A 57671-nucleotide genomic window follows, 5' to 3' on the forward strand; every position below is an offset into this window, starting at 1 on the left:
TTATATAAGTAATTAAAGGACTTAATGCTTACAAGATTTCTGAATAGGCCAATAATCTTATAGGAGAGTTGTAAGGTAGATAGATTTTAGATGGATAAAAGGATACATTCCCATTGCATCTAAATACACCTAATGCAATGATTTGTCCCTGAATTCTTGCTATATTAGTAACAGGAGGTGAGGTTATGGATTGGCAGAAGTGTATGAACCAAGCACTTGATTATATAGAAAATAATCTATCTGGAGATATTGACTATTATGCAACAGCAAAAATACTGAACTGTTCAGAGTGGGAATTTCGCCGAATATTTTCTTTCTTAGCACAGATTCCATTGTCCGAATACATCCGCCGCAGGCGATTATCAGTAGCGGCAGAAGATATCAAAAAAGGTGAAAAAATTATAGATGTAGCTATGCGCTATGGATATGATTCTCAAGCTGCTTTTTCAAGAGCCTTCAGTCGGTTTCACGGAGCAGCACCTTCTTTGGCTCGAGACGAAGGGGTAGCACTGAAAACATTTCCACGCCTGACCTTCAAGCTAATATTAATGGAGGGGATTGGTATGAAAAAGAATCCTAATCACAGAACAAATATTATAGGAGCTGGTGAAGTAGGATATGCCATTACGCTTGAAATGGACAAGGAGAATATTCATAAAACCAATGGTTCTTTTTGGGACACAAAAGGAAATGAGGTAATAGGTACAACGGCACTTCCTATGTATGGAGCATTTGTCTCGGAGGAGAAGTGTCATCTCTTTGGGGATGTTTCAGGAAAAAAGTTATTAGAAATAGGCTGTGGAACCGGGCATTCACTGCAATACCATGGGGACCATAATGCTTTAGAGTTATGGGGAATAGACATTTCTGAGAATCAGATAGATAAGGCGGAGCAGTATTTATTATCCTGTGGTTATTCAGCAAAATTAATCTGCTCTCCCATGGAAGAAGAATGTGGAATACCAGTTAATTATTTTGACTATGTATATTCGGTTTATGGTGTGGGCTGGGCTACTGATCTTGAAGGTACTTTAACCAGGATTGCATCTTACCTGAAAAAAGACGGCGTATTTATTTTTAGCTGGTCTCACCCTATACATAAATGCGTTGCCAGCGAAAATGATTCGCTTATCTTTAAAAAAAGCTATTTCGATGAATCCTGGTATTCTGTAGCTTTGGATGGAGGTGCGATTTCTTTATCGGATCTTAAACTATCAACTTATATCAATACATTAACAAAAGCAGGTTTTCTCATAGAACAAATGGTTGAGGAATCTGATGATGAGATTATCCAGTTATATAAGGATAGTGACTTTGCAAAAAAAGCAAAAATGCTGCCAGTAACATTTGTAATCAAAGCAAGGAAATTATAGTGAAATACAATCGTTAATTAATGCTTGTTATAGTTGATCAAGAGGCAGATTTTAATGCTTCGTATTTAAAAATTTCCAATTGGAATATTATGTGGTTAGAAATCGTTATGAGAAATAGTAAATAAAGAATAATTCCCTCCTAATCTAACAAGTTAGGAGGGAATTATTTTGTAAATGAATACCACTGTTTCACTATCTCTTGCCGTTAATTCTTATCTTTATCTTGTATATTAGAAGCTTAGCCTATTATACTCAATTTATAATATATTTATAGGAACGCTTTTAATATCCAAAGTAAGAGAAGAGAAATGAACAGAGTTAACAAAGCGCTTCCTAACATTAATAAAATTTGTTGATATGGACGTTTACCAATTTCTTGATTTTTTTCGATTTCATCTAATCGTTTACCTTCCGTAAATGCTACAATTTCCTTATAGGTCTGAACATTATTTTGTTTCTTGAATCTTTCTACTTTAAGTGCATAGATAAATGTTATGATAAATAAAATGATTGAAATAATAAAACCATAAATATCAAAAAATATTGTAAGTGGAACAATTGAAAATATGGTTACAATCAAAAGTATGGTGAAAATACTACCATTGTGATTGAACTTGTGAAGTTCGGATTCTTTAATTTCTTCTTTCATAATGTCGATATCTCCTTTAATTAGTTGATCAAGAGATATATTAAATAATGAACTAAGCAACAAAAGACTATGTATATCAGGATAGTTTTTGCTGTTTTCCCAATTAGAAATGGTTTGTCTGGTAACAAAGACTTTTTCAGCTAATTCTTCCTGGGATAAATTCATTTTTGCACGATATTTTTTTATCTGAGTGTTAAGTTCCATTGAACTATGCCTCCTTTCTATATTGTTGCTCTCTTGACCTGAACCAATAATAAGACATAAAATGAATTACTTCTATCAAATGGATTTTCCATTATCATAAATAGCAAGTAAAAAGTATTTGACATGTTGATTTTACTAGTTAAATTCAAGACCTTTGTTTGGCTTTCGATTTTGCTTTCTATTTTATAGCTCAAGCACTTTAATCATAGACTTGTAAAAATTTACTTCAATGCTACTAAAAAATGTTCAAACAGTTATAATTATAATGTGAAGTGAATTGGTTTTAACTAAATATATTATGATAATTTCGGTTTGTAAAGAGAGAATTATTATTTGACTGGCATTATAGGAAACAAAGAAAATCTATGATAAAATAATGGTAGCTAAAATGTAAAACTAAAAACAACTTATTATAGATGTTATATTGAATTTAGGAGAGTGTATGAATGAAGCTTAAAAATATTCTATTTGTCGTTCATGATATTGAAAAATCCAAAGAATTCTATCGGAGTTTATTTGGCTTAGAGGTAGTTTCTGACTTTGGCGAAAATGTAATCTTAACAGAAGGTCTTGTGTTACAGGAAAAGAAATTATGGGAAAGTTTCATCGAAAAGGGTGCAACAATGGGTGGTAATGACGCAGAACTGTATTTTGAGGAAAATAATATTGATGGTTTTCTAAATCTGTTAGAGAACAGTAAGTTTTCTGTAGAATATCTGAACAAATGCATAGAACACGATTGGGGACAGAGAGTAATACGCATTTATGATCCGGACAAGCATGTTATTGAGGTAGGAGAGACTATGGAGTATGTCGCGCGGAGGTTTCTAAAGTCTGGAATGACCGTTAAGGAGGTCACTGTAAAAACAAGAATGCCTTATTCTCAAGTAGAGTTGATAGCACAAAGTCAACTGTGAGCACAATTATTATTGAAGTGAATAAAAATAATTTTAGTATATGAAGACAGTTGCTCTCAGAAAGCTCATTAATGTAATAATTGTATATCTCCTGCTTATGGATAAGTAATATAACCTATGTAAGGATAGCTTTTATATAATATCCTGCAATAAAACAGGTACAACGGAAATATATACGCTCATTTAACATGTTTTGTATAATTAAGTGTAGTATTTGCGTTTTATTAGCAATAATTTATGTAGATAAATATTTCTATTTACAATAATAGCAGAGGCTGCTAGTTTGGTAGTTTATCCTTAGTTGGCAGTATGTGTGGTGAGTAACTTAGACAGCTGACTTAATAATCGAAATGAAAAGGATGTTGTTAGTTTAGATAAGTAAATTTTATTTTAATTAATATTCAAGATGTACTCGTTAGTGTATAATGAATGCTACAAACTTTAATGATTTAATAAGTGTACAAGAGGCTTTTTATAGACAAACAGTAGGGGTGGTGTCTGTAAGTAATAATTAATATTAACTCGAAAGAAAGTTAGAAAAACCGGAAAATACAGACCTAAAATAGAAAAATACAGACCCCAAAATAGAAAAATACAGGCCACAAAATAGAAAAACCAAACCCCAAAATAGAAAAATCAGACCTCAAAACAGAAAAAACATACCCCACAATAGAAAGGTCAGACCTGAAATAACAGGAAAGAAGCCAGAGCAAAAGTAAAGTAACTTTCCGGCCCTTTATTTATGCGCATATTTAAACACACAGATAGGAGCCTGACATGAGAATTTACGTATATGATGTAGCAGAATTTGAAAGAGATATTTTCAAGGCAATTCAGAAAGAAACCACGGACGAAATTGCACTTACGAACAAACACCTTACTTTGGAGACCTTGGAGGAGGCCAGAGGATTTGACGGAGTTTCTGTATTAGGATACAGTAATGTTTCCAGAAAAGTCCTTGTCAAAATGAAGGAGTATGGTATCAGGCATCTGTCGACCAGAACCATTGGTTATGATCATTTCGATATGACAGCAGTAAGGGAACTGGATATCCATGCTTACCACGCTTACTACAATCCCAATAATGTGGCAGATTTTACAGTTATGATGATGCTCATAATGCTTAGAAAAGCTAAGATTTCCATTTGCCGTGCTCTGGTTAATGATTTTTCTCTGGATGGTATGATGGGGAAGGAGATGAGAAGCCTTACAGTAGGTGTTATCGGTACCGGTAAGATAGGCTCAACGGTGATAAGGAATCTCAGTGGATTTGGCTGTAAGATTCTTGCAAATGACAGTTACCGGAATCCGTCTATAGAAGGGCTGGCAGAATATGTGGAATTGGATAGGTTATATAAAGAAAGTGATATTATTACACTGCATACCCCGCTTACAGATGAGAATTATCATATGATTAATGATGAAAGTATCTACAAGATGAAAAAGGGGGTAATCTTAATTAATACAGCCAGAGGGCAACTTATTGATACGGAGAGTCTGATTAAAGCGCTGGAGGAGGAGCAGGTAGGAGGAGCCGGAATTGATACATTGGAGGAGGAAACAGGCGTTATGCATGTGCATGTTGGTACAAGGATTGTAGATAACAGAGCCCTGTTGTATCTGAAACAATTTCCGAATGTTTTGTATACCCAGCATTATGCTTTTTATACACAGGAGGCTATTGAATCCATGGTGAGATGTGGTATAACCTCTATACAAAGCGGTATTAGAGGTGAAGTTACTCCTTGTGAGATAAATTAATATTTATCACGAAATACCTTCTTATTAAAAAAAGCTAGAATCGTAATAAACAACTTTGAGATTGTGTGTAGGAATTAAGAGTCGCTGTATAGAGGTATCTAATCAGGTATTTAATCAGGATATTACAGCTTTGCAGCCTGCCAGTTAATATCCGCTTTTTTTGCCTGTGAGCGAAGATCCTTTACCTGCAGGGTATAGTGCCTGGTATCTTTGATAAAATTTGTTCCGCATTGCCTGAACTCGAAGGATACATTCCTTCTCTGGCATTGCTCTCTGATGGAAAGCACCCAGGAATAATCCAGTGGTCTTGCATATTTATCTGATTCTCCTCCGACTACAACCAGTTCAATATTTTCCAAGTAACTCTCCAGGTTGATTTCCTCTAATAAAGGCTGACAGATTATGAGTTTATGTTTAATTGGTAAGTGTTGAAAGACAGCAAGGCGTTTATCAGCATTTGCTTGATTTTCAACGGTACATCCAACTATAACGTTGTCATAACCTGCAGACCAATCTGATGGAATACATTCCATAAACCGGTTAATACGCTTGGTAAGAAAGAGAAAGGTAAGGTCGTTACGTTCTTTTATCATTTGCCAGCACTCCGATCTCCATTGGTCTGCATCCTCTACAAGAAAATCTGTAGAGAAACCAAGGTTTACAAATTGACCGGACTTCATTTTGTATTCACCTTTTTTGGTTCTTGCTGTTGGGGCGTAAAAGGTTTCAGTTTGAATAATATTCTCTGTATTAACGTTTCTTTTTGCATCACCTTTATGGATATAGCAGTGCTTGCAGCCTTCACTATATCGATGGCAACCATGCCATGGATTCCATACAGCCATAATATCTCCTGTCCCTTTCTTGGGTTAAACATATTTTGAATACCTGGATTGTAAAATTCTGATTTGTGAGGATGATCCCTTATAAGTAGTTTTTGTTGAATAATAGTAAAAGCACTAAAAGTAATAAAAGCACTAAAAGTAATAAAAGCACTAAAAGCACTAAAAGCACTAAAAGCACTAAAAGCACTAAAAGCACTAAAAGCACTAAAAGCACTATAAGTATTAAAAGCATTAAAAGTAATAAAGGCATTTAATGAAGTAATAGTGTTAAATAATGTATTTGTATTAAATAGTAATAGTATTAAAGGTAAAAGTAGAAATTGTGTAATAACGAGATTTTAAGCCAAGAGAACTAATATATAAAGAAGTATTACCGGTAATTTTCCTTCATTAATTCAGTCAGTTTTCTATTTAGGTGCTCCTTTAATTTACCGCATTTCTCTACGGAGAATTGATACTTATCAAGACTCCAGTATTCTTTCGGGTAATCCCAGATAGGATGCTTCTTAGCTTCGCCTTCCCACTCATAACGGGGAGAGATGTGAGCGTGGAGATAATTATCGGTGTTCCCCAATATATCATAATTAATACGAATTACCGGGCTGCATACGTCAATTAAGGCATCACCGATTAAGCTCATATCAAGAAGAAAGGCCTCTCTCTGTGGGAGATTTAAGGCGTTCAGGCTGAATGCCTTAGGATATGAGAGCAAGATGCAGTAACCCGGCAGGAACTGGGGATCGGCCAGTACCACAAAGCCACTTTTCATCCTTGTTATCACGGTGGGGTTTTCACCCTTTAATGCAGATGCTATACGGTCTGTTTTCCATTCTTCCATAATATCCTCACCTTCTTTTATCGGGAATACATCTATACAGCTATGCTTTCCACGAATTCTGTGATGCAAAATAATAGATACCATCTTATCATCGCATTACAGGAAGAAAAAGTCAAAGGTTTGTTCGTGCAGTGCATAATAATTATTGGATTGTCTTTTGTACTTATCTTAAACATTGTGATATCTTTGAAGAAGTCATCAAACTGATTCACCATGGTACTCATCCCTTCGCCGGTTACTGTTCTAATTTCTAATGTTAGCAAAAGAGAGCAATTGGACTGCTGTAAAGATTATGTGAGTTTATCTGTGAGATAAAAGTAAATTATGTATATTGAGCTTAAGATTTTATTGGAAAATTAAACTTTTCTGAAAATTCACAATTTTTTCACAATTACAGGAAATACTAAGTTAGAAGATTAGTGTTTTGTTGTTCAGAAAAGTGAGGAAGCTGAATGAATAAAATGAAGTTATGCGGTCTTGCTCTGGCCGGTTTTATCGGCTTAACCGGATTAGGAACGATAACAGTAAACGCAGCGGATACAAATACTGAATCGGCAACACTGTCAGAGGTAAAACATGATAAGGACAGCAAAGAAGCTGCTTTTGATGAGAAAATACAAAAAGCAGAAAATGCCTGGAAATCCCTTACCAAGGAACAGAAAGAAGATATCTATGCACTATTAGAAGCGGAGATGGAAGACGAAGCCAAATTATTAGATAAAATGGTTGAGTATAAAGTTCTTGATAAATCGGATTCCGACAGATTTAAAGCTTTTAAAACTCAGAAGCTTAAGAAATTAAGAGAGAATGGAGAATTCCCTTTAATGAAGAGAAAGAAATAAGAGCAGTAATATTTGCTTGCAGCAGTTGACAACGATTGTGACAGCAGAGCACTAAACTTCAAAAGCTTCAGAGTTTATCAGATTGATAATTACTCTGAAGCTTTTATATAGGATTAGTGCAGAGGGGGAGATTTAACAGGTTGACGGTGAATTGTACAAAACAGAAAGAATTCATGCTTCCATTCCAAGGTATAAGAAGTCCTAATTCTCGGAAGGTTTTGTGCTAGCCATACTGTAAAACAGATAACTCGCTTCGCTCAAACAATCTGTTTTACAGTATAGCACAAAACCTTCAGAGAAAAAGGACTTCTATTACCTTTCCATAGGCGCATTCATTCTTTCTGTTTTGTACAATTCACCTGAAATCGTATCAGATAAAGAATTTTTATTTTTCACTTGATTTATACTATGAGAAAATATAGACTTATGTAACTGTAACTGTAACTGTAACTGTAACTGTAACTGTAACTGTAACTGTAACTGTAACTGTAACTGTAACTGTAACTGTAACTGTAACTGTAACTGTAACTGTAACTGTAACTGTAACTGTAACTGTAACTGTAACTGTAACTGTAACTGTAACTGTAACTGTAACTGTAACTGTAACTGTAACTGTAACTGTAACTGTAACTGTAACTGTAACTGTAACTGTAACTGTAACTGTAACTGTAACTGTAACTGTAACTGTAACTATAATTATAACTGCAACTATAACCGTAACTTTAGCTATAACTAAAGTTAAAAAAAGCTTAAAGAGATGGCACCCTAAATGGTGCAGATGAAATTCCGGCGTTAATATTTAGTGTTAAACAGGAACAGTATAAAGCTTAATCGGATAAGAATTTATTAATTCTCTCCACTCATCAGATATATCATTATCGGTAATAATAACATCAAAATCAGTTAGATCACCAAAATAAGCAGGCTTGACCTGATTAAATTTGCTGGAGTCAAATAGAAGAATTTTCTCAACGGAGGAATCCATGATAGCTTTTTTGGTAGCAACCTCATAATCAAAGACACAGGTTACACCAAGTCCTGCATGAATCCCGGCTGCAGATATAAAAGCTTTTGTAAACCTCATACTCTTTATCAGTTCAACTCCCTGAGGGCTTTCCACCATCTGTGTGGTAGGATGATATTTTCCGCCGGAAAATATCAGGGTCAGCTTCTCTTTTAACCTTAAGGAGTTAAGGATATTTGCATTATAACAAAGAATCGTAGCTTCTAAATCATCCGGTATGTTTTCTGCCAGCATTTCTGTGGTTGAGCCGGTGTCTATTACGATTATGTCCCCATCATTAATATAAGAAGCAGCAAAGGCACCTATACTTTTCTTTTCTGTGTCCTGTGTGTTTTTGGCATGATTTAATTCATAAAGAGGATTGGTCTCTTTTTGAAAAGCATTATCCCTCTCAAAATTATTATCTTTATGAAAAGCTTTATCATTTTGAAGAGTAATGTCTCTCGGAAGGGATACGTCCTTTAGAAGTGCGGCTTCTCTCCAAGAAGCGAAGCCTTTTCCGGTAGCAGGCTCCTTTTGAAGTGTGGTTCTCTTTTGGAATGTAATTTCTTTGGAAGCGATATCCTTTAGAGAAGTAATTTTATCTTCATCTTCTTTCTTATTTTCAGAACTGCTGTCATAAGAAGGATTGTAGATGGCTGCGCCATAGACATTGTTAACGATGGAATTCTGCTCCAATACAGCAAGATCTCTGCGTATTGTCATCTCTGATACGTCTAAAAGGGTTGCAAGCTCTTTAACGGTAGCTCCATTTTTGGTCTTGATTATATCAATAAGCCGGCTGAGCCGGTCCGTCTTCTTGCTCATAGTTACTCCCCTTTGACTTTTCATAATTTATGTTAGTATTATAACATTTTGTGGATATATATTCAATACTATTCTTAATACCTTAAGTTTTGCTCTAAGTATCACAATTTCTGCTATAAAATGTGAGAAGTATCACAAAATTTTGTTGACCAGTGCAGGGAAAAGTGATAGTATAGAGGTAAGGAAACAGATAGTATATACGGAGCAAAGCACCCTCACTTACAAAAGAAAATAGTGGTAATGCTGTATATGAGCAACTGTTTCATATTCTGCTGCTTATCTTTCTGGTACATACTCTTATTTTAACTGCATGACATTACTAATCTATGTTTTAAATTTGTAAAAAACCATATACTAACCGTAATTTCTTTCGGCGTCATGGTTTTATATTTATGCATAAAATGCAGTTATTTGCAGAAATACGAAGTAAGAACTCTTTAGGGTGTGTTAAAGAACTGCTGAATGAAGTTTGTTCTGCATATTACCGTTAAAAGAAGTAAATTCTAAAAGCAGCAGTTTAGCAGAGATATACTTTTCTTATCAATAAGAAATGCTGTAGCTATCAATGAGAAAGGCTAGGCGTGTAGTTTCCTGGTACTGCATCAGTGAAGTTTATGATTAGTAGTACCAATCACCAAAAATTCAAGGAAGGTTTGGGAAAGAGGCTGTTATGAATGAATTAGAAATGCTGCGTTATGTTGACCATACCCAATTAAAAGCGGTGGCAACCTGGGAAGATATAAAAGTATTATGCGATGAAGCGTTAGAGTATGGCACAGCATCTGTATGTGTTCCACCCAGCTATATCGGGCGTATCAAAGCAGAATACGGTGACAAGATCAATATTTGTACAGTTATTGGATTTCCGTTAGGGTACAGCACGGCAGAGACCAAAGCCTTTGAGTGCAGACAGGCACTGGAAGACGGAGCTGCTGAGATTGATATGGTTATCAATATTACAGATGTTAAAAACGGTGCATACAAAAAAGTGGAAGAAGAAATCGCTCTGCTTAAGCAGATAACCGGAGATAAAATCCTTAAGGTTATCATTGAAACCTGCTATTTGACCAAAGAGGAAAAGATTGCAATGTGCCATGCAGTTACCAATGCGGGAGCTGATTTTATCAAGACTTCCACAGGTTTTGGTACCGGTGGAGCTACAATGGAAGATGTAACTCTTTTCAAAGAGCATATCGGACCCGATGTGAAGATAAAAGCTGCCGGCGGAGTAAAAAATTTGGACGATTTGAAAGCTTTTATTGAGGCTGGATGTGCAAGAATCGGAACAAGCTCTGCAGTAAACTTTGTAAAAGGTTTAAAGACAGAAGGCTATTAATTTATTGAAATAATTGTTATATATTGGAATGCGCAATGATTGAATTGTATTAAACTTAATTTAATTAACTGTTTGGTGATTTTTTTAAAAGATAATTAAGTTGTAACAGCTATATTCATTCATAAACGCAGTATCGCTTGGTTCGAATGTTTCCAATAGACAGATTGTGTACAATGATTTAAAATATGCAAAGAGGAGGAACACTATGAGTACACCTACACCGCATATTGCGGCAGGGAAGGGCGATTTCGCGAAAACCGTATTGATGCCCGGAGATCCCTTAAGAGCTAAATTTGTAGCTGACAATTACCTTGAAAATGCTGTATTGGTAAATCCTGTTAGAGGAGTGAACGGATATACCGGAACCTATAAGGGCAAGAAGGTATCCGTTATGGCAAGCGGAATGGGAATGCCCTCCATTGGTATATATTCCTATGAACTGTATCATTTTTATGATGTGGACAACATTATCCGTATTGGAACTGCCGGTTCCATGCATAAGGATTTAAAGATCAGAGATATAGCCTTTGCTATGGGTGCCTGCACCAATTCAGATTTCGCCAGCCAGTTTGAACTGCCCGGCACTTTTGCACCAATCGCATCCTATGACCTATTATCCAAAGCGATCAAAGTGACAGAAGAGATGGGAATTCACTATATGGCGGGTAATTTCTTATCCTCAGATACTTTTTATGATGATTCCCAGGGTACCATGAAATGGGCCAAAATGGGAGTTCTCTGCGTGGAGATGGAAGCAGCAGCTCTTTATATGAACGCTGCAAGAGCCGGCAAGAATGCACTTGCTATCTGTACCATTTCCGATTCTATCGTTACAGGAGAAGCAACAACGGCAGAAGAACGCCAGGAAAGCTTCCACGACATGATGAAGATTGCGCTGGAAATTGCGTAAGCACATCATAAGAGCAGAATCGCAGTTGTATTAAAACTACGGTTTGGAGTCAATGTCTGTAAAGCGGCTGCCAAGTGTGGCTGATTTAAGAAAAGTTTTCAAAAACATATTTTTAGGGAGGAATGAAAAAATGAAATTATTTAAAAAAGCATTAAGTATTGCTTTAGCCATGACGTTAGTATTCTCATTAGCAGCATGTGGCTCAAAGAACAACAATGGCAATAACACTGGTTCTACCGGAGAAACAACACCTACTACTGAAGCTACAACAGAAGCAACACCTGAAGCAACTGACAATTCCGGTTCTGACACTTATGAAATCGCTCTGATTACCGATATCGGTACCATCGATGACAAGTCCTTTAACCAGGGATCCTGGGAAGGTGTTGAAGCTTATGCAAAAGAAAACAACAAGACTTACAAATACTACAAACCTACTGAGAAATCCGATGAAGCTTACCTGACAAGCATTGATCTTGCAGTAAAAGCTGGTGCAAAACTTATTGTTTGCCCCGGATACCTTTTCGAAGTACCTGTTCATACAGCACAGACAAAATATCCTGAAGTAAAATTCATCATCTTAGATGGTGTTCCTCACGCTGGTGACTATACTCCTGATATTGCTTCCAACTCCTACTCCATTTTCTATGCTGAGCAGGAAGCTGGTTTCCTTGCTGGTTATGCAATCGTAAAAGAAGGCAACACAAAGTTAGGTTTCATGGGTGGTATTGCTGTTCCTGCGGTTATCCGTTATGGTTACGGATTTGTACAGGGTGCTGAGTATGCAGCAAAAGAGTTAGGTCTTGCTGCTGGCAGCGTTGACGTTAAATACACTTATGTTGGTAATTTTGATGCTACACCTGACAATCAGGCAAAAGCAGCTTCCTGGTATAATGAAGGAACGGAAGTAATCTTTGCTTGCGGTGGTGCTGTTGGTAACTCTGTTATGAAGGCTGCTGAAGCTGCAGGAGCAAAAGTAATCGGTGTTGACGTTGATCAGTCTACCGAGTCTGATACAGTTATCACTTCTTCTATGAAGAACTTAAAGAAATCCGTATATGATGCATTAGCAACATATTATGCAAATGCATTCCCCGGCGGAACTTCTGTAACACTTGATGCTACAACAGAAGGTGTTGAGCTTCCTATGGATACTTCCAAATTTACAAAGTTCACAGCTGATGATTATGCAGCAATTTATGATAAGATTGTTAAGAAAGAAGTTACTATCTTAAATGACACAACAGCAGTTGGTTCTGACGGTGCAGCTATTGCAGATGCAAGCGGTCTTCCTGTTGAAAGTGTAAAGGTTGAAGTAGTTAAGTAATTAACGCATAAAGACTATTTATATATAAGCTGTTATAAGTTTTTAACCGAAGAAAACGAAAGTTCAACTTATATAACAATGAGGGTACCTATTAGTTTAAGTACCCTCATTTTTAAAGAAAGCTTAGGAGGACTGTATGGAATATGTCATTGAAATGAATCATATCACGAAAGAGTTCGGTAATTTTAAAGCTCTTGATGATGTAACGCTGCGAGTTAAAAAAGGAGAAGTTCATGCTCTTCTTGGCGAGAACGGAGCAGGAAAATCTACATTAATGAGCGTTTTATTTGGTTTATATCAAGCGGAGCAGGGAGAGATTAAAATAAACGGCAAAACCGTTAAGATTAACAATCCCAATGATGCCAATAATCTTAATATCGGCATGGTACATCAGCATTTTAAACTGGTGCATAATTTCACAGTCCTGGAAAGTATCGTTTTAGGCCGGGAGACCGTAAAGGGCGGCTTCCTTAAGATGGATGAGGCCAGAAAAAAGATTGTAGAGTTAAGCGAACATTATAAACTAAAAATAGACCCCGATTCCTATATCTCAGATATTACTGTAGGTATGCAGCAAAGAGTAGAGATCCTTAAGATGCTCTACCTGGATAACGAAATTCTGATTTTTGATGAGCCCACTGCTGTATTAACTCCTCAGGAAATCGATGAATTGATGAAGATAATGAAGAATTTAGTAGACGAAGGCAAATCTATTATATTCATTTCACATAAATTAAATGAAATCAAAGCGGTAGCCAATCGCTGTTCTGTATTGCGCAAAGGCAAATACATCGGAACCATTGATGTAGAAACTGCCACCAAAGAGACCATGTCAGAGATGATGGTTGGCCGTAAGCTTAGTTTCAACCTTGAAAAAGCGGAAGAGAAGTTAGGAAATGTAACCTTAAAAGTAGAAGGGCTCTCTGTTAGTTCAAAAACTTCTCATAAGAAAGTCGTCAATGACGTTTCTTTCGAAGTGAAGAAAGGTGAAATTGTTTGTATTGCGGGAATTGATGGAAATGGACAGTCTGAACTTGTATATGGTATTACCGGACTTATGCCAATACAATCCGGTAAGGTATCATTAAACGGTAAGGATATCACAAAGGACTCCATCAGAAAAAGATGTTTGGCAGGTATGGCACATATACCGGAAGACAGACACAAACATGGCTTAGTTCTTGATTATACCCTTCAGCAGAATGCTGTACTTCAGACTTACTTTGAACAAAGATTTCAAAAAGCGGGTTTTATCCGTTTTGATGCCATTAGAGAATATGCAAGAAAACTGATTAAGCAATATGATATCAGAAGCTCTCAGGACGAAGAATCCACAACCAGAGGCATGTCAGGCGGTAACCAGCAGAAAGTTATCATTGCCAGGGAACTTGACAGGGACCCGGATATCGTACTTGCCGTACAGCCTACCAGAGGACTTGATATCGGTGCTACGGAATATATACACAAACAGCTGATAAAACAAAGGGATAACGGAAAGGCTGTATTGTTGGTTTCTCTGGAATTAGATGAAGTTATGGATGTCAGTGACCGTATTCTTGTAATGTATGAAGGTGAGATTGTTGCTGATCTTAATCCGAAAGAGGTAACGGTACAGGAACTTGGACTCTATATGTCCGGCTCCAAAAGAAAAATCGCAAATGAAAAGCCGGGTGCTTAATTCTTGTTATGAAACAGTTATTAAGGGATAACGTTACAGAGGTTGTCTGTTTGCGAACCTGTAGCTGTCTAATAGACGGTATCCGTTAAACCGCTTAAGTTATTTTCGGATATTGAGATAAGAATTATGCCAAGAGCAGGAAAGAGGATATATATGAAGAAGCGGAAATTTATGTTAAGCAAGGGCGGCAAGGATTTTATTGCATCCATTATAGCAATTGCTGCCGGACTTCTTATCGGATTGATCATATTGCTTTTTAGTAATTCCAAGCAGGCTTTCCCGGCTTTCGGAATGATACTAAAGGGAGGATTTACCGATGGTCTGGTGGGCATTGCACAGGTATTTTATCTGTCCACACCCATTATACTGACTGGTTTATCCGTAGGCTTTGCCTTTAAAACAGGACTTTTCAACATAGGTTCCTCCGGTCAGTTTACCTGCGGAGCTTTTGCAGCAGTTTACATTGGTGTAAAATGGACCTTTTTACCCGGTGAGATTCACTGGGTGGTAGCACTTATCGGAGCTCTGATAGCCGGAGCTTTATGGGGAATGGTACCCGGAATCTTAAAAGCAGTTGCAAATGTTAATGAAGTAATTACTTCTATTATGATGAATTATATTGGTATGTATCTGGTAAATATCTTAATCGTTAAGTATGTATACGATCCTATTAAGAGTCAGTCTGTACCTGTTGCCAAAACAGCAATTATACCCAAAGCCGGACTGGATAAGTTATTCCAATCCAATAATATAAATATCAGTATATTTATTGCTATCTTAGCTGTTATTGTCATTTATATTGTATTAAACAAAACAACCTTTGGTTTTGAGCTGAAAGCCTGCGGTTTAAGTCCCGACGCCAGCCGTTATGCCGGAATCAATGCAAAACGAAATATTATCTTATCCATGACCATAGCCGGAGCGCTCTCCGGACTTGGCGGAGGTCTTCTCTACCTTGCTGGTTCCGGTAAGTATATGCAGGTTCTGGATGTACTTGCTCCTCAGGGTTTTAATGGTATATCCGTAGCGCTCCTTGGTATGTCCAATCCCATCGGTATACTGTTTGCAGGACTTTTTATCGGACATATTACGGTAGGTGGAAACAATATACAGCTCTATGATTTCGTGCCTGAGATCGTAGATATTATTATCGCTACTATTATATACTTTGGTGCTTTTGCTTTGCTAATAAAGAGTATCATCGGCAAAATAAGAAGAAAACCTTCTGAGACAGCCCCAGTAAAGGAGGAAAAATAATGGATATTTTATATTTTATCGTACAACAGACCATGTTTTTCGCAATTCCTCTCTTAATCGTGGCTTTAGGAGGAATGTTCTCCGAACGAAGCGGTGTGGTTAACATTGCATTGGAAGGTATTATGGTTATGGGCGGATTCTTTGGTATCGGCTTCATTCATATCTTTGAGTCCAGGATGAGCGGACAGCTCCTTCTGCTACTGGCATTATTGGTAGCAGCCATTTCAGGGGGTATATTCTCTCTGCTACATGCGTTCGCATCTATTAATCTGAAAGCTGATCAGACCATCAGTGGTACTGCCTTGAATTTATTTGCACCGGCTTTTGTAGTATTCGTAGCCAGAATGCTTCAGGGTGTACAGCAGATACAGTTTAAAGATACGTTTCATATGAATAAGGTTCCGTTTCTGGGAGATATTCCATTTATTGGTCCGTTATTATTTAGAAATGCCTATATTACAACATATATCGGATTAGGAATTGCTATTGTGGCAGGTATTGTTATCAACAAGACCAAATTCGGTTTAAGACTGAGAGCTTGTGGCGAGCATCCCCAGGCAGCAGATTCTGTAGGTATCAATGTTTACAAAATTCGTTATGCCGGTGTGGTGATTTCCGGTGCGTTAGCCGGTATAGGTGGATTGGTATTTATCGTACCGACCTCCACAAATTTTAATGCCAGTGTTGCTGGTTATGGTTTCCTTGCACTTGCAGTACTGATCTTTGGTCAGTGGAGAACGAACAAGATTATTGCAGCTGCTTTTTTCTTTGGTATCATGAAGACGTTTGCTTCCGCTTATTCTGTTGTTCCGGTATTAAAGACTCTTCCTATTTCCACGGAAGTGTATAAGATGATTCCTTATATTGCGACTCTTGTTATTCTTGCTTTCTCTTCCAGGAATTCACAGGCACCTAAGGCAGAAGGAATTCCTTATGATAAAGGTAGCAGGTAAGAGAGCGATTTCAGTACCGGAGTGTGTTTAGAAACTTATTTCACGTGCTGAATACTGTTAGACCAAAGGATAGTTGTATTTAAGATAGAGCTGAATAAAATAACCGCCAGGTTTTAAATATGGAGCTAATAACAATTGTCAGACATATTGTATGTGTCTGATGAAAGATGTTAACTTCGGGTTTAAAAATGGCGGTTTTTTTTGGTGTATTTTAGAATTGATTTTAGAGGCAGAAGAGGAGGTTTTCACAAGGGGACGGCGAGTTACGCAAAACAGAAAGAACTCATGCTTCCATTCCAAGGCATAAGAAGTCCTATTTCTCTGATGATTTTGTGCTTGGCATATTATAAAACTGATAACTCGCTTCGCTCAAACAATCAGTTTTATAATATAGCACGAAATCTTCAGAGAAAAGGTCTTCTAATGCCTTTCCATAGGCGCATTCGTTCTTTCTGTTTTGCGTAACTCTCCTGAAATCATATGGAAGCTTGGGTTTTTGACAGTCAGAAAGTAGAGATAAATATAAAGGTTCTATAATAAATGTTGGGTGCAATGAAACACATTCCTGGTATTTATTACAGAACCTGTTTTGGTAAATTTTAACGGGTATACAGCGTTTGTATACCCGTTGAGTTTTATTGTATGCATTGATATTTTGCTTTAACTTCGTAGGATACAATAACATTTATTTTTCTAGCTGCGCCTTCTGTCCTTTTTGTGCTCTCTTTCTTAGGCGGACTTTCTTGATACATAATTCTTTATCTTTGTATAGGAAATATTCTTCCGTTGATTTGGGGATGGCAGTTAAGACAACGGAATCACCTTTTTCAAGTTCGATGGATTTGACACCTCTGCCGGTTTTCTTCATTTCAGGTATTTCCTCTAACTGGAAGCCTAAGGAGGCACCTTTCTCTGTCAGAAGGATAACTTTTGAATCTTTTGCCAGCACTTCACTGGCTGATAACATGATGATACTTACAATTTCATCTCCTGTTTCCAGTTTCGTAGCGGAGATCGTTGAGCGAATAGTCTCAAACTCTATTCCGGATACCAGTTTTATAAAGCCGGCTTTGGTTGAAAATACTAATTGTGACTCAAAGAGCTGTTCGAAGGAGGTATATAAGAGGATGTTTTCTTTGTCTACCTTGCATAGTGTATGAATCAGAGCACCTTTATCCTTGATCTTGCACTTGGGTATCTGAGATACTTTGACCTGATGCATATTACCTTCGGCGGTAAAAAGGCAGAGCTTGTCCGTATTTTTGCAAAGGATTATGTTGGGATATTCTTTTATGGTATCCTCTGAAAGCCTCGTATAGGAGACGGAATCTATGGATTTGGTATAGCCGAACCGGTCTATTAGGATGTATAGGTCTTCAATTTTTACTTCTTCCACATAATCTACGTTTGCGATAGAGGATAGCTGTGTTCTTCTTGGTATGTTAAAGGTCTTTTTATATTCCTTTAGGGTGGTCTTAATTACCCTGTACAATTCTGCTTTGTCGTTTAGGATAAGCTTGTAATTTTCTATACTATTTCTTAAGGAATCATTTTCCTCATGCAGTTTAAGTATTTCCAGCCCGATTAATCGGCTTAATGGCATGGCAAGTATTGCCTCCGCCTGACGTTCTGTAAAGTCAAGGGTTTTAGCCTGTTTTTCGGAGGCCTTGGACTTGAACTTGATATCTGTAATGTCTCCGGAGATTAGACAGGCTTTGGCTTGTCCGATAGAAGAGCTGCCTCTCAGTATTTCTATTATCAGGTCTATTACATCCGTAGCACGAATTAAACCGTCTACAATCTCCAGCCTGTTTTCTGTCTTTGCCAGGAGATGTTCATACTCTTTAGTATAAAGCTCTTCCTGAAATACAATAAATTCCTTCAGCATGGCTTTTAAGGAGAAGACCATAGGCTGCTGCTCCTTTACAGCCAGCATATTGACGCCGTAAGTGTCTTCCATCAGAGTCTTCTTATATAATCCGTTAAGCAGATTTTCCGTATCCCGGTCTTTCTTAACTTCGATTACCACACGAATTCCTTCTTTGGAAGATTCATCTCTTACATCATAGATTTCATCAAAAACTTTGTCTTTCATAAGGATAACCAGATTTTCGACCAGTTTGGTCTTATTGCCGGCTACAGTATAGGGAATCTCTGTGATTATGATATTCTTACGGCCGTTTTCTCCGTTTTCAATTTCCGTGGCGGAACGAAGACGAATTTTTCCTTCTCCGGTTTCATAGATGTTACGGATATCTTCCTGGTTTATAATAATGCCGCCCGTAGGGAAATCAGGGCCGGGTATATATTTCATTAATTTATCAAGGGTGATTTCAGGGTTGTCCAGATATGCGATGGCACCGTCTATTACCTCTGCCGGGTTATGGGGTGGTATGTTCGTTGCCATACCTACAGCAATTCCGGTAGAGCCGTTGATTAAAAGATTCGGAATCATTGCCGGCAGTACCACTGGTTCCTTCTCGCTGTCATCAAAGTTGGGAATAAAGGGTACCAGCCCCTTTTCCAGATGGTCAAGCATTGTCATGGCGCCATCAGATAACCTGGCTTCTGTATAACGCATTGCCGCACTTCCGTCACCGTCAATGGAGCCAAAGTTTCCATGGCCGTCTACTAAAGGTATGGACATGGAATAATCCTCTGTCATTCTAACCAGTGCATCATAAATAGAACTGTCGCCGTGGGGGTGGTATTTACCCATGGTATCACCTACGATACGGGCGCTTTTACGATGGGGTTTCTGCGGGTCCAGGCCCAGCTCCTTCATAGCATATAATATTCTTCTTTGTACCGGCTTCAAGCCGTCCCTGACATCGGGAAGTGCTCTTGCGATAATTACGCTTATGGCATAATCTCTAAAGGAATTGCGCATTTCCTCCGAATAGTCAAGCTGTATGATATTTTCCGTTGTTTCTTTCATGTGTATACCCATTGTCTATCGCATATAGGCTGCGATACTGCCACAAATCAAATGAGTGAAAGAATCTTAGCGTGGCAGCCTTTCTAATAAATTTTCCTTCACTTCTGGCGACATGATGCCGCGTTTTCTGTTACCGATAGGACTCCTGAAAAAGTCAGAGGCTGAATTCTCTGAGCTTATTTGGGCTTTTTCTGCGTGAAGATGTCCTTTCTTCATACCAATACCCATTCGCGTCTAGGTGTAGTTCTATAAATATGGATTTTGTCTTCCAATTTCCATACCACGCCCCTTGCATGCTGTATCTGCTTGCAGATTCAGAATTATCTCTAACTAGTCTGAGAGTTTATAAACAACTCTCAGTATTCGCATTTTCTTCGTTTAGATATCTAGCATTTAGATATCTAGCTTTAGATATCTAGTTTTATATATCTAGCGTATATATATATCTAGCGTTTATATATCTAGCGTTTATATATCTAGTTTTATATATCTAGCGTTTATATATCTAGTTTTATATATCTAGCTTTAGATATCTAGCATTTAAATATCTAGCGTTTAAATATCTAGCGCTTATATATCTACCTTATATATCTAGTTTCTATATATCAAGCTTCGCATATTTTGCTTCTTCCATGATGAAATTTCTTCTGGGAGGAACGTTATTACTCATAAGGAGGGAGGTAATTTCATCTGCTTCCATGGTATCACTGATGGTAACCTGCGCAAGTACACGGGTATCCGGGTTTAGTGTGGTTTCCCAGAGCTGAGAAGCATCCATTTCACCAAGTCCTTTATAGCGCTGCAGAGCTATTATTTTATTTTCTTTTATTTTTCTGAATTTCTCCAGCTCGAAATCATTAAAGAGATATTCTGATTGTTTCTTTTTCTTATTTTTTAAGGTAGTTTCGTAGTCCACCTTGTATAAAGGCGGCAACCCTCTGTAAATCTTTCCTTCCAAAATCAATTCAGGCATAAACCGGTAAAAGAAAGTCATAAGGAGTGTACTGATATGTGCCCCGTCCACGTCTGCATCGGTTAAGATGATTATCTTGCCATAACGCAATTTGTTGATATCAAAATCATCTCCGATCCCGCAGCCAAAGGAGGCAATCATGGATTTGATCTCATTGTTTACTAAGATCTTCTCCAAAGAGGATTTCTCTACGTTTAAGATTTTACCTCTTAATGGAAGCACGGCCTGAGTACGTCTGTCTCTGGCAGTTTTTACAGTTCCGCCGGCGGAATCACCTTCTACGATATATACTTCGCATTCCTCTGCTTTTTTGGAGGAACAGGAGGCCAGCTTAGTCTTGGCATCTGAATCGGAAAGTTGTTTTAATACTGCAAGTCTTGCTTTGTCTCCGGCTTTTCGGGCATTGTAGGATTTCATGGAATTATCAATAATGCGTTTTAAAACTTCTATATTTTTATCAAAGTATCTCTGGACCTCAGTGGAAAAGACATCATCTACAGCACTTTTAGCGTCTGTATTGCCGAGCTTTGTTTTTGTCTGGCCCTCAAACTGAGGGTCTGGATGTTTGATGGATATAATTGCCACCAGGCCATTACGGATATCCTTTCCGTCCAGATTTTCGTCCTTATCCTTTAAGGTACCAAGTTCTCTGGCATACTGATTAATTACTCTGGTTAAGGCTGTCTTAAAACCGGTAACCAGGGTTCCGCCATCAACGACATTAATACGGTTGCAGTAGGCGTTAATCTGCTCATTATAAGACTGGGTATACTGAAAAGCTACTTCCACTTCGATGTCTCCGTTCTGACCTGAAAGATAGACAGGCTCTTCGTGGAGAATTTCCGTGTCACGATTTAAATAAGCCACAAAGCTTTTGATGCCGAACTCTTCCTGGTAAGTTACATCTTCTCCGGTATTCTCATCCTGAAAACGGATATAAAGATTTTTATTTAAATAAGCAACTTCTTTTAGTTTTTTCTTTATGGTATCGGCTTTGAATTCTACAGTTTCAAATATGGTATCATCAGGGTAGAAGGTCACCTGGGTTCCGGTATCGCTTTTATTGCATTTCCCGACAACCGGAAGATAACCATCTACCAGTTCCGTGACAGGATGTCCTCCGTTTTGGTATTCGTCCTGATAAATTTTTCCGTCCTGATGAATTTCAACGATCATACGCTTTGACAAGGCGTTAACAACGGAAGCACCTACACCATGCAGTCCTCCGGATACTTTATAGGCCGTACCGCCGAACTTGCCGCCGGCATGTAATATGGTATATACCACACGGGCGGTTGGAATATGTTTGGTGGGATGGATGTCAACTGGAACACCACGTCCGTTGTCCCGTAATGTAATTCCGCCATCCTTTTTCAGTGTTACATGTATCTGCGTGCAGTAACCTCCAAGGTGCTCATCTATGCCGTTATCAAGGATTTCCCATATAAGATGGTGAAGGCCTCTGGAGCCGGTACTGCCGATATACATACCAGGGCGCTTTCTTACAGCCTCCAAACCTTCAAGGACTACTATCTGACTGCCGGTATATTGTTCCATACATTTATTTCCTTTCGTAAATCAATCAATTATTTCTATTCTAACATATTTTAAGGGGAAAATCCATAATTTCTATACCTGTAAGGTATCAGACCCTGCTGAATTTAAGGTGAGAGGACTCTTTTAGAAGCGTATGTTAAGGAGTATAATGCATTTAATCAGAATTTAAACATTGGGATAAAAAAAGAAACAACCGGATATAAGTCATTTCTTCTTTGAATGAAAGCATACATATTAGTTCTTAAGGGATTGTTCTGCCATCTGAATCAGTGTTATCTCGTTCTGCAGCATCTCTTTGAATACGTCCACCAGATTCTGATTCTTTGAATACAGGCAGGTTGAGAACTCTTTATCATTTACTTCGCCCGTCAGGACTTTGTAGGAATCTACAATTAAACGGACCTGACAGTTAACCTGTTCTTTTCCGTATATAATGGCACCTTCCAGCTTTAGTGGCTTATCCGTTAGGATAACAACCTTGATATCTCGTGCCACGAGTTTTTTCAGGTCAGCTTCTATGAGCTCCAGAATATAGGAGGAGACGGACAGGTAAATACGCTTCTCACATTCCTCTAACATATTTCGGAGCTTGTTTAGAATATTTTCTTCCCCTTTAATTGTAATATAGCCATCGGTTTCTTTCTTTCTGGCGGGCATATTTTTGATAACCATTTCTCTTATACTGTCCAGATTGCGTATGATATTTCGGCTGAATTCTTCGAAAGGAACAGGGGTATATTTTGTTACATTGCCCTCCATAACATAAGCTGCCCCTTTTTCGACTATGCCGGCTAATGCATTATAGGTATTGGAGCGGGATATACCAGTCAGCTTGGCAACCTCATATCCGGTTAGTTCTCCGTTTACCTGCAGGGTCAGATAGATGGTAGATTCCTGCCTGGTAAGCCCGAAATGTATTAATTGTTCAACTAACTCCATCCTGGTATCCTTTCTATACTTCTTGTGAATTAATTCTTTTTGGTGTAATCTTTTGGTGTTATGGTATCTATAGTATACATTACTCAGGCAGTTAACGATGGAATTCTTTGCAGTGATTGACACCTAACAGAATTCCATAACATGTATTACCTGGTAAATATAACAGCAATACCTCAGTTGGTTATAAAAAGTATATACTTGATGCAATTAAAAGTAAATACAGATTTCCATAGAATTATTATTCCCTGGTGTTATGCATGAAAAGAACTGTTATTTTCATTACAATGGAGATATACTAATCAAAGGAAAGAAATCAACAATTTTTAAACAGCTTTCGTTTGAATGGAAGTTAGCAGCAGTGGAGCCTATTTACATAGGATGACAGAAGGAAAGGTATGAAAAACCATGAAATTATATAAATATGATACCCATGTTCACACGAGAGAAGGAAGTGCCTGTGCGGATTTTAGCGGCAGGGAACAGGCGAGGTTATATAAAAAACTTGGGTATGACGGAATAATTATTACAGATCATTTTTATAATGGGAATACGGCCGTATCTAGAAAACTATCCTGGGAACAGTGGGTGAATGGTTTTATGAAAGGCTATGAAGAGGCATTAAAGGAAGGAAATGAAATAGGACTTTCTGTTTTTTTTGGATGGGAAGAGAGTATAAAAGGCATGGATTTCTTAATTTATGGATTGGGTAAGCAGTGGCTTCTTGAAAACCGTGATATTCTGTACCTGGATCTGCAAACCCATTACCAGAAGATTAAGGAAAGCGGAGGATTTGTAGTTCATGCGCACCCTTACAGAAACCGCAGGCTTTTGACGGACTTAAAACCAGTGCCTGAACTGGCAGATGCTGTAGAGATCATGAACGGAGGAAATAAAGAAGCCCTGTTCAATCAATTAGGGGAGGAGTACGCGGCTAAGTGGGAGAAGCCTGTGACAGGCGGTTCCGATGCACATCACAAAAGAGATAGGCACGGCGGGATACTCGTAGCGGCTCCCTTCGAATCAATACAGGATTATATGGCGGTGGTTGAGGAGCGAAAAATAGAAGAAATCATTCCATTTGCGGTAAAATAATAAATATTGAGAATCTTTCTCAAATAATTAACCTTTTAAGGCTATTAACATATTGACAAGTGCCATCTGATATAATATAGTGTTCCTTATATGAAATAACATTTTGCAGAGCGTTTCCAAAACGCCAATAGCAGGTAATAGGTAACTTAGAGGTACAGGCAATTTATGTGGAAAGGATGAAGCCGTATGAAAAAAACCTTTGTGACGAAAGAGCAATTGCAGGAAATTGTAAAAGAGTATCCCACACCTTTTCATCTCTATGATGAAAAAGGTATCAGAGAGAATGCCAGAAAGCTGAAGCAGGCTTTTGCCTGGAATAAGGGCTTTAAAGAATATTTTGCAGTAAAAGCAACTCCCAATCCATTTATTTTAAAAATATTACAGGAGGAAGGCTGCGGAGCTGACTGCTCCTCCATGACAGAACTTATGATGTCAGATGCCCTGGGGTTTACAGATTCTGACATTATGTTTTCATCAAATACCACACCTCCGGAAGAATATATAAAAGCGAAGGAGTTAAATGCTATTATCAATCTGGATGATTTTACCCATATTGATTTTCTGGATAAGCTCGGGGGAATACCGGAGACAATCTGCTGCCGTTATAATCCCGGAGGTGTCTTCACCATCAGTAATGGTATAATGGATAACCCCGGTGATGCCAAATACGGGTTTACAAAAGAGCAGCTTATTGAAGGCTTTAAGAAGCTGAAAGGTCTTGGTGCCAAGCATTTTGGTATCCACTCCTTCCTTGCCAGCAATACCGTTACCAATGAATACTATCCGGTTCTTGCGAAAATAATGTTTGAGCTGGCGGTCGAGTTAAAGGAAAAGACCGGAGCAGATATTAAATTCATTAACCTCTCAGGTGGTGTGGGTATCCCCTATCGACCGGAACAGGAGCCTAATGATATTTTGGTAATCGGTGAAGGCGTAAGAAAAGCTTTTGAAGAGGTAATGGTACCTGCGGGTATGGAGGAGGTAGCTATCTTTACAGAGCTTGGCCGTTTCATGCTTGCTCCATACGGTCATCTTGTGACAACTGCCATTCATGAGAAGCATATTTATAAGGAATATATCGGTCTTGATGCATGTGCGGTAGATCTTATGAGACCTGCTATGTACGGTGCATACCACCATCTGACAGTAATGGGTAAAGAGAATGAACCTTGCGATTACAAATATGATATCACCGGTTCACTATGCGAAAACAATGATAAATTTGCGGTAGACCGTATGCTTCCCAAGATTGATATAGGTGATTTTGTTGTCATTCATGATACAGGTGCTCATGGTTATGCCATGGGATATAATTATAATGGTAAATTAAAATCAGCAGAGCTTTTACTGCAGGAGGATGGTTCTGTTAAATTAATCAGAAGGAAAGAAACGCCGAAGGATTATTTCAGTACCTTTGATTTCTGTGATATCTTAAAGGATATGAAGTATTAAAAGTAAGAATAGTAAAAGAAAAACTTAATAGACATAAATAATTGTCAGTAAAGTAAATGATTAGAGACAGGGTTTGGCATAGGTCAGATCCTGTCTTTTTGAGTATAAAAAAACGGCTGCTTAAGTAAAGCTGTCAAGCTGAGTCAGATGACTTTACTTGCTATCTGCTCTGACTATAGCTGAACATTATACGCATTATATCCTGCTGCAGACAAGGTATACAACAGCAGGTCAATATATAATTGCAAATGTATAAAAGGCAACAGGAAAATGAAATAGTGCTCCGTTAATAATGTTTTATCAAATAGCCATATACCTGTTAAATTTTGTTTCAGTCTATAAATGCGATCAATTATAGATAAATTGTATATAATATAATAGACAGACAGTTTGAGATTACTTAACCGTCGCATATAATTTTCTTGTCTTGCCCTGGTATTATGTGGATTAAAAAAGATTGAAAGGAAGCCGTCAGATATAGGATATTTCTAAGGAAACATCTATATAAAAGCCTGATAACGATAAAAAAATTCAATTTGCTCTTAATATAATAGGTCATACGTCCGATAAATATAACATGATAAGCATACAGTAATTAGACAGGTGGTGAATAAAATGAGAATTGATGCATATAACAAAATTTCACAAGTGTATCAGACCAATAACATACAAAAGACTTCCAAAAGCGTAAATGCAGCTGGAAAAGATAAGCTGGAAATCTCAAATACAGCAAAGGACTACCAGACAGCGAAGCTGGCCCTTAGTCAGGCACCAGATGTCAGGGAAGATAAGGTAAAGGACATCAAAAACAAACTGCAATCCGGAGCATACAATGTAAACATGGAAGAAGTAGCTTCCCATATCCTGGACAGATACTTTGAGAAAACCATTTAATCCGTATTAGAAAGAGGTTGAGCTGTGGCTAGTTTGATTGAAGAATTAATCACAACATTAGACCATGAATGTGAGATCTATAAAGAGCTTCTCCCCATGGCAAGAGAGAAAACACAGATTATTGTAAAGAATGATTTAAATGCTCTTCACGCAATCACCGAGAAAGAGCAGCATTTGGCGGATGACATCAATGCCTTGGAGAAAAGGCGTGAAGAGATTATCAAAAATATTGGAGTTGTAGTCAGCAAAGATCCGGCAACCATAAATATCAAAGCGGTTATCCAGATGATGGACAAGCAGCCCGCAGAAAAGAACAAACTAATCGAAATTCATGACACTCTAAAAAGAACCGTTCAAATTCTTGTAGAAATTAATAATCATAACAAGTCGTTAATCCAACAATCCCTAGAGATGATAGAATTCAATATGAATTTTATACAGAGTACAAGGATGTCACCGGGGAATCACAGCTATAACAGAGGAGCATCTGAAGTGGACATGTCCGGTGGTCAGGCAGGGATGTTTGACGCGAAGCAGTAGAACACTTTAAAACAAGTGCAAATTTACTAAAGAAGGTGAAATCTTATGAGCTTATCAAGCAGTTTACAGGTAGGAGTATCTGGTCTTACCGCTAGTCAGAATGCATTAAATACAACCGCCCATAACCTGGCAAATGTCGGAACCAAGGGTTATACCAGACAGCAGGTGGTAATGGCGGATTTTGCTTACCAGAAGTGGGGTGTTAACCACATTTCCACACTTCAGACCGGCCTGGGTGTTAACATTGAAACTGTCCGGCAGGTCAGGAGTATCTTCTATGACAAATCCTATCGTACAGAGGTAGGACGTCAGGCCTTTTATGAGGCGCAGTATGAAAGTGTTCAGGAAGTAGAGAGCATGTTCGGTGAGTTGGAAGGTGTAGCATTTCAAGATTCGCTTAAGAATTTTTGGACCTCTATTCAGGAGTTGTCAAAGCAGCCGGATGCAATCGAAGTAAGAGCCACTCTTGTACAGAATGCTGAGAGTTTACTGGAAAGAGCAGACACCATATACAAGCAGCTGAATGAATACCAGCTGAATCTGAACAAACAGATATCGGATAAAGTTTCAAGGATAAATGAAATAGCTACCGGTATAAGTGATTTAAATAAAAGAATAAGTCAGTATGAAAGTAATGGCGTGGAAAATGCCAATGATTTAAGAGATGAGAGAAACAATCTTTTAGATGAGTTGGGCGGCTTGGTAAATATTACTTACAAAGAAAATTCAAATGGCGTAGTCACTGTTTCAGCAGAGGATATGCCATTGGTAACCGAAACCGGAACCAACAAAATGGGAGTTGCCAAGGTAAGTGATTCATCCGATTTTCTAAAACCGGTATGGGTAGCATTTAACACAGATGTATTTAATCTGGACAGGCCCAGTACCACTGAAAATCAATCAGATATAGGCTCCTTAAGAGGCCTCCTTGTAGCAAGAGGGTCAGAAAAAGCCAATTATACGGATATACCTGTTAAACCCGTAGAAGCGGATTATACAGATCAGAATCAATATAAAGCAGATCTGGCGGCGTATGAAGTAAAAGCAGCGGAATATAACAAAAATGTAAATGTATCTGTCATTATGACCACCCAAGCTCAGTTTGATCAATTGATACATGGTATGGTAACCGCCATAAATGACATTCTGTCTCCCAATAAAGAAATTGAGCAGGCCGTAATTGGCGGAGTGGTAACCGTTGATGCGGATGGTAATCAAATAGTAAAAGTCGGCGGAGATGTCGTAAAGGATGCCATTGTAAAGCCCGATGGCACCATTGTAAAGAAGATTAAGGTACTCGACGAAGAAAAAGCTCCTTATGGTATGGATATACCGGGTCATACACAAGGTGAAGCACTGTTTAATCGTAAATCCACGGAGAGATACAGTGAAGAATCCATACAGGTTTATGATGCAAGCGGAACGCTGCAGACCGTCACCGTCAAGAAATATAATGAAGAAGATCCATCCGATATATATTCCCTTTTTACACTGGGTGAGATTGAAATCAATTCAAATATAAAAAATAATTATTCAAAGATTCCGTTAAGCACCAGCAAAGAAGGCGACGAAGTCGATATGAAAACTGCCCAGGCTTTAATAGATCTCTGGAGTAAACCATTTGCTTCACTTTCTCCCAACAGCCTTGCAGTGAGTACCTTTAAGGATTATTATACGAATTTTACCGGTGAGCTTGCAACAAAAGGGGATGAGTTAAATACCATCAGTCAGAATCAGGCCATCATGGCACAGAATATTGATGATCAGCGACAGGCAATCATGGGGGTCTCTTCGGATGAAGAATTGACAAACCTTATAAAATTCCAACATGCCTATAATGCATCATCCAGATATATTACTGTTATCGATCAGATGCTGGAACATCTATTGACAAGACTATAAGAGAAGAGGTGGAAATATGCCGTCAACATTTTTTGGATTAAATATTGGAACGTCCGGGTTATATACATATCAGGCAGCTTTAAATACAACCTACCACAATATAACCAATACAGAGACAGACGGATATACAAGGCAGGTATTAAACCAGAAGGCAGCCGATGCAATCAGGGTTAATGGTTCTTATGGTATGGTAGGCGCTGGAGTTAATGCTACTAGTATCAGCCAGACAAGAGATGCCTATTACGACCTGAAATATCGCAAGAACAGTGCAGCCTTCGGCGAATACAGTGCGAAACAGTATTATGCAACGGAAATAGAAAATTATTTTAATGAGGTATCAGTGAAAGGTTTCACAACCTCTTATAACTCCGTATTTGACAGCTTACAGGAGCTTACAAAGAATCCGTCCAGTCTGACAACGAGGACACAGCTTGTAAACTATGCTAAGAATATGACGGAGTATTTCAACGGAATGGCAAATAGTCTCAAAAGTATTCAGGAAGAAAGTAATTTTGAGATTAAGACACAGGTAGATCGCATCAATTCACTGGGGCAGCAGATAGCAGGTGTAACAAAGCAGATTAATACACTGGAAGCCGGCGGCGGCTTTGCGAATGACTTAAGAGACCAGAGAAATGTTCTGGTGGATGAATTATCAAAGATAGTAAATGTGTCAGTCTCTGAAAATGTAGTGGGTCAGGGCGTTGGTGTTACCAGCTATATGGTAAAGATTGAAGGACAGATTCTTGTAAATTCAAATGATTATAATACTCTGAAGGTAGTACCAAGAGAAGATAAGATAAACCAGAATGATGCAGATGGATTATATGACATCCAATGGAGCAACGGAAATGATTTTGCTTTTCAGAACACTGTATCCGGTTCCTATCTTAATTCACTTTTCCTGGTGAGAGACGGAAATAATGGAGTATATCTCAATGGTACGGTAACCGGACGGGATACGACTGCAAATACCATAACACTTGAGAATAGCACAATCAATGATATAGCCAAATTAAATATACCAGAAAGCGGAAGCATAACAATAAATAACCGTGCATTTAGCTATAAGAGCTATACGGTAACTGAAACTGCCGGTAAATTATCTTATACTTTTGAGATGGAAGAGGATATATCTACGCTGCCAGATCCCACTGATCCAGCTAACGCAGCCTACTCCGCTGGAGTAGGTGAAAATGTGGCATATAAAGGAATTCCTTATTACATGAGTCAGCTGAATGAATTGGTTCGTACCTTTGCGATGGAATTCAATGCTGTTCACAAAAGTGGATACGATCTAAAAGGTGCTCAAGGTGTTAATTTCTTTGCAGCCAAGATGCCTGCGACGGGTGATGATTATAATCTGGATGACGCTTCCAATACTACGAAACCTGTTGTTGGATATCAGTACCTGACAGCAGCTAATTTTACTGTAGCCCAGGAGGTCTATAAGGACCCGTCAAAGATAGCAACGGCCGATGCAATAATAACAGATGGGGTGGAGAATAGTAAAAATGCCCAAAAACTGTTTGCATTAAAGGATAAAACTGCAATGTTTAAGCAGGGAACGCCGGCCTCCTATTTCCAAACCCTCGTTGCAGAGATAGGAATCGATTCAAAAAAAGCTACGGATAACGCTAGTAATCAGGAAGACATCCTGGATTTGGTCAAAAATCAGAGATTATCTGTTTCGGGAGTCGATATCGATGAAGAAGCGATGAATATGGTGAAATTTCAGAAGGCTTATAATCTTTCTGCAAAAGCAATTTCTGTAATGAATGAAATTTATGATAAATTGATCAACGACACCGGAGTATAAATTGCCTTAGTCTGAAAAGGCTGATTTGAAAAAATTGGCTGCTTTCTCATTAGGATTATGAGAATATCATAGTACTGATTTGACATTAGAGAGAGACTGTAAGGGTGAAATTGGAGGGATTTATAGATGCGAATTACAAATAAGATGATGACCAATAATATGATGTCTAACATCAATAAAAATAAAAATTTATTAAGCAAACTGGATGAACAGTATGCTACCGGAAAGAAAATTCAGCGTCCTTCCGAGGACCCTATCGTAGCGGTCAGAGCCTTAAAGTTAAGAACCAATCTGTCAGAGCTGAATCAATATTATGAAAAAAATATTCCGGATGCGAGATCCTGGATGAGTGTTACGGAAGAAGCTATGAAAAATATGAATGAAATCCTGACTAAGATTAATTCCAGCTGTGTTCAGGGGGCCACAGACTCTCTTACCGCTTCCGACCGTTCAAGTATTGTGGAAACTCTCGAAGAAATGAAAAAGCAGATATACCAGGAGGGAAACGCCAATTATGCCGGAAGGTATGTATTCACTGGATATAAGACGAATTCTGCTCTGAGTTTTGAAGAAGATACCGTAAACAGCTATACTATCAAAGAGAATTTTACAGGCGAAGATTTGAGCGCCATATCAAAAGTGACTTATGGAGTAGCAGGCGGTCCTGAAATCTCTGCTCCTAGTACTATAAATACCCATAGATTAAGGCTTTCCTATGATAATTTGGATACAGCAAGCCCTACAAGTATTACATATATCGATAAAGATGGTAATCCGGGAACAATTGCTGCTGCCAATATAGTAAGTGCCTCCATAAGTAATACAACCATTGATCCCTATTCCCCGGCAGCGGGTACTATAAATTATATTCCGGAAACCGGAGAGCTGATTCTCTCGGATTCGGTATATGCATCTTTGCAGGGAGCGCAGCAGATATCGGTTACTTATGGTAAGACAAATTTTGAAGCCGGGGATTTGAAACCGGAAAATTATTTTGATTGTACAGATAATACAAACAGTGTGAATTACACCGTGACTGATCAGCAGATACAGTATGAAATAAATTTCAACCAGAAACTAACCGTTAATACGCAGGCTAAGGATGCTTTTGACCACGGAATCGGAAGAGATATCGATGAAATCTTATCTGCAGTAAAAGACGTAGAGCTTACGGAAAGCAAATTAGCAGAAGTAAAGAAGCAATTGGAAGATAAAAGTCTAACACAGACACAAATAGATGCGTTAAAGATAACCCAGCAGAATTTAGAGACTGAATTTAAGCTAAAGACTAATATTATGCAGAGTAAATTCAATATTGGTATTCGTGGAAGCAGTAAAGCGCAGGATGGTTTGAATACAGCAATTGCTGATTTGGGAACACGAACTATAAGGTTGGATCTGACGGAAGACAGATTATCAAGCCAGCAAGTGGATTTTGAAGACCTAATGTCAAACAACGAAGATGCAGACATTGCAGAGACGTATATTAAGTTGAATTCAGCAGAGACTATTTACACGGCATCATTAAACGCAGCAGGAAAAGTGGTAAGAGCAAGTCTGCTGGATTTCCTGTAAGAAATGTAATAATGTATGAAAATGTAAAATGGTATATACAAGAGAAGGGAAGTAGCGAAAGATGTTGATAGCAACCAAATTTTTTGGTGAGATTGATCTTGAAGAAGATAAAATAATTGAATTTCCTCAAGGAATTATGGGATTTGAAGGAGTTCATAAATACACCTTGCTATATGATATCGAAGAGGGTGAACAGCCGCTGGTATCTTGGCTGCAATGTATAGAAGAACCGGGACTTGCTATTCCTGTTATGAATCCTCTTTCTATAAAAGAAGATTATAATCCGGTAATTGAGGATTCATTGTTAACATCCTTTGGTGTTATGAATGATGACAATACGCTGGTCCTGGTTACGGTAACAGTACCTGCAGACGCTACAAAAATGACAGTTAATCTTAAAGCACCGTTTATTATTAATACAGATACCTGTAAAGGGTGCCAGATAATTGTAGAAAACAATGACTACCCCGTTAAATATAATGTGTATGATGCCGTTCAGAACATGAAAGGGGAGAAATAAATTATGCTGGCACTATCCAGAAAAATTGGAGAATCTATTATAATAGGAAATGACATAGAGCTTACAATTCTTGAGGTGAAGGGTGACCAGGTAAAGGTAGGAATTAGTGCTCCAAAATCGGTTCCTGTCTACCGTAAGGAAATCTATCTTCAAATTCAGGAATCCAATAAAGAGGCAGCTACAAGTGAGATTACCGTAGAAGGCTTAAAGAACTTATTTCGTAAATAAGATAAATTGTTTCGGGAAAGAAAGCATTGTGAAAGAACACTATAAACAATTAGGAAAAAATGCCGATAAAACAATAAATGGAATAAAATAAGAAAATGTTAATTTATTATTACTTCAACAATAAGCAAGGAAGCTTAAAAAGTAATTACATGGAGGTGTATTTTATGGCAATCGATAATATTAACTCAGGTGTTTATGGTGATGCTGCTAAAAGAGTACAGAAAGAAACGGCACATGTGGCAGCATCTCCTGTAAAGCAGGCACCTGTTAACGTAAACAGAACCAGTACGTCTGGAACGAAGGCAGCAGTTTATAAAGATAATGGACTGGATGGAACGAAGGCTGATGACGCTGTTAAAGAAGGAGAAATTGCGGCAAGACAGATTAAAGCAACGGTAACGGAAGCTAATTTCAAAGCAACCAGAACTCGCTGCGAATATTCTGTAGAAGAAAAAACCAACCGAATTTCAATAAAATTAATCGATGAGCAAACAGATGAGGTAATAAAGGAAATACCGCCGGAGAAGAGCCTGGAAATGTTGGCAAAGGTTTGGGAACTGGCCGGGTTACTGGTTGATGAGAAGAGATAGTTATACGAAAGAGGTGAATATTCATGGCAATTAGAATGTCTGGAATGATATCAGGATTGGATACGGATTCTATAATAAAAGAACTTATGTCTGCTAAATCTGCCAAGAAGACGAAACTTGTACAACAGAAGACAAAGGTGGAGTGGAAACAGGAGATATGGTCAGACCTAAATACAAAGCTTTATAAGTTATATACAGATCAGCTTTCCAAGGTACGTCTGGCAGGTAATTACGCTACCAAGAAGGTGACTTCCTCTAATGAGAATATGGTTACTGCAACGGCTAGCGCCTCTGCTGGTAGTGGATCACATACGATTGAGATAAAGCAACTTGCTTCGGCTCAATACATAACAGGTGGTAGTAAAACAGGGCTTAAGGGCAGCAGTACTTTAAAAGAAGCCGGCATGGATGTAGGAAATGTAATTAAGATTACATCTGGTACAGGCAGTACCGCAACTACTAAAAGTCTCGAGATTACTGCAACTACTACAATTAATGATCTTGTAAATACCATGAAAACAGCTGGGCTTACCGCAAGTTTTGACGAGGCACAGGGAAGATTCTTCATTACAGGTAAAAACAGTGGTGAAGCGAATGCTTTTTCTATTCAAACCTTTAAACTGGATACGGCGGAAAGTGCAGCATTTAAATCAGCCTCAGAGGCATTAAAGTCAGCAGCAGGCGTATCAGATTCCCAAATATCAACCTATCAGTCTTTGTTAGAAGATGTAGCGAAGAAAGAAAGTGCCTATAATGCAGCAACAGATAAGGTTACAGCATGGACGGAGCTTCAGGCAGCAAAGCAAAAGGTGACAGATGCAGAAGAAAGTTTCTATACTACTGCTGCAAGTAAAACAGTTATTGCAGAACGCCTCGATGAATTAAAGGAAGCAGCCGCTGGAAATGGTTCAGAAGAAGCGAAAAAAGTTTATGGAGAAATTGAAACAGCAGTTAAAAAGAAATATTATGAATTAGATGCGGATGGTAATATAAAATTACCTAAAACATTCTCCCAGGCTGCAATAAACAGTTCAAAAGCCGCAATAATGAGTGAAGCTACAGCATACATCAATAAAGGAATGAATGACGGGACGCTAACCTTTGATACGGTTGCGGAAAGAAATCAGGCAATACAAGATAAATATACGAGTTTGTTAAACGATATTGATGCTGATGAGTCAACAGCACTTGCAAAAAAAACGCAAGAATTATATAATAAGCAACTAGATACAGCTATGAGCAATTCTGCTACTATATATCCCTCTACAACAGAAGGAACTTCAAAAGTAAAGACTGAGGTTGAAGCTTTAAAAGCAGATGGAGCAATTTCAACAGCTATGAACAACTATAAAACAGCAAGAGTTGCTTATGCTAATGCAGTCAATAATGCAACTGATGTTGAAACTGGACAACTTTCTGCGATAGGGCTTGCTGATATAAAAGTTGACATAGTAAATGGGAAGCCTTCTGTAGTGAGTTCTGGAGGACCATCAGGTTTTCAGCTGAAGGCAGCAGTTGATTCTACAATTATATTAGATGGTGCTACAATCACAAATGCAGGAAATACTTTTTCAGCTGCTGGAGTTACCTATAATCTAAAAAATGCTCAAGAAGGTACAACTATAAATGTAAGTGTAACCAATGATACACAAGCTGTGTATGATATGGTCAAAAATTTTGTTAAGAGTTATAATGAAATATTAACAGAAATGAATACTCTGTATAACGCAACATCAGCTAAAGGTTATGAACCTCTTACGGATGAACAAAAAGAAGCCATGTCGGATAAACAGATTGAGATTTGGGAGGATAAGATTAAAGATTCTCTTCTTAGACGGGATGATAAGTTAGGAGGAGTATTAAATACTCTTAGAACTTCTCTTCAAGGAAGTATATCTGTAAACGGCAAGAATTACTCATTAGCCAGTTTTGGTATTGTTACGGGGGCTTATACGGAAAAAGGACTACTTCATATACAAGGAGATTCAGATGATGCTACCTATTCGGATAAAACGAATAAGCTAAAGGAAGCATTATCTTCAGATCCAGATGCAGTAGCAAATGCTTTGGCTGGTCTTACCAGTAACCTATACTCAGCTATGCAAGATAAAATGAAAAGTAGTTCCGTAAGTAGTGCATTGACCTTTTATAACGATAAGGAAATGAAGTCGCAGGTGACAGATTATACGAAACAAATTACAGCATGGGAAACCAGACTTCAGGATATGGAAGATCGTTACTATAAACAGTATTCTGCTATGGAGACAGCTCTTGCAAAATTACAGTCAACCAGTAACTCTTTGTCTGGACTATTTGGCAATTAAAATTATATAAGATTATTAACATAAGGAATAAAAATAGCGGAGGACAAAATTATGGCTATTAATGCAGCTTTAGCATATCAAAATAATGCGATACAGACAGCATCTCCCGCAGAACTCACATTAATGTTATATGAGGGTGCTATAAAATTTACCAATATAGCAATTATGGCACTTGAGGAAGGTAATGTTGAAAAAGTACACTTAAATATTGTTAAAGTAGAAAATATTATACTAGAACTACGTTCTACCCTGGATCATAAATATCAGGTGGCAGAAGATTTCGATCGAGTATATGAGTATATTTATAGATGTCTTGTAGATGCTAATGTAAAAAAAGATAAAGCAATACTAGAAGAAGCTTTAGGGTATACACGTGAGATGAGAGATACCTGGAAAGAAGTTATGAAATCAAATAAGATGAAGTAAGAGAGCGTATAAAATGGCAGAGAATCAAAATACAGTTTACCTGAATGTTCTTATTGATACCTTACGCAAAAAAGAGGAACTATTAAACACTTTAATAGAACTGACAAAAGAGCAAGAGAGTATTCTTGCAGAGAGTCCATTTTCAATGGATAGTTTTGATTTGGTTATGAATCATAAGGATGAAGCTATTAATCAACTGAATCAGGTAGAGAATGGATTTGAACTAATTTACCAGAGAGTGGAAAAAGAACTACCTGCCAAGAAAGACCAGATTAAGACGGAAATCCTGGAGATTCAAAAGCTAATTCGAAATGTTACCGATAAGAGTATGGTGATACAAGCTCTGGAATCTAAAAATAAAGAGAGATTAATTATGCAATTAGCAGGAAGACGTCAGGAAATACGCAGTTTTAAAGCAACGAATCATGCAGCTGATAGATACCATCAAAATATGGCCAATCAGCATCAAGAAGGACAATCTTATTTTTTAGACAAAAAGAAGTAGAAAATAATTTATTTTTTTATTTATACTATAAAGTCCTAAAAAATAATGTCGATATATAATATAAGTAAAACAAATTTACTTAAAACAACAGCAGCATGGATGCTGCTGAACATTCAAGGAGGAATTTATTATGATAGTACAACACAATATGGCAGCAGCCAACACTAACAGACAGTTAGGTATCACAAACAGTAGCCTTGCTAAGAAAACTGAGAAGTTATCTTCCGGTTACAAAATCAACCGTGCTGGTGATGATGCAGCAGGACTTTCTATTTCAGAGAAAATGCGTGGACAGATTAGAGGTTTAGAGAAAGCTTCTACTAATGCTCAGGATGGTATTTCACTTATTCAGACAGCAGAAGGTGCTTTAAATGAATCTCATTCCATTCTTCAAAGAATGAGAGAGTTAACAGTACAGGCATCTAATGATACTAACGTTAGTGCAGACCGTGATGCAATCCAGGCTGAGATTGGACAGCTTACTGAGGAGCTTACTAGAATTGCTAGTCAGACAGAGTTCAATAAGCAGAAATTGTTAGATGGTACATTAACACAGGTAAATCTTCAGGTTGGCGCTAATAATGGTCAGAGTATTTCCTTCTCTATTGACTCTATGGATGCTGCTGGATTAAGTGTAAGTGGTGTAAGTACAAGTGTATCTGATTACGCTTCTGCTACAGCTTCACTTACAACAATTGATAAAGCATTAGAATCTGTATCAAAACAACGTTCATTAATGGGTGCTATGCAGAATCGTCTGGAGCATACAATTGCTAATGCTGATAATACAGCTGAAAATTTACAGGCATCTGAGTCCCGTATCCGTGACGTTGATATGGCAAAAGAAATGGTTGGATACTCAAAAGACAGCATTCTTCAGCAGGCTGCTCAGTCTATGCTTGCTCAGGCAAATCAGGCAACACAGGGTGTTCTTTCATTATTAAGATAATTACTGTCATAAAAAAAGAGTCGATATTTATATCGGCTCTTTTTTTACGAAAAAATATACATATTAATGTTATATCATAGAAGAAAAATGTCGATATAGCTAGTACTGATTGAATAATTAGATAAATTGATTATACTAAAGATAGAAGCTGGGGTAATGAAAAGTAGAATTAGAGTATTAGTTTTAAATCTATGAATAGCTCAAGAGGTAATAAGATGAGAATACTGTTTTTTGATTGGAAGAGTTATGGAAAAGAACATTTAGTAAAAGGATTAATAGATTTAGGTTTTGAAGTAGAAAGAATATTATTTGATCATGAAATAGATGATAATAAAATATATGAAGATAAGGCAAAAGAACTTTTATCATACCAATATTATGATTTAGTATTTAGTTCTAATTATTTTCCTACAATAGCTAATGCATGCCATGAAAATGGTATAATATATATATCCTGGCTGTATGATAGTCCATATGCGAGAGTATGGGACACAACAGCATATTATCCTGAATGTTATATTTTTTCATTTGATCAAAAGTTATGTGATGGCTTGAAAAAAGAAGGAATTCAAAATGTATACTATATGCCACTAGCAGTTGAGGTTAATAAACTAGATGAAATACAAGCAACTGATAGTCAAAAAGAACAATTTGAGGGGGATGTAGCATTTGTAGGATCTCTTTATGATAATAAGAATACATTTGCAAAGTTAATAAAAAAGAATAAACTGGAGTTCCATAAAGGATATTTAGATGCTGTGATAGAAGCTCAAACAAAAATTCAAGGGGTTAACTTTTTAGAAGAAATTTTAGAACCCAAAGATATCAGTGATATGGTAGATAAGCTAGTCGTTAAATTACATGGACATGGTGCGCTTGCATCAAAAAATATGATATATGCAAATTATTACCTTGGACAAGCTGTGACCTTAAAAGAACGAAGTAACATGATAAAACGTATTTCAAAGAAATACAAACTAAACGTTTATACGCATAGCAATATAGGTAAATTTAAAAAAGTTATTAATAAAGGCTCAGTGGATTACTATAAAGAAATGCCCTTGGTATTCCGCTTGAGTAAGATAAACTTAAATATGACTTTACGTTCCATCCAGACGGGTATTCCGCTTAGAGCCTGGGATATTATGGGGTCAGGAGGTTTTTTACTGACGAATTATCAGGCAGACTTCTTAAAACATTTCGAACCTGGAGTTGATTTTGATTATTTTTTAGACGAAGATGATATGATGAGAAAAATCGATTACTATCTGGAACATGAGGAGGAACGTCAGCAAATTGCAAAAAGTGGATATGAGAAAGTAAAAAAATACCATAGTTATAAAATTAGATTAAAGGAAATGTTTCAGATAGTAGAGGAAATGGAGCAACGCGGATGGATATAGTTATTTGCAGTGTGGGAGAAGAGATTGAAACATCTATAGCAGAGGTTCTGGAAAAGTTGGGATACGAAATATATGTATTTCGCAAAGCAATTAATGATCAAGATTATGATCTGGAATATTTTCAAGCATTAGTGAGTTTTATCGATGAAAAGTCAATTGACATGGTTTGGAGTATAGGTTATCTTCCTATAATTTCAAGGGTTTGTAGTATGAAACACAAAATATATATTTCATGGATAATAAGAGAATTCTGGAATACATTGTACTCGGATACAATAAAGAACTCAATCAATTATATTTTTATCGGTGAAGAAACAGTTGCAAAACAGTTTTATAAGAATAACCCTGGACATATTTTCTACTTGTCACCAGGAGCAGCGATAAAAGATGTAAACATAATGCCTGACACTGTGGGACTTTGTTTCCTGGATGCTAAATATCCTATTTATTATTTGAAAGATGATAGCAGAGAATACCTAAAAGGTTATATCAGGGGAATGGTAGAAGCACAAAAACGTGTATATGGTTATCATTTTCTTCCTAAGCTTTTAACAAAGAAATTAAGAAACGAAATAGAAGGAGTTCTGTCAGAAGAAGATAAAGGGAAGGACTATACAAAGAAAGCTGTTTCAGACATGATTGATGATTTTCTATGCGATACGATTACAAAAGATGAACGGGATGAAGTGGTAAAGCTTATTGAAAACCTAGGGATTTATAAAATTAACACTGAAATTAGTCAGATTAATGTAAATATAACATCAAGAAAATGGAAAACGGGGATACCTTATGATATTCTTCGCATTATGGGAGCAGGTGGATTTATACTGACGAACTATCAACCTGGAATGGAAGAATATTTTTGTATTGGTGATGAGATTGCACTTTATGAGGATAATAAGGATTTAATGGATAAAATAAAATATTACATTTCACATGAAGAGGAACGAGAAAAAATTGCTAATAAAGGGAAGAAAAAAATTGAAGAGCTTTATACATTAGAGCACAGGATTGCAGATATGTTTTATTTACTTAGCGAGGCATTTTAGTATGAAAATATTATTTATTAGTTGGTCATCTTACGGGGTAGTTAATTGGATAAATGCAATGAAGTGCAATGGACATAATGTGACTGAAATGATATTTGCTTCTTTATCAGAAGATGAGGATAAAAATTTACAAGAACAGATTACAAAAGTTATTTTAGATGGCAGATATGATGTGGTTTGTTCCTTTAATTTCTTTCCGATACTTTCTATAGTAACGAAGAAAGCGAACTGTAAATATATTGCATGGGTATATGACAGCCCTTTACTTCATCTCTATTCCGTTGAAATAGCAAATACTAATAATTATATTTTTTTATTTGATAAGAAACAGTATGAAGAACTTTATCACAAAGGAATTCGGACAGTTTATCATCTTCCTCTTGCTGGTGTTGTAGACAAAACAGAGGAGCCAGAAAGTTATTGTTCAGATATAACTTTTGTTGGTAATCTATATAAAAATAATAACTTCTATGACAATATAGTTTTTCTTCCAGAAAAGTTAAGAGGATATTTGGATGGGGTAATGGAAGCTCAGAGGAAGATTTATGGGTATTACTTAATGCCTGAATTGCTAACTGACAATATAATAGAAGATATAAAGAAATATGTGAAATTTGACTTAGGAGACCAGTTTTTCGTTGACGATAGAATAATTTTTTCATCCTTATTTTTAGCTAAAAAAGTTGCTAATCTAGAACGGGAAAGTATTCTTAATAATTTGGCTAAATACTTTAAAGTGAAATTGTATTCCTATGAAAAGATAGAGAACCAAAACATAGAAAATTGTGGTACAATTGACTATGGACATGAAATGTATAAATTATTTAGACACAGCAAAATTAATATTAATTCCACTTTACGGTGCATACAGACAGGGATAAACCTGCGAACAATGGATATATTGTCTGCAGGTGGATTTTGCTTAACCAACTATCAGGAAGAGTTAAGTGATCATTTTCAGATCGGAGAAGACTTAGTAGTATATGAAAGTGAATTGGATTTGCTGGAGAAAGCTGCTTATTTCTTAAAAAATGAAGATCACCGGAGAGAAATAGCGAAGAATGGTCAAAAACGAATAGAAGAGTGCCTCACTTTTGATAAGCAAGTGAAGCAAATGATGCAAATAGTAATGCAATAGTACAAGAGAAGCGTAGGTGGTATATTTGAATATATTATATGCTAATTGGCAGTGTCTAGGCGCTACAGATGTAATAGAGGCATTTCATAAGATGGGAGCAGAGGTTTATGAAATAGAGATTAGTGATTCCAGTCATGTTGGTATTGATTGGGATTTCGTAGTATCGTTAGGAGCTATACTTGAGAACAATAAGATTGATGTAATATTCTCCTTTAATTTTTTTCCAACTCTATCAGAGGCATGCTATAGATATGGTAGAAAGTACCTGTCCTGGGTATATGACAGCCCAAGTCTCAAAGTATATTATCCCAGTATAATCAATGAATGTAATTATGTATTTATTTTTGATCAGGCGGTTGCCCTTGAATTGCAGCAAAAAGGTGTTACAACTGTATTTTATAGTCCTTTGGCAGTAAACATAGATAGATTAGCTAAATTAAAGCAAAGTGAATTGGATAGAAAACGTTATCAATGTGAAGTGGGATTCGTAGGTTCACTTTATAACGATGAACATAATCTTTATGAACGATTAGAAGAAAAAGCGAGTGATCCCTATCTTATTGGTTATCTTGAAGGTATCATGGAAGCTCAAATGAAAGTCTATGGTTATAATTTCCTGAAAGAAAGCCTTACACCCCAGATTTTAAAGAAAATTAGTGATAGTATGCCAGTAGATATACCGGAAGGAGCCTTTACAGACAAAGAATCAATCTATACAGATTTTTTCCTTTGCCGTCGCATGGCTTATCTGGAACGTACAAGAATTTTAACACAGTTGGCTGAAGATTACCAAGTGTATCATTATACAACGGATGCTACTTCTTGTTTTGGAAAAGTAATTAACAGAGGGAAAGTAGATTATTACGACGAAATGCCATTTGCATTTAGATACGCTAAAATAAATCTAAATATAACTCTGAGAAGTATTAAGACAGGGATACCGCTCCGAGCTATGGATATTTTAGGGGCTGGTGGATTTCTGCTTACTAATTATCAAGAGGATTTCTTACAACATTTTGAGCCTGATGTCGATTATGTTTATTACGGTAGTATAGAAGAACTGAAAGATAAGGTAAGTTGGTATTTAAAGCATGATAGTGAACGGCAGAAGATAGCGCAAAATGGAAGAGACAGAGTTGAAAAGAATCATACTTATGTAAAGACGTTAACAGCGATGATGAAAGTGGTGGGATTACATGATTAAAATTAGTCTATGTATGATTGTAAAAAATGAAGAGCATAATCTTGATTACTGCTTGCGCAATATAGCTGAGTATATGGATGAAATAGTAATTGTAGATACTGGATCAACGGACGGTACCAAAAAGATAGCCAAGAAATATACACACAAAGTATATGATTATAGCTGGAGAGATGATTTTTCGGCTGCTCGCAACTTTTCTATCAGTAAAGCAAGTAATGATTATATTCTTGTACTAGATGGTGATGAATTTATTCAAAGTATTGATATAAATGAAGTAAAGCGATTAATTGAAAATAATCCTTTTATGATAGGTCGTATACTTCTAACAAATGAATATACGCGTAAAGGAAATTTGTTTAGATTTCAAGAACGTTTAAATCGACTATTTCCAAAAGAATATTATAGATACAAGGGTATAATACATGAACAGATAACTTTGTTAGATAGCAGTAAGGGAAGAATTGGGTGGCCAGATGATACCAATGGGAATACCACTGTTAATCTACCTATTTCAGTTCTGCATGTTGGTTACGAAGGAGATTTGGAGGTACGAAGAAAAAAAACTAGTCGCAATATTAGTCTTCTGGAAAAAGCATTGCAACAAAATGAAAATGACCCATATATTTTATATCAATTAGGAAAGAGTTATTACATGGAAGAGGACTACAATAAGGCATGTAATTATTTTGAACAAGCTCTTAGTTTTGACCTAAATACCAAACTTGAATATGTTCAAGATATGGTAGAAAGTTACGGATATACCTTGATAAATACTGAACAATATGATACTGCATTAGGTTTGCTTAACATTTATGATGAGTTTAGCCAATCAGCAGATTTTGTTTTTTTGATAGCTTTAATTCTGATGAACAATGGTAAAATAAATGAAGCAATTGATGAATTTAAGAAAGCAACACAATTACCAAAGGCAAAGATGGAAGGTATTAATGACTATTTATCGTATTATAATATAGGTGTCATATATGAATGTTTAGAAGCATATGAGAAAGCGAAATACTACTATCTTAAATGTGGAGATTTTGAAGTTGCTAAAATGAGATTAAAAGAGTTAAGAGGATAAGCTTGAAAGTAATGAATATTAGATAGATAATACTCAATATGCTTCAAACAAAAGACATAAGGTTATGATATGCAATGGTTGAATTCATGTTCTGACTATCTTAAAAGAAAGTGTAGGAAGTAAAAAAATTATTGATAATATGGTCATGGAATGAAAAAGGGGTAATCATGATGAATTGATATTTAGTACTTATTTAATGAGTAAGAACCTAAATCTTAATTTAAGAGATTAAGGTAGTATTCAAAAAATATTAGTTTCATAATAAAGGTTATTTGAAAATTAGTTAATACTAAGCAAGTCTGAAGATTAGCTATGTATAATGAAAGATAGACAAATAACTTGTATAAAATGCTATGGAAAGGGTGCTGACTTTTATGAATGGAGAGTATTTGATTTTATCAGATATTCATGGTAATTGTAATGCTTTAAAAAAAATTCTCGAAAGTGTACAACTAACAGATATTAATGGAATAATCATATTGGGTGATATTATAGATTATGGTGCGAGGTCAAATGAAGTAATCTCATTACTAAGTGAAATACCAAAGGAATATATAATAGTTAATATTTTTGGAAATCATGAAGAAGCTATATTAATGAATAACTTTGATAGATTTTCATCGTTAAGGGGGATACAATCGGCACAATATACTTCAAGTATTTTAACAAAAGAATCTAGGGAATATCTCGAAAAAATGTCTTCTAGTGGAAAGGCGGAGTTCAGTTTAGCTGGTAGGAGTTGTCTTGCTGTACATGGATCACTGAATGATTGTTTTTGGAAAAGTATAGATCCGGAAGAGGTGGAAGGATATTATATGGATTATGATTATGTGTTTTCAGGACATTCTCATATTCCTCATGCATTTTACAAATTTTATAGTAATGATGATCAAAAATACAGAAATAAAAAGAGAACATTATTTATAAATCCAGGTTCAGTTGGACAACCAAGGAATCACAATCCCAATGCTTCTTTTGCGGTTCTTAATATATTTACAGAAGCGGTAAAGTTAATGAATGTTAGATATGATATTGAAGAAGAGCAGAATTATTTTACACGTGAAATAGATGAATTTTATAAAGTACGTTTAGAAAGAGGTATTTAGATGAAAAAAGTATATACATGTATTTCTACTGATATTATTCAAACAGGTCATATAAAGGTAATAGAAAAAGCCGCAGAATTAGGTGAAGTTACTGTTGGTATACTCAGCGATAGTTGTGTGGCAATGTATGAAAAGTATCCTATAATACCAAGAAGTGAAAGAATGAAAATAATCGAAAGAATTAAAGGGGTTTCACATGTAGTTGAACAAAATGATATATATTATGATGAAAATCTAAGAAATATAAAGCCTGATATTGTTATACATGGGGACAACTGGAATAACGGTTATCAAAAAAAGGTAAAAGATCGTGTTGCCGAAGTAATAAAAGAATGGAATGGAGAAATTGTAGAAGTTCCTTATTATAAAAGTTCAAACATGGATTTGTTTAACATATCAATGAAGGACCTACGTGGATTACCTGAAGTACGAAGACAGAGATTAAGAAAACAGCTCTTATCTGATGAAATTGTAAGAATAATGGTTGCTTATGATGGACTAAGTGCTCTTATTGTTGAACATACATCTATTATAAAGGATAATCAAAAAAGAAAGTTTGATGCTTTGTGGCTTTCGAGTTTGTGTGATTCGGCATCGATGGGTAAACCAGATATTGAGTTGGTAGATCTTACATCCCGTATACGTATTATCGAAGAAATCATGGAAGTATCGACAAAACCTATTATTTTTGATGCTGATACGGGAGGACAAATTGAACATTTTTCATATAATATTCGTTCATTGGAACGGGTTGGAGTATCAGCGGTTATTATAGAAGATAAGGTTGGATTAAAGAGAAATTCACTATTAGGAAATGATGTTGAACAACATCAGGATAGCATAGAGAATTTTTGCGAGAAAATTAGGGTTGGTAAATCATCAACAGTTTCTAACAATTTTATGTTAATTGCCAGAATAGAGAGTCTAATATTAGATAAAGGTCTTGAAGATGCCTTAACAAGGGCGGAGGCATATGTTAAAGCCGGGGCGGATGGAATTATGATACATTCCCGCAAACAATCTCCAGATGAAATATTTTGTTTTTGTGATATTTTTAGAAAGAAAGATCAGGAAACGCCAATTGTAGTAGTGCCAACAACATTCAATTCGGTATACGAAAATGAATTTAAACTGCATGGGGTGAATGCTGTTATTTATGCAAATCATTTACTTCGAGCTGCATTTCCAGCAATGAAAAATACAGCTATATCTATACTACAGAATGAAAGGTGTATGGAAGCTGATGAATATTGTATGTCAATTAATGATGTTTTAGCCTTAATTCCTAACAAATAAGGAGGGAATATGAAAAGATTATATGTAATCAGTGGTATGACTGGAATGACAGGTAATGAGTTAGCTCGACAGATCTTAGAACAAGAAGGAGGAGACATAATCGGATTTGATAATTTCTTTGCTTCATCAATTAATACGATAAAGAATATATTAGATAATCCAGGTTTAACATTCTTTGAAGGCGATATTCTCGATGAAACTCAAATGAAGTGGTTGGAAAAGTTAGTAGAAAAGGAAAAAATAAACTATGATAGACTAATCTATATTAATTGTGCTGCAGTGGTACATACAGAGCATTTTTATCACATTCATGATACATTTAATACGAATGTAATTGGTATGAAAAATTTTCTGGAGCAGGCAATAAAGCTTGGTGCAAATATTTATATTAATTGTTCCACCTCAGAAGTATATTCAATGCAATCCTGGAGTCCCACAGGTCTAAAAGAAGAGGAGTTTATTACCTTAGCAACCGCTGAAAATAGCCAAAGAACTAGTTATGCAACAGGAAAACTTCTTACTGAATTTTTTATAAAGGATGCTGTAGATAAGAAGAAGATTTTAGGATGTTCTTTAAGATTTGCAAATGTTTATAGTAAAAATGAACTCTTTTCAAAGCATATTATTCCGCATATTATTGTTAGTCTTTTAAATGAAAATAAAGTTGTATTATTGGAAAACTCTAAAAAAAATAAAAGAACTTTTCTAAATAACATAGATAGTTGCAAGGCTATTTTAGCTGTGCTGACTAATGAGGAGTGTTTAGATGGTACAACATATAATGTTGCCACAGAAGAAGAAATAAGCATTTTGGAGTTAGTATATCTTTGTGCATCAAAATTGAAGTTGGATAATTATTTGGTTGAGTATTCTGGATTCAGAGAGAATGATCCTGAAAGACGCTGGTTATCAACTGATAAATTAAAAAAATCTACAGGATGGAAACCAACAGTAAGTTTAACGGATGGTATTCAATCCTGCGTTGATTATATAAGAAATATTAAGGAGTAGTATGAAAACTTTGTTGCTAACAGTTGCAGGAGTTTCAAGCAGATTTAATGAAGGATACGAAAATAAGATTTTAAAATGTTTATATTATGAAGGGGATGAAAAAAATACGCTTTTATATCGCATTATAAGTATGAGTGAAGAATTTGACAAGATTATAATAATTGGGGGTTATCAGTATGAAATACTCTTGGATTATATAAATAGTTATTGTGGATTTATAAAAGAAAAAATAATCTGTATTGAAAATGCATTTTATCAAACATATGGAACTGGATATAGTCTAAAATTAGGACTGATTGAATGTTTGAAAGAACCACTTTGTGATGAAATCGTATTAATTGAAGGCGACTTGTATTTTGATGCTCGTTCATTTAAATCTCTTATAATGTTGAAGGAAAATTGCTTTACACATACTTATGAACCAATTTATGCTGATAAATCCGTAGTTGTATATATGCAGGAGAATAACTATATTAAATATGTCTATGATACAGAGCACAAGGGAGTTGTATTACATGGTAATATAAAAGCAATATACAACTCAGCTCAAATGTGGAAATTACGAAATATGGAAGTTGTTAAGATGCTATTTAACTCAACTAACTCATTGTTCTGGGAAGGCACAAATTTAGATTTCATAGAAAAATATTTTAATTCATATGGTATTAATGCTGCCGTAGTTGGTATAAAAAATTGGATTAATTGTAATACACGTGAAGATTATCGTAAATGCTTCTGGGAGAACCTTAATGAAATTAACAGATAGAAATAATATTATTAAAAATATTGATTTGATACTTAAAGGTATGAATATTATTAATGAAGAGAAGGCATTTAATTCCGATATTTATATTATGTTAGAACAAATGCAAGGAGTAGCAATCGAAGTAGGGGAAACATTGGAATGTGAACTTGATAGCAAACATCCAATCATACTTTTACTTGAAGAGTTATGTGAACTGATATATGAATTAAATGAATCTTTGTTGATTAATAATTCAATAGATTATATTTTAAGTAAAGCGTATTTTAAAATAGAAAAGGTTAAGCAATTAATCTATACACTGCCTATTCATATTAAAATTGCATTTTTTCCATATAAAATTTCTATGTGGGATTCCCTAGAAAGTATATATGAGGCTGCGCTTAGCAAAGAAAATTGTATCTGCAATGTAATACCAATACCATATTATGAAAAAGACAATGCGAAAAAACTAGGACAATTAAAATATGAGGGGTTAGAATTTAGTAAAAAAGTACCTATAACCGATTATAAAAAATACCAAATGGAATCTGAAAAGCCAGATTTAGTTTTTATTCATAACCCCTATGATGCTAATAATAAGGTAGTTGAAGTTGATAGTAATTTTTATTCGAGAAAACTGAAGGAATCAGGTGCAAAATTAATTTATGTTCCATATTATATGGCTGGTTATTGTTTGAAATTTGAAAATATGGTTTCCTGTGTAACAACTGGAGGGGTTAACTCAGATTATATAGTACTTCAGAATGACAACTTAAAAGAAGCATATGCTTTTTTTGGTTATAATAAAGACAAGCTTTTGGTTACAGGAAGCCCAAAATTAGACTATATTGTTAATAAAGTAAACACTGAGAAAAAAAGTAATATTGAATGGAACAATAAATTTAAGAATAAAAAAGTTATACTTCTTAATTCGAGCATACATACATTCTTAAGTAATAAGTGCTGGCTAGATGAATTAGAAGAACTAATTAAATCAATCTTATTTCATAATGAACTAGGATTAATTTGGCGACCTCATCCACTTTTATATACTACTTTATTGGCCATGAGGCCTGAAAGCAAAGATAAATTTAATAGGATATTAAGTTTGTTCGAAAGTTCTGGTAATGGTGTAATAGATGAATCGGAGGATATTAAATTATCTTTTACCTATTCAAGTGCTATGATAAGTGACTATAGCTCTTTAGTTTTACAATATACATTTACCAACAAACCAGTTTATCTTCTAAAAGGAAGCATAAAAAATCGTGATTATATTGTATTTTGTGATTATTTTTATAATTATTTTAAGGAAGATGGCATTAATTTAAACCAGTTTCTTGATATGGTTTGTAATGATACTGATTTGTTAAGGGAAGATAGAGTCACTTTCTCTCATAAGTCAGTTGTAAACACAGATGGTTCTTGTGGAGAAAAGACATTAGAAGCTATTTTGATAAGAGAAAAAGCATATCAAATAGGATAATTAGGTGGAGAGGATAACAACATGACAATGCTTACACAAGTTAAAATTCCAGTTGATGATTTGGAAAAAATAAAAAAAATTGAATTAGAAATGTTAATAGAACTAGATAGAATCTGTAGAAAGAAAAATATAAAATATAATCTATGTGCAGGTACTCTTTTAGGAGCAGTAAGGCATGAAGGTTTTATCCCCTGGGATGATGATATAGATGTTAGAATGTTAAGAAGTGAATATAATAAGTTTTGCAAGGCATGTGAGACTGAATTAGATGTTACTAAATTTTTCTTACAAAATCATCATACAGATAAAAAATATCGGTGGGGGTTTGCCAGAATATTAAGAAATGATACAGAATTCGTAAGAGTAGGACAAGAGAATTTGAAGCAAAAGACGGGTATTTTTATAGATATTTTTCCCTCAGATGGTGTACCGGAACGGAAAATAGAAAAAAGAATATATTCTATACTTGCTTTAATAAGTAGAAAGATATTATGGTCACCAGTTGGAGCTAGGGTTACAAAATGGTCCATTAAAAAGATTGGGTTTTTTTTAATGAGCCTCGTACCAGCTAAAATACCATTTGGTATTTTTAACCTTTTGTCAAAAAGGTATGATGAAAGGTATTCAAAAAGAGTCGGATGTATGGGATTAAAAGCTGACAAAAGTGTGTTTGATGATGAGGAAATACAGAAGTTTGGGTTAATGAGAGAATGGCATGTACATTTAACGGAATTAACATTTGAAAATCATAAGTTTTTAGCACCCAAACAATATGATGGGTGGTTGGTGGAGTGTTTTGGTAACAGATATATGGAACTGCCACCTATTGAAAAAAGAGTCAATCATCACACTGTTTCCAGATATAAACTCCTGTAACAAAACAGATACTACATGATTAAGTTGGGAGAAATCAATATGTCAGTTATGGAAATGGATACAGAAAGTTTAAGAAGAATGCAATTTATTGAATTGGAACTATTAATAGAAATCGATCGAATCTGTAGATTGAATGAAATAAAATATAATATTTGTGGAGGAACACTGATTGGAGCAGTGAGACATAAGGGTTTTATTCCCTGGGATGATGATATTGATATTAGAATGTTACGTTCTGAATATATTAAGTTTACGAAAGCATGTGAAAAAAATCTTGATAGTAACTTGTTTTTTTTACAGAATTTCAGCAGTGATCTAAAATATAGATGGGGATACGCAAAAATATTAAAAAAAGACACTATATATATAAGAACTGGTCAGGAACATTTAGGTATTAAAAATGGAGTTTATATAGATATTTTTGTATCAGATGGTATTCCCCAAAATAATATTCTGAGAAAAATTCATAATTGTATTTGTTATGCTGTACGCAAAATTCTATGGTCTCCGGTCGGAGCAAAACTTAGTGGAAATAAAAAACTAAGAATATGGTACAAATTATTGAGCCTCATACCAAGAAGTGTACCTATATGCGTCATAAATTTATTGGCTAGATTATTTAATGAAAAAAATTGTGAAGAATTTAGGGCACTTACATTCCCTCAAAAAAGAGGACTTAAAAAAAATTGGTTTACTGAATTGACAGAATTAGAATTTGAAGGGCATAATTTCTATGCACCATCTGATTACAACGGATGGTTAACTCAAGAATATGGGGATTATATGGAATTGCCACCTCCTGAAAAAAGAATTAGTCATAGTACGGCGTCCTATTACAAATTTTAGTTTATATGCTTTGTTAAGCAAGAAGTTGAGTTACAGAAGAAAGGGGTTAATAATGAAATCATTGAAGAACAGATTAAATTATATGACTAAAAGCATTAATAATAATAAAATAGTAATAATGATATTGGGGTTAGGTAGCGTAGGTACTTATCTTTTGGATTATTTATTAAGTACGGAAAATGAGAGATTTGAAATAGTTGTTTTGGGAAGAAATAAAGAAAAAATTGAGTCTGATATTAATATAGTAAGAATAAGTTCACTAATAAGAAATAAAAATAGATCAACTGTTATAGTAGAAGGTAATATAGACTTTGAATGTATTGAGAAATTAGAAATGTGCATAAGAAAATACAATCCTAATTTTATTATTAATTCAAGCCGTGTTTATGCAGGACTAAAATATGGAAGTATATCATGGAATAAACTTAGAGCCTATGGAATATGGACGCCGCTAGCTATAAAATATATAAAGAATATAATGGAGGCATGTGAGAAAGCTGATACAAATGCCATTGTAATAAATACTTCGTATTCAGATGCTGTTATTCCTTGGTTAAAATCTGCAGAAAAACCATATCCCGATTTTGGGAGTGGAAATTTGAACCACCTTATACCAAGGATAAAGTATGCTGTTGCTGACATGCTGAATATTGATGATTATTGGGAGATAAAGGTCGTGTTAGCAACTGGTCATTTCCATGATGTCGTTATAAGCAAAGAAGGACATAATGAAAAGGTAGAACAATTACTAAAAATTTATTATGATGGTAATGAGTTAAATATTGATCAAAATGAAATTCTGAAGAGATGTAAGATAGTGATGCCAACAGATTCGAAAAGAAATATGATGAATGCTTCCAGTAATTATGATATTATTATGTCTATAATTAATGCTGTTCGTTATAAAAAAATTATCAACTTTTTCTCACCCGGAGTATTTGGAGAAATAGGCGGGTATCCAGTTACTGTTGATGGACAAGAAGAATGTAATATTTATATTAATACATTAACCTTTACTATAGATGATATGAGAGTGGCAAACAAAAAATCTATGGAACTAGATGGTATTGAGGATATTAATAATGGAAACTTGGTTTACACAGATATATTGTTAGATAAAGTAAAAAATAATTTTGGAGTGGAGTTACCGAAAGTTGTGAATTATAAAGAAATAGATACTGTAGCACAACTAATTATTGATAAAATTATTATTCCAAATATGAGGATGAGGTAACTTTATGAAGGTAAATAGTTTTGCAAAAGCTATAAAACATCTGGATATTAATATTATTACTGGAGTTCCAGATTCAACATTGAAAGTATTCTGCGATTATGTGAATGGTATTACAGAAGAGAAGTTCGAACATTATATAACAGCAAACGAAGCAGGGGCGGTCGGATTAGCAATAGGAACTTATTTAGCAACAAGGAGACCGGCCTGTATTTATATGCAAAATAGTGGATTGGGTAATATTGTTAACCCTATTACTTCTTTAGCGAATGAAAAAGTTTATGATATACCTATGCTGCTTGTAATCGGGTGGAGAGGAGAACCTGGAAAAAAAGATGAGCCCCAACATAAGTTTATGGGGGAAATTACTTTAAACTTATTAGAGGACCTCAATATACAATATAGTATATTAAGTAATTTAACTACAGAAGAAGAATTAAATATAATTTTCCAAAAAGCAATACGGGAAATAAACAATAATAAACAGTATGCAATGATAGTTACTCAAGGAACGTTTATAGAAAATACTAATAATAAATACATTGATAGTAAAGAAGAGCTATCAAGGGAAGAGGTAATAAAAACTATCTTACAATATGCAGAATCAGATAGTCTTATAGTATCCACAACGGGTAAGATATCAAGAGAAGTTTATGAACAGAGCAATAATATATATGGAAATCATGACAGGATATTTCTAACGGTTGGAGGTATGGGGAATGCATCCATGATTGCATCCGGAATTGCAGTATCAGTACCTAATAAAAAAGTTTATTGTATTGATGGTGACGGTGCTACACTGATGCACATGGGAAATCTTGCTTTTATAGGAAAAACGATGCCTCGAAACTTGATTCATATATGTTTGAATAATGATGCGCATGAATCAGTCGGTGGTATGCCGACAGCAGCTGTTGGGCTTCCCTACTCAATAATAGCAGATAACTGTGGTTATACATACTCAAACTGCATTAATAGTATGTCAGAATTAAAACAAAGTTTACAGGTTGTGAAATTAAAAGAGGGAACGATTTTCTTAGAAGTCAAGGTAAAGAATGAGTCACGTGGAAATCTAAGTAGACCGAATGAATTAGCAAAAGAAAATAAAATTAAATTTATGGAGAATTTTAAATAAAATAAATATTTAATAGTATAACATTAAAAACATGAAAAAGGAGTTCTTAGACCATCCCCGTCCTAAAAACTCCAATTTCGAATTCACTATAGATATATCTAGAGCAGTAGAAACCGTGTTCCCCTAATGAAAGGAGCAAGAACAAAATAATTATAGGAACATCAGTTATATAGAAGTGATAGCAAGCATTTGTTCTTGCTATATGTGTATTATAGCACGACTAATATGATTGTACAATATTGGTAATATGACGATTAATTCCAGAATAGTTGTGCAGATTGACAACCATAAATTTACAAAGTCTTTGTCTAATAGGCACAAAGTACTAGGCGAATCATACAATGTAATTGTATATTTATGGACAAAATAACCAAACATCGGGGAAAAAACTCCAAAAAGCCAGTATTTACAAGGTTTTTACATTGATTGTCTAAAAATAAGTATTTATAAATATAAATGTCGATTATAATTTATGCAAAGATATAAAAAATGTATTAAAACATTGAAATTGTAAGATTTGCCATAAAATATAGCGTAATACAGGATAAAATGACGAAGCAATAAACAAAATTCTTTTGTATATATTTAACAAATACTATTTGTATCAATATAGCAAGCCTTTGTCTGCATGTCTGCAATGGATACATCCATTTGAAAGGAGACTACATATGATAACCGTAAGTGCATGTATGATTGTAAAAAATGAAGAAAGAGTCCTGGACAGGTGCCTGAAGAGCCTTGATGGTTTAGTGGATGAAATTATTCTTGTAGATACCGGTTCAACTGATAATACAAAACGAATCGCAGAAAAATATAATTGCAGGATCTATGACTTTGAATGGATAGATGACTTTGCTGCTGCCAGGAACTTCTCCTTCTCAAAAGCAGCTATGGATTATATCTATGTTGCAGATGCTGATGAATATATTGATGAGATGAACCGAGAAAGATTTTACAAACTAAAACAATGTTTATTACCTGAAATCGATATTGTACAGATGTTTTATACAAATCAGCTGGAATTCAATACGACGTATAATTTTGACAAAGAGTATAGACCAAAGCTGTATAAGCGGCTGCGCCAGTTTTCCTGGGTTGATCCTATTCACGAAACAGTACAAATAAATCCCATTATTTACGACAGTGAGATTGAAATTATCCATATGCCTGAGAGTAATCATGCCTCCAGAGATTTTAATTTCTTTAACAAACTGATCAATAAAGGGATAACCCTGTCAGATAAGTTACTTGGCATGTATGCCAGAGAACTTTTTGTAGCAGGAGATAATGAAGATTTTCTAAAAGCAGAACCATATTTTATAAAGGTTCTAGCGGGTGATTCCGCTCCTGAATTGTTAAAGGTAATACAATGTGTATTGGTACACTGTGGACGTATAAAAAATGATCCTGGGCTTATACTAAAGCATGCTTTGAAAAACCTTGCATCAGGTAATGCAAGTGCAGAGGTGTGTTACGATCTGGGTGAGTATTATTTTAACAATGAGGATTATCAGGAAGCAGCTATATGGTTTATGAATGCCGCATATGAAACAGAAGTTGAGTTGTATATTCGTTATAGTAAGGATTATCCTGTTGCTAGATTAGCAGACTGCTATGAAAAAGGTGGAAATATTGAACAAGCCATTTTATATAGGCAGCAGGCAGCGGAGTTACGAAAAGAGTTTACTTAACAATTAATTATTATGCATTGATTCTATATGACAAAATTATCTTAGAATATTTCTGTTTCTATTGATTGGTATGGAATAATTTGTTATACTTACGTTAGATTATTAAAGAAAGATTTAATAAGATATACTGATTATTACTGTTTATTATGTTCTTACTTTCAAATAAAATAAAGAAGATGAACAAAGAAGACAAAATTAAGAAGATGAAATAAAGAAGACAAATTAAGTAGACAAATTAAGAAGATGAAATAAAGAAGACAAATTAAGTAGACAAATTAAGAAGATGAAATAAAGAAGACTAATTAAGAAGACAAATTGAGAAGATGAATTAAAGAAGATGAGTCTAAGATGAATCTAAAAGAAAAATATCAGTAAATAATAACCGTTAATAAAAATTCAGTTAATTTAATTTCAATAAAAAGCAATATCTAAAAAAATAATATACTAACACCAACAATAACAATAAGAGATATCCCTTAATGAAACAAACAGTTACAACATAACGACCAACAGGAGGTGGAGCAGTTGATTTATATAACCATTGCAGCAGTTATTTTTTTACTGGAGATTAAAATAAAAAAATACATCGAAGATAACAAGGAAATGCACAAAAAGGAAGAAATATTTAATGGAAACATCATCCTGGAGCGCTATCACAACAAAGGAGCCATGCTCAATTTCCTGGAAAAGGATGCAAAACTTGTTAAGAATATATCCTTAACGCTGCTTGGAATAATACTTCTGGTTTTCCTGTTCCTGCTTCCCAGAAAAGGTGATAGATTACTTAAGTTTGCGCTTTCCCTCATACTAGGCGGTGCCTTGAGTAATGTTTATGACCGAATAACCAGAGGATATGTGGTAGATTATTTTAGCTTTAAGTTTTTAAAGAAAATAGTATTTAACATTTCTGATATTGTAATATTTGTTGGTTCATTTTTTGTAGCTCTACATTCTCTTTTTAAAAAGTAAAATAGAATGTTATCAACCAAAGAATATTCAAAGAATAACGAATAGCTTTTAGTTTTGCAGCTAGATCTGAATAACTATTATCCAACAACAGCCAACAACCAATAAGAAAGCCGCTATAAGGATGTACCTTAAAGCGGCTTCGTTTTCTCCCTCATATGCGTTTTAACTGGTCTTGCTTCTTATATCGAGGGTCTAATAGAAGAAGTATTTAATTTATAAATAATAGTCCGATATCATCATTTAATTAGCTCTTCTCAAGCTTTTTTATCGCAGCCCCCACGAATCCGTTAAACAAAGGATGTGGTCTGTTAGGTCTTGACTTGAATTCCGGATGAGCCTGTGTTGCAATAAACCAGGGATGGTCACTTAACTCCATCATCTCAACGATGCGTCCGTCAGGAGATAATCCGGATAACTTAATACCGTTTTTAATGAAGTCCTCGCGATAATAGTTATTTACCTCATAACGGTGTCTGTGACGCTCATGTATGATTTTATCACCATATAATTCATAGGCCTTGCTTGTTTCATCCAATACACAGGGATAAGAGCCAAGTCTTAAGGTACCACCGATATCTTCGATACCATCCTGCTCAGGCATTAAGTGGATAACCGGATGAGTAGTGGCAGGATCTAACTCAACACTGTGAGCATCAGCAAAGCCGATAACATTACGGGAGAACTCTACGATTGCAAGTTGCATTCCAAGACAAAGTCCAAGGAAAGGTACATTGTTTTCACGGGCATAACGAATCGCTGAAATTTTACCTTCTATACCTCTGTCACCGAAACCGCCGGGAACTAATATACCATGTACACCTTCTAAAATTCCCGCAGCATTTTCATCGGTTAATGTTTCAGAAGGAATCCATTTTATATTAACGGATGCTTTATGAGGAACGGCTCCGTGTTTTATGGATTCTACAACACTGATGTAAGCGTCATGGAGCTGAGTATACTTACCAACCAGTGCAATTGTAACCTCTTTTTCCGGATGTTTGAGAGCCTCTACCATGTTCTCCCAAGCACTTAAGTCAGGAGTAGGACAATCAAGTTTCAGACATTCACAGGCAATATTGGCAAGATGTTCTTTTTCCATAGCAAGTGGTGCTTCATAAAGTGTCTCTACATCCAGGTTCTGGATTACATGGTTGCTGGGAACATTACAGAATAGAGCTATTTTCTCTTTGATACCAGGTTCTAAAGGAACCTCAGTACGGCATACAATAATATCCGGACGGATACCCATACCCTGAAGCTCTTTTACACTTGCCTGAGTGGGTTTGGTCTTCATTTCGCCGGAAGCTTTCAGATAAGGAATCAGAGTAACGTGAATCAGAAGAGCATTTTCATGTCCTACATCATGCTGGAACTGACGAATAGCTTCCAGGAAAGGCTGACTTTCGATGTCACCAACAGTACCGCCTACTTCAATGATGGCAATTTGGGTGTCTTCGCAT

General features: G+C 35.8%; 48 protein-coding genes (1 of these 48 only partly in view). 40 read left to right on the top strand and 8 right to left on the bottom strand.

The window, feature by feature from the left end; genetic code table 11:
• Positions 1-185 precede the first annotated feature (185 nt).
• Positions 186-1373: a helix-turn-helix domain-containing protein gene (locus tag R2R35_RS15090; protein WP_317730649.1), complete on the top strand. Its 1188-nt coding sequence runs from the start codon at positions 186-188 to the stop codon at positions 1371-1373.
• 268 nt (positions 1374-1641) lie between these two features.
• Here R2R35_RS15090 and R2R35_RS15095 read toward each other — a convergent pair whose 3' ends face one another.
• The gene (locus R2R35_RS15095; protein ID WP_317730650.1) at positions 1642-2226 is read right to left on the bottom strand and encodes a helix-turn-helix transcriptional regulator; all 585 of its coding nucleotides are present in this window, start codon (positions 2224-2226) and stop codon (positions 1642-1644) included.
• 446 nt (positions 2227-2672) lie between these two features.
• On the opposite strand from R2R35_RS15095, the gene R2R35_RS15100 reads away from it, so the two are divergent.
• Complete coding sequence (locus R2R35_RS15100; protein WP_317730651.1) at positions 2673-3143, top strand: VOC family protein; 471 nt, start codon at positions 2673-2675, stop codon at positions 3141-3143.
• 777 nt (positions 3144-3920) lie between these two features.
• Positions 3921-4904, top strand: a complete 984-nt coding sequence (locus tag R2R35_RS15105; RefSeq protein WP_317730652.1) for an NAD(P)-dependent oxidoreductase — start codon at positions 3921-3923, stop codon at positions 4902-4904.
• A 122-nt stretch (positions 4905-5026) separates the two neighbouring features.
• Here R2R35_RS15105 and R2R35_RS15110 read toward each other — a convergent pair whose 3' ends face one another.
• Positions 5027-5749 (bottom strand): DUF5131 family protein, encoded by a 723-nt coding sequence (locus R2R35_RS15110; protein ID WP_317730653.1) that lies wholly within the window; start codon positions 5747-5749, stop codon positions 5027-5029.
• A 370-nt stretch (positions 5750-6119) separates the two neighbouring features.
• Positions 6120-6587: a hypothetical protein gene (locus R2R35_RS15115; RefSeq protein WP_317730654.1), complete on the bottom strand. Its 468-nt coding sequence runs from the start codon at positions 6585-6587 to the stop codon at positions 6120-6122.
• A 452-nt stretch (positions 6588-7039) separates the two neighbouring features.
• On the opposite strand from R2R35_RS15115, the gene R2R35_RS15120 reads away from it, so the two are divergent.
• Positions 7040-7429 carry a hypothetical protein gene (locus R2R35_RS15120; protein ID WP_317730655.1) on the top strand — a complete coding sequence of 130 codons (390 nt, stop codon included), beginning with the start codon at positions 7040-7042 and terminating at the stop codon, positions 7427-7429.
• 805 nt (positions 7430-8234) lie between these two features.
• Here the strand turns inward: R2R35_RS15120 and R2R35_RS15125 are convergent.
• Complete coding sequence (locus tag R2R35_RS15125) at positions 8235-9260, bottom strand: DeoR/GlpR family DNA-binding transcription regulator (RefSeq protein WP_317730656.1); 1026 nt, start codon at positions 9258-9260, stop codon at positions 8235-8237.
• Positions 9261-9930: 670 nt separating this feature from the next.
• On the opposite strand from R2R35_RS15125, the gene deoC reads away from it, so the two are divergent.
• The 6 genes from deoC to R2R35_RS15155 all read left to right on the top strand — a co-directional run bounded on the left by deoC (position 9931) and on the right by R2R35_RS15155 (position 16721).
• Positions 9931-10596 (top strand): deoxyribose-phosphate aldolase, encoded by a 666-nt coding sequence (gene deoC / locus R2R35_RS15130; RefSeq protein ID WP_317730657.1) that lies wholly within the window; start codon positions 9931-9933, stop codon positions 10594-10596.
• 205 nt (positions 10597-10801) lie between these two features.
• Positions 10802-11506: a purine-nucleoside phosphorylase gene (gene deoD, locus R2R35_RS15135; protein WP_317730658.1), complete on the top strand. Its 705-nt coding sequence runs from the start codon at positions 10802-10804 to the stop codon at positions 11504-11506.
• Positions 11507-11636: 130 nt separating this feature from the next.
• A complete protein-coding gene (locus R2R35_RS15140; protein WP_317730659.1) occupies positions 11637-12833 on the top strand; it encodes a BMP family lipoprotein in 1197 nt (398 codons plus the stop codon).
• A 136-nt stretch (positions 12834-12969) separates the two neighbouring features.
• Positions 12970-14511: an ABC transporter ATP-binding protein gene (locus R2R35_RS15145; RefSeq protein WP_317730660.1), complete on the top strand. Its 1542-nt coding sequence runs from the start codon at positions 12970-12972 to the stop codon at positions 14509-14511.
• 153 nt (positions 14512-14664) lie between these two features.
• Positions 14665-15768, top strand: coding sequence for an ABC transporter permease (locus tag R2R35_RS15150; RefSeq protein ID WP_317730661.1), 1104 nt, complete (start codon positions 14665-14667; stop codon positions 15766-15768).
• Positions 15768-16721 carry an ABC transporter permease gene (locus R2R35_RS15155; RefSeq protein ID WP_317730662.1) on the top strand — a complete coding sequence of 318 codons (954 nt, stop codon included), beginning with the start codon at positions 15768-15770 and terminating at the stop codon, positions 16719-16721. Before R2R35_RS15150 ends, R2R35_RS15155 begins: the two co-directional genes overlap by 1 nt.
• Positions 16722-17406: 685 nt before the next feature.
• Here R2R35_RS15155 and R2R35_RS15160 read toward each other — a convergent pair.
• The 3 genes from R2R35_RS15160 to R2R35_RS15170 form a co-directional block, all read right to left on the bottom strand.
• Positions 17407-19659 carry a DNA gyrase/topoisomerase IV subunit A gene (locus tag R2R35_RS15160; RefSeq protein WP_317730663.1) on the bottom strand — a complete coding sequence of 751 codons (2253 nt, stop codon included), beginning with the start codon at positions 19657-19659 and terminating at the stop codon, positions 17407-17409.
• A gap of 598 nt (positions 19660-20257) precedes the next feature.
• Positions 20258-22189 (bottom strand): DNA gyrase/topoisomerase IV subunit B, encoded by a 1932-nt coding sequence (locus tag R2R35_RS15165; protein WP_317730664.1) that lies wholly within the window; start codon positions 22187-22189, stop codon positions 20258-20260.
• 234 nt (positions 22190-22423) lie between these two features.
• A complete protein-coding gene (locus R2R35_RS15170) occupies positions 22424-23128 on the bottom strand; it encodes a TrmB family transcriptional regulator (RefSeq protein WP_317730665.1) in 705 nt (234 codons plus the stop codon).
• Between the two features lie 405 nt (positions 23129-23533).
• Here R2R35_RS15170 and R2R35_RS15175 point away from each other — a divergent pair, with 405 nt between their 5' ends.
• The 30 genes from R2R35_RS15175 (at position 23534) to lspA (ending at position 56211) form a co-directional block, all read left to right on the top strand.
• On the top strand, positions 23534-24220 hold the full coding sequence (locus R2R35_RS15175; protein ID WP_317730666.1) for a PHP domain-containing protein: 687 nt from the start codon (positions 23534-23536) through the stop codon (positions 24218-24220).
• A gap of 186 nt (positions 24221-24406) precedes the next feature.
• Positions 24407-25672 carry a diaminopimelate decarboxylase gene (locus tag R2R35_RS15180; protein ID WP_317730667.1) on the top strand — a complete coding sequence of 422 codons (1266 nt, stop codon included), beginning with the start codon at positions 24407-24409 and terminating at the stop codon, positions 25670-25672.
• 615 nt (positions 25673-26287) lie between these two features.
• Entirely contained in the window at positions 26288-26566 is a 279-nt protein-coding gene (gene flgM / locus R2R35_RS15185) for a flagellar biosynthesis anti-sigma factor FlgM (RefSeq protein WP_317730668.1), read from the top strand.
• A gap of 24 nt (positions 26567-26590) precedes the next feature.
• A complete protein-coding gene (locus R2R35_RS15190) occupies positions 26591-27106 on the top strand; it encodes a flagellar protein FlgN (RefSeq protein ID WP_317730669.1) in 516 nt (171 codons plus the stop codon).
• A gap of 45 nt (positions 27107-27151) precedes the next feature.
• Positions 27152-29008, top strand: coding sequence for a flagellar hook-associated protein FlgK (gene flgK / locus R2R35_RS15195; protein WP_317730670.1), 1857 nt, complete (start codon positions 27152-27154; stop codon positions 29006-29008).
• 16 nt (positions 29009-29024) lie between these two features.
• Positions 29025-30827, top strand: a complete 1803-nt coding sequence (flgK, locus tag R2R35_RS15200; RefSeq protein WP_317730671.1) for a flagellar hook-associated protein FlgK — start codon at positions 29025-29027, stop codon at positions 30825-30827.
• Between the two features lie 126 nt (positions 30828-30953).
• A complete protein-coding gene (gene flgL, locus R2R35_RS15205; protein ID WP_317730672.1) occupies positions 30954-32402 on the top strand; it encodes a flagellar hook-associated protein FlgL in 1449 nt (482 codons plus the stop codon).
• A 61-nt stretch (positions 32403-32463) separates the two neighbouring features.
• Entirely contained in the window at positions 32464-32922 is a 459-nt protein-coding gene (gene fliW / locus R2R35_RS15210) for a flagellar assembly protein FliW (RefSeq protein ID WP_317730673.1), read from the top strand.
• A gap of 3 nt (positions 32923-32925) precedes the next feature.
• On the top strand, positions 32926-33150 hold the full coding sequence (csrA, locus tag R2R35_RS15215) for a carbon storage regulator CsrA (protein ID WP_317730674.1): 225 nt from the start codon (positions 32926-32928) through the stop codon (positions 33148-33150).
• Between the two features lie 164 nt (positions 33151-33314).
• Positions 33315-33740 carry a flagellar protein FlaG gene (locus R2R35_RS15220; RefSeq protein ID WP_317730675.1) on the top strand — a complete coding sequence of 142 codons (426 nt, stop codon included), beginning with the start codon at positions 33315-33317 and terminating at the stop codon, positions 33738-33740.
• A gap of 23 nt (positions 33741-33763) precedes the next feature.
• The gene (gene fliD, locus R2R35_RS15225; RefSeq protein ID WP_317730676.1) at positions 33764-36064 is read left to right on the top strand and encodes a flagellar filament capping protein FliD; all 2301 of its coding nucleotides are present in this window, start codon (positions 33764-33766) and stop codon (positions 36062-36064) included.
• Between the two features lie 51 nt (positions 36065-36115).
• Positions 36116-36490 (top strand): flagellar export chaperone FliS, encoded by a 375-nt coding sequence (gene fliS / locus R2R35_RS15230; protein WP_317730677.1) that lies wholly within the window; start codon positions 36116-36118, stop codon positions 36488-36490.
• A gap of 13 nt (positions 36491-36503) precedes the next feature.
• Positions 36504-36995 carry a hypothetical protein gene (locus R2R35_RS15235; protein ID WP_317730678.1) on the top strand — a complete coding sequence of 164 codons (492 nt, stop codon included), beginning with the start codon at positions 36504-36506 and terminating at the stop codon, positions 36993-36995.
• A 130-nt stretch (positions 36996-37125) separates the two neighbouring features.
• Positions 37126-37944, top strand: coding sequence for a flagellin N-terminal helical domain-containing protein (locus R2R35_RS15240; RefSeq protein WP_317730680.1), 819 nt, complete (start codon positions 37126-37128; stop codon positions 37942-37944).
• A gap of 215 nt (positions 37945-38159) precedes the next feature.
• The gene (locus R2R35_RS15245) at positions 38160-39347 is read left to right on the top strand and encodes a CgeB family protein (protein WP_317730682.1); all 1188 of its coding nucleotides are present in this window, start codon (positions 38160-38162) and stop codon (positions 39345-39347) included.
• Complete coding sequence (locus R2R35_RS15250; protein ID WP_317730683.1) at positions 39338-40396, top strand: glycosyltransferase family protein; 1059 nt, start codon at positions 39338-39340, stop codon at positions 40394-40396. The genes R2R35_RS15245 and R2R35_RS15250 overlap by 10 nt, the downstream gene beginning before the upstream one ends.
• A gap of 1 nt (position 40397) precedes the next feature.
• Entirely contained in the window at positions 40398-41534 is a 1137-nt protein-coding gene (locus tag R2R35_RS15255) for a glycosyltransferase family protein (RefSeq protein WP_317730684.1), read from the top strand.
• Positions 41535-41559: 25 nt separating this feature from the next.
• Positions 41560-42738 (top strand): CgeB family protein, encoded by a 1179-nt coding sequence (locus R2R35_RS15260; RefSeq protein WP_317730685.1) that lies wholly within the window; start codon positions 41560-41562, stop codon positions 42736-42738.
• On the top strand, positions 42731-43819 hold the full coding sequence (locus tag R2R35_RS15265) for a tetratricopeptide repeat-containing glycosyltransferase family 2 protein (RefSeq protein WP_317730686.1): 1089 nt from the start codon (positions 42731-42733) through the stop codon (positions 43817-43819). Before R2R35_RS15260 ends, R2R35_RS15265 begins: the two co-directional genes overlap by 8 nt.
• A gap of 374 nt (positions 43820-44193) precedes the next feature.
• Positions 44194-44925, top strand: coding sequence for a metallophosphoesterase family protein (locus tag R2R35_RS15270; protein ID WP_317730687.1), 732 nt, complete (start codon positions 44194-44196; stop codon positions 44923-44925).
• Positions 44926-46221 carry a phosphoenolpyruvate mutase gene (aepX, locus tag R2R35_RS15275; protein ID WP_317730689.1) on the top strand — a complete coding sequence of 432 codons (1296 nt, stop codon included), beginning with the start codon at positions 44926-44928 and terminating at the stop codon, positions 46219-46221. It begins immediately after the preceding gene.
• A 9-nt stretch (positions 46222-46230) separates the two neighbouring features.
• Positions 46231-47232 (top strand): NAD-dependent epimerase/dehydratase family protein, encoded by a 1002-nt coding sequence (locus tag R2R35_RS15280; protein WP_317730691.1) that lies wholly within the window; start codon positions 46231-46233, stop codon positions 47230-47232.
• A gap of 1 nt (position 47233) precedes the next feature.
• Entirely contained in the window at positions 47234-47998 is a 765-nt protein-coding gene (locus tag R2R35_RS15285; RefSeq protein ID WP_317730692.1) for a DUF6564 domain-containing protein, read from the top strand.
• Positions 47982-49463 (top strand): CDP-glycerol glycerophosphotransferase family protein, encoded by a 1482-nt coding sequence (locus R2R35_RS15290; protein ID WP_317730693.1) that lies wholly within the window; start codon positions 47982-47984, stop codon positions 49461-49463. Before R2R35_RS15285 ends, R2R35_RS15290 begins: the two co-directional genes overlap by 17 nt.
• A 21-nt stretch (positions 49464-49484) precedes the next feature.
• A complete protein-coding gene (locus R2R35_RS15295) occupies positions 49485-50339 on the top strand; it encodes a LicD family protein (RefSeq protein WP_317730694.1) in 855 nt (284 codons plus the stop codon).
• A 39-nt stretch (positions 50340-50378) separates the two neighbouring features.
• Positions 50379-51185 carry a LicD family protein gene (locus R2R35_RS15300; RefSeq protein WP_317730695.1) on the top strand — a complete coding sequence of 269 codons (807 nt, stop codon included), beginning with the start codon at positions 50379-50381 and terminating at the stop codon, positions 51183-51185.
• Positions 51186-51237: 52 nt separating this feature from the next.
• The gene (locus tag R2R35_RS15305; protein ID WP_317730696.1) at positions 51238-52419 is read left to right on the top strand and encodes a hypothetical protein; all 1182 of its coding nucleotides are present in this window, start codon (positions 51238-51240) and stop codon (positions 52417-52419) included.
• A 4-nt stretch (positions 52420-52423) separates the two neighbouring features.
• Complete coding sequence (aepY, locus tag R2R35_RS15310; protein ID WP_317730697.1) at positions 52424-53551, top strand: phosphonopyruvate decarboxylase; 1128 nt, start codon at positions 52424-52426, stop codon at positions 53549-53551.
• Between the two features lie 668 nt (positions 53552-54219).
• On the top strand, positions 54220-55242 hold the full coding sequence (locus R2R35_RS15315; protein WP_317730699.1) for a glycosyltransferase family 2 protein: 1023 nt from the start codon (positions 54220-54222) through the stop codon (positions 55240-55242).
• A gap of 525 nt (positions 55243-55767) precedes the next feature.
• Positions 55768-56211: a signal peptidase II gene (lspA, locus tag R2R35_RS15320; protein WP_317730700.1), complete on the top strand. Its 444-nt coding sequence runs from the start codon at positions 55768-55770 to the stop codon at positions 56209-56211.
• A 244-nt stretch (positions 56212-56455) separates the two neighbouring features.
• Here lspA and R2R35_RS15325 read toward each other — a convergent pair whose 3' ends face one another.
• Positions 56456-57671: the 3' portion of a CTP synthase gene (locus R2R35_RS15325; protein ID WP_317730701.1), read on the bottom strand. Its footprint extends 395 nt past the window's final position; only the last 1216 of its 1611 coding nucleotides appear in the window; the start codon falls outside the window, past its right edge; its stop codon occupies positions 56456-56458.

Source organism: Anaerocolumna sp. AGMB13020 (assembly GCF_033100115.1).
GTDB lineage: Bacteria > Bacillota > Clostridia > Lachnospirales > Lachnospiraceae > Anaerocolumna.

Excerpts from the sequence above, each read along its gene's own strand:
- R2R35_RS15090 (WP_317730649.1), top strand. The coding sequence starts at position 186 with ATGGATTGGCAGAAGTGTATGAACCAAGCACTTGATTATATAGAAAAT.
- R2R35_RS15095 (WP_317730650.1), bottom strand. The coding sequence starts at position 2,226 with ATGGAACTTAACACTCAGATAAAAAAATATCGTGCAAAAATGAATTTA.
- R2R35_RS15100 (WP_317730651.1), top strand. The coding sequence starts at position 2,673 with ATGAAGCTTAAAAATATTCTATTTGTCGTTCATGATATTGAAAAATCC.
- R2R35_RS15105 (WP_317730652.1), top strand. The coding sequence starts at position 3,921 with ATGAGAATTTACGTATATGATGTAGCAGAATTTGAAAGAGATATTTTC.
- R2R35_RS15110 (WP_317730653.1), bottom strand. The coding sequence starts at position 5,749 with ATGGCTGTATGGAATCCATGGCATGGTTGCCATCGATATAGTGAAGGC.
- R2R35_RS15115 (WP_317730654.1), bottom strand. The coding sequence starts at position 6,587 with ATGGAAGAATGGAAAACAGACCGTATAGCATCTGCATTAAAGGGTGAA.
- R2R35_RS15120 (WP_317730655.1), top strand. The coding sequence starts at position 7,040 with ATGAATAAAATGAAGTTATGCGGTCTTGCTCTGGCCGGTTTTATCGGC.
- R2R35_RS15125 (WP_317730656.1), bottom strand. The coding sequence starts at position 9,260 with ATGAGCAAGAAGACGGACCGGCTCAGCCGGCTTATTGATATAATCAAG.
- deoC (WP_317730657.1), top strand. The coding sequence starts at position 9,931 with ATGAATGAATTAGAAATGCTGCGTTATGTTGACCATACCCAATTAAAA.
- deoD (WP_317730658.1), top strand. The coding sequence starts at position 10,802 with ATGAGTACACCTACACCGCATATTGCGGCAGGGAAGGGCGATTTCGCG.
- R2R35_RS15140 (WP_317730659.1), top strand. The coding sequence starts at position 11,637 with ATGAAATTATTTAAAAAAGCATTAAGTATTGCTTTAGCCATGACGTTA.
- R2R35_RS15145 (WP_317730660.1), top strand. The coding sequence starts at position 12,970 with ATGGAATATGTCATTGAAATGAATCATATCACGAAAGAGTTCGGTAAT.
- R2R35_RS15150 (WP_317730661.1), top strand. The coding sequence starts at position 14,665 with ATGAAGAAGCGGAAATTTATGTTAAGCAAGGGCGGCAAGGATTTTATT.
- R2R35_RS15155 (WP_317730662.1), top strand. The coding sequence starts at position 15,768 with ATGGATATTTTATATTTTATCGTACAACAGACCATGTTTTTCGCAATT.
- R2R35_RS15160 (WP_317730663.1), bottom strand. The coding sequence starts at position 19,659 with ATGAAAGAAACAACGGAAAATATCATACAGCTTGACTATTCGGAGGAA.
- R2R35_RS15165 (WP_317730664.1), bottom strand. The coding sequence starts at position 22,189 with ATGGAACAATATACCGGCAGTCAGATAGTAGTCCTTGAAGGTTTGGAG.
- R2R35_RS15170 (WP_317730665.1), bottom strand. The coding sequence starts at position 23,128 with ATGGAGTTAGTTGAACAATTAATACATTTCGGGCTTACCAGGCAGGAA.
- R2R35_RS15175 (WP_317730666.1), top strand. The coding sequence starts at position 23,534 with ATGAAATTATATAAATATGATACCCATGTTCACACGAGAGAAGGAAGT.
- R2R35_RS15180 (WP_317730667.1), top strand. The coding sequence starts at position 24,407 with ATGAAAAAAACCTTTGTGACGAAAGAGCAATTGCAGGAAATTGTAAAA.
- flgM (WP_317730668.1), top strand. The coding sequence starts at position 26,288 with ATGAGAATTGATGCATATAACAAAATTTCACAAGTGTATCAGACCAAT.
- flgK (WP_317730670.1), top strand. The coding sequence starts at position 27,152 with ATGAGCTTATCAAGCAGTTTACAGGTAGGAGTATCTGGTCTTACCGCT.
- flgK (WP_317730671.1), top strand. The coding sequence starts at position 29,025 with ATGCCGTCAACATTTTTTGGATTAAATATTGGAACGTCCGGGTTATAT.
- flgL (WP_317730672.1), top strand. The coding sequence starts at position 30,954 with ATGCGAATTACAAATAAGATGATGACCAATAATATGATGTCTAACATC.
- fliW (WP_317730673.1), top strand. The coding sequence starts at position 32,464 with ATGTTGATAGCAACCAAATTTTTTGGTGAGATTGATCTTGAAGAAGAT.
- csrA (WP_317730674.1), top strand. The coding sequence starts at position 32,926 with ATGCTGGCACTATCCAGAAAAATTGGAGAATCTATTATAATAGGAAAT.
- R2R35_RS15220 (WP_317730675.1), top strand. The coding sequence starts at position 33,315 with ATGGCAATCGATAATATTAACTCAGGTGTTTATGGTGATGCTGCTAAA.
- fliD (WP_317730676.1), top strand. The coding sequence starts at position 33,764 with ATGGCAATTAGAATGTCTGGAATGATATCAGGATTGGATACGGATTCT.
- fliS (WP_317730677.1), top strand. The coding sequence starts at position 36,116 with ATGGCTATTAATGCAGCTTTAGCATATCAAAATAATGCGATACAGACA.
- R2R35_RS15235 (WP_317730678.1), top strand. The coding sequence starts at position 36,504 with ATGGCAGAGAATCAAAATACAGTTTACCTGAATGTTCTTATTGATACC.
- R2R35_RS15240 (WP_317730680.1), top strand. The coding sequence starts at position 37,126 with ATGATAGTACAACACAATATGGCAGCAGCCAACACTAACAGACAGTTA.
- R2R35_RS15245 (WP_317730682.1), top strand. The coding sequence starts at position 38,160 with ATGAGAATACTGTTTTTTGATTGGAAGAGTTATGGAAAAGAACATTTA.
- R2R35_RS15250 (WP_317730683.1), top strand. The coding sequence starts at position 39,338 with ATGGATATAGTTATTTGCAGTGTGGGAGAAGAGATTGAAACATCTATA.
- R2R35_RS15255 (WP_317730684.1), top strand. The coding sequence starts at position 40,398 with ATGAAAATATTATTTATTAGTTGGTCATCTTACGGGGTAGTTAATTGG.
- R2R35_RS15265 (WP_317730686.1), top strand. The coding sequence starts at position 42,731 with ATGATTAAAATTAGTCTATGTATGATTGTAAAAAATGAAGAGCATAAT.
- R2R35_RS15270 (WP_317730687.1), top strand. The coding sequence starts at position 44,194 with ATGAATGGAGAGTATTTGATTTTATCAGATATTCATGGTAATTGTAAT.
- aepX (WP_317730689.1), top strand. The coding sequence starts at position 44,926 with ATGAAAAAAGTATATACATGTATTTCTACTGATATTATTCAAACAGGT.
- R2R35_RS15280 (WP_317730691.1), top strand. The coding sequence starts at position 46,231 with ATGAAAAGATTATATGTAATCAGTGGTATGACTGGAATGACAGGTAAT.
- R2R35_RS15285 (WP_317730692.1), top strand. The coding sequence starts at position 47,234 with ATGAAAACTTTGTTGCTAACAGTTGCAGGAGTTTCAAGCAGATTTAAT.
- R2R35_RS15290 (WP_317730693.1), top strand. The coding sequence starts at position 47,982 with ATGAAATTAACAGATAGAAATAATATTATTAAAAATATTGATTTGATA.
- R2R35_RS15295 (WP_317730694.1), top strand. The coding sequence starts at position 49,485 with ATGACAATGCTTACACAAGTTAAAATTCCAGTTGATGATTTGGAAAAA.
- R2R35_RS15300 (WP_317730695.1), top strand. The coding sequence starts at position 50,379 with ATGTCAGTTATGGAAATGGATACAGAAAGTTTAAGAAGAATGCAATTT.
- R2R35_RS15305 (WP_317730696.1), top strand. The coding sequence starts at position 51,238 with ATGAAATCATTGAAGAACAGATTAAATTATATGACTAAAAGCATTAAT.
- aepY (WP_317730697.1), top strand. The coding sequence starts at position 52,424 with ATGAAGGTAAATAGTTTTGCAAAAGCTATAAAACATCTGGATATTAAT.
- R2R35_RS15315 (WP_317730699.1), top strand. The coding sequence starts at position 54,220 with ATGATAACCGTAAGTGCATGTATGATTGTAAAAAATGAAGAAAGAGTC.